The sequence below is a fragment of the Ignavibacteriota bacterium genome (assembly GCA_016713565.1).
Taxonomy (GTDB): Bacteria; Bacteroidota; Ignavibacteria; order Ignavibacteriales; family Melioribacteraceae.
The window spans coordinates 903186-960856 of sequence record JADJOX010000007.1; the positions used below are offsets into that span (position 1 = coordinate 903186).

A 57671-nucleotide genomic window follows, 5' to 3' on the forward strand; every position below is an offset into this window, starting at 1 on the left:
TTCATATTTGGCAACATCAACATTCGAAATTGCATAAAGAATTATAAACAAACCAAGCAGCAATGTTATTAAATCGGCATAAGTAAGTAGATAACGTTCAGGATTTGATTCTTCAAGCAATTCTGAAGTGTCTTCGTCTATCTTACGCCTATTGAGCCTTGTTCTTTTTGAGGTAAGTAACTCATTAGTCTGGATTTGACTATCGAGGGAATTTCCCCACTTTGTATAGCCATCACTCCTTCTAATGAAAGCTCCATCATATGTTTTTCGTCTAAGTGGCATTGTTTTAATTTATCTGCTATTGGTAACCAAATTAAGTTTGCGCTAAGTATTCCCCATAATGTTGCAATAAACGCCGATGCAATATTATGTATTAATGTATTTGGATCTTTTCCGGCATTTGCCAGTGTCATAATCAATCCCATAACAGTTCCAATAATTCCCATCGTCGGCGCGTATCCGCCCATTTTACTGAACATAGAAATATTTTGATTATGCCTATTTGCCATCGCTCTCATTTCACCGAATGCGATTAACTCTAATTGTTCAATATCCGTACCATCCATTACAAAGTTCATCATTTTCTTTGGAAACGGATATATTAATCTGTTCAAATTGTTTTGAATCGAAAGAATTCCTTCTTGCCGGCTTTTTACGGCAACATTTACAAAACCATCAATTAACTGATGAATATCATACTTTGGCGGAAAATAAGCCAACTTTATTAGTGAAATAATTTTTTTAAATTTAGTAATTCCCACGCCAATAATTGTCGCGGAAAAAGTTCCTCCAAAAACGATTAACATTGCGGGAAGCAAAAATAATGTATTAAACGAACCGCCTTCAATTAAAAAAGCGCCGAATATTGAAATAAATCCGAGCAATAAGCCGTATATGCTTCCGCTTTTTCTCAACATTACATATAATCCAAAAGAGATTTAGGTAAAACCATAGATGATATTTTATAGCTTATATCTAAAACATATTGCGAATTTTCAAGGTCCAATAATGCTCTTGCAACGTCAACATCTTTTTCAGATGAGAGAAGATCCTTAAGTTCAATTTCTTTGTTCAATAAAATTTCTTTAGTAGAATTTAATTTATTGGAAATTCCTCCGGCTTCCGATAGCTTATCTAAAAGCAATTGATTAAAATCCGATACTATTTTTTGCTGTTCATCCGTCGGTTTTTCTCCTGCTAATAATTTCTCCTTAATTCCAATAAGCGTATTAAATATATCTGCTTTTTGATTCAATGTTGAATTCAAGTTCGCCGAAGAATTTTTTTCTTTTATTGAATTCAAATCCAAAACAAAATCAATTTTATTGTCCGAGTTTTGTATTTTAATTTCTCCAAAAACACTGCTTCCAATCGACTTAAACTCACCTGTCTCCGAATCAAAAGTAATATCGGAAACCGTATCGTTAGAAATAACATTGGAATCTTTGTCAACAATATTGTAATTCAAATTATAAGTATTTGCCGCAGTTGAAGTATAAGTTAAATTTAATGTATATTCGTTACCATCGGAATCATAAATTTTATTTGAAGTTGTTTGGTCAGTACCAATTCCGGCACTAGAATTCAAATTTCCTTTTTGTTCAACTACGCTTAAAAATAAATCCTTTCCCGATATATTAAATTTTTCGGTTATACTCGACGCTATTTTAACGTTTCTATCGCCGCCTATATGATCATTATTTGTAACAACAACGTTGTTGGCTTTATCGTAATAAAACGGTTTTATTCCGCTTTCTGTTCCGCCAAAATTATATTGACCGTTAAAGCTGCTGTTTGCCAAATCAACCAAAATATTTAAAGCCGAATCAATACTGGAAGCAAACGAATCAAGTTGATCGGAAACTATTGCAGAATTGACATTGGTCAATTGCACCATTACATCCTGAACGGTTGTCTGCATGCTTTCCATAGATAATATTGAATCGTCAATCATGGATAAGCCGTAATCAATATTACTTTTATAAGTATCAAGATTGCTGATTTGATTCTGCAGTCTCATTATCCTTGAATTACTTAAAGGATTATCAGAGGGTTTATTAACCTTACTTTGTGTGGTTAATTGATTTTGTATTTCTGCAAGCAAACTTTTATTTCTGCTTAAGTTCTTCATAAAATTTGTCTGCAGCATTGTATCCGGAACTCGCATATTTACACCAAGTTAATTAATGTTTCTAATAATTCATCTGCTACTGTTATCATTTTTGCGGCCGCATCATACGACTTTTGGTATTTCATTACATTTACCATTTCTTCATCTGTGGAAACGCCTGAATATTCTGATTTCTGATTAGCTAATTGGTTTAAAACCAAATTGTATGATTCTGCATTCTGTTCTTGTAAATTTATTTCATTGGCAATTCCGGTTACAAAATCGGAATATATAGTTGAAATTGTATCTCCATCCAATACTTCAAGATTTTGCAGTTCCGCTAACTGCAATGCAATTTCATTATTTCCGGTTGTTCCATCACTGCTTATTGCTATATTATCGTTATTCTTTAGGATATCTTCATTTATATATAAAACACCGTTTTCATATTTCGAGAAAAAATCAATTCCAGTTTCAGCAGGATCTGTTAAAGTATATCCTTTCTTATGTATATTATTTACATTTTCCATTATCACGGATGACAAAGTATTTAATTTATCTAATTGATCCGGTAATTTTTCATTAAACATTGTTATCAATCCATTAAGCTCGCCGCCATTTAAAGTAGCGGAAACCGATTTCTCCTCATTCATTAAAGATAAAGAATCACCATCCTGTACAAGTTCAAATTTTACGTGATGCAATCCGTCGACAGCAAACATTCCGCCAACAGAAACACTTGCCACATTGTTTTTGTCATAACTTACATTTATGCTCGCGTATTGACTTAACTCATCAATAAGAGATTCTCTAGTATCCACCAAATCATTTGCATAATGACCCACAACGTTTGCTTCATAAATCTGTTTATTTGCGATGTGAATCTGTTCAACAATTCTATTTACATTTTGAACCATTGTTTTTGCTTCATTCTTAACGTCTATTTTTGTTTGACTTATTCCTTTATATAGACTTCCAATTTTCTCCGATAGAGTTTGTGCAGATTGAACAACACTTGTTCTTAATGATGTTGAAAGCGGATCAACTGCTAATTCATCCCAAGAATTGAAAAAATTATTTATCAAATTAGACAAGCCATATTCAGACGGTTCGGAAAACATACTTTCAACTTGTTTTAGAACAGATGATCTTTTATTTGCATCATAATAACTTTGATTGTTAACTCTAATTTGGGCATCTGTAACTTGGTTTCTAACGCGCAATACTTTTTCAACGGCAACGCCGGTTCCAAACGAAAAAACCGCTCTGTTATCCGGAGGAGTTGATCCGAACATAACAACTTGTCTGCTGTAAGCCGGGTTATTTGCATTAGCCAAATTTGTTGAAGTAACTGAAAGCGCCTGTTGATGGGCAAACAAACTTGATTTAGCAATGGTAAAAATACTGCTAAGTGACATTTTAACCTTTCCTATCTATGATAGCTCTTTTCTGAGAATTTAACAAAGCTTTTATTGTTTCATTAATTAAACTTCTCGACTGTTGAATAAGAACTAAATTTTGATTATTTACTTTTTGAATTTCTTTAATTGTTTTCTTTATATTTTTTTCGAGTAAGGAAATAATTTCAACAATATTTTCATCAATTTTATTTTTAATATTTTCAATGAAAATTTCCAATTTGTATCTTAAATTTTCAATTTTATATTCCGCAAACAATTCTTCCATTATTTTTAATCTTGACTCTTCCGCCAATTGAATATTTAATAATAATTTTTCTTCATTTGAAATTGATTCTTTCAAACCTTCATTATTGCAGTTAACAAGAGCAATTTGTTTTTCCATTACAGATTTTAAAAGTTTCTGTAAATTTTTATTTTGTTTTTCTAAAACCACAATCAATTTTTCTAAATTCATTTTTATTCCAGAATATTTAAGTAATTATTTACTCTTGCAATATAATTTTGCGTTTCCTTAAACGGCGGAATTCCGTCGTATTTATTTACATTTCCGGGACCCGCATTATATGCCGCCAAAGCAAGATTAGTATCACCGTCATATTGTTTAAGCAATTTCGACAAATATTTAACTCCGCCATGAATATTGTCTTTGGGATCATAGGGATCAAGTACTCCCATATCTGTCGCAGTTGAATCCATTAATTGCATCAATCCTTTGGCATCAGCTTTAGATTTTGCGTTAACTATACCTGCTGATTCTGTTAATATTATCGATTTAATTAATTTTTTATCAACCTCAAATTTATTCGATGCTTCATTTATAATCGGTTCAAATTTTTCTAATCTTTTTATTGCATTGCTGCTAGGTTTGGTTTTATCTATTTCTTTAACAGTATTATTACTTGGTTTTGTATTTTCAATTTCCATAATTGCTTTATGAATATTAGGATCTACCTTTTCTGCTTTGGCTTTTGAAATAACTTTTTTGCTGAAATCAGTAATATTTTCACCGGTCATATTCCTAAAAATTTTATCCGCAATTCCCATTCCTTTTGCATCAGAAATATGTTTTGCCATTTCATTTTCAAAGAGTACGTCAAGAACATCGCCGCCGTAATTATCATCGCCGAATAGTCCATCGGTTGTTTTTGTCATACTTTTAATCATCATTGCAGTCAGCATACTTTCAAAATCTTTTGATGCCTGAGCTAATTTCCTCTTATCGGTTTCCGAATATTTCTCATTTAGGATTTTGCCCTGCTTAAAATGAGATTCCGGTTTCGTTATTTTTAATTCCAGAGATTCCATTTTACATTATCACTAATTCTGCCGTTAATGCGCCCGCTTCTTTTAAAGCTTGGAAAATCGCGATAATATCACGCGGTGAAACTTTTAATGAATTTAATGCCGCGGCGACTTCCTGAGCATTTGTAGCGCCGTCTATGGTATAAGTACTTGTTTCGTTTTCTTTTTCTTTTACGTCTGGAACTTGATTATTAAACAAAACAGTATTCCCTTGAGAGAAAGGCGAAGGTTGTGAAATCAACGGGAATGACTTAATTGTTATATTTAAACTTCCGTGCGAAATTGAAACGGGAGAAATTCTAACATTAGTTCCCGATACCACGGTACCTGTTCTTTCATTCAATACAACTCTTGCAATTACGTCTTTCTGTACATTTATTAATTCTATTCGTGAAAGAAAATCCGTTATATTATTTTCACCGGCAGGAATTGATAAACTAACTTCCGCAGCATCAACAGCTGAAGCAATTGTTGATCCGAATACCGCATTTATTGAATCTGCAATTGTCTTTGAGGTCGTAAAATCCGGATCCTTTAAGACAACGCTTAATTCTGTAGACACAAATCCTTCTTCAAGTATTGGTTTCTCCAAAACTCCGCCATTGGGAATTCTGCCGCTTAAAGCGTGATTTTTTGCAACTCTTCCGCCTGAACTTGTGTTTATATCATATCCGCCAATTGAAATTGCACCTTGGCACATTGCAAAAACATTTCCGTCGCTTCTTGAAAGCGGTGTCATAAGTAAAGTTCCGCCCATAAGACTTTTCGCGTCTCCCATTGATGAAACAGAAACATCAAACTCGCTGCCTTGTTTTGCAAGATTATTTACTTTAGCCGTAACCATTACAGCCGCAACATTTCTTGTCCGCAAATTTGCGTCAGGAACAGTAATTCCAAATCTTTTCAACATACTGGTAACCGATTGGACAGTAAAAGTTGAGCGGTAACTATCTCCTGTTCCGCTTAAGCCAACAACCAAACCGTAACCAATTAATTGTTCTGAATTTATTCCCTTGAAATATGTTATATCTTTTATTCTTTGTCCTAATATTACATTCGCAAAGATTATAAGTATAAGAATTGCATTTTTCTTTTTCATGTTAAACCTTTAAAATAACCAATGAAATAATTTTGTTATCCAACCCGGATCCTGCATACTTTTAATTTGTCCTTCGCTTTGGAATATTATTTCGGCATCTGAAATATTATAAGAATAAACGGTGTTGTCTGTTTGAATATCGGAAGTTCTAACAACGCCTCTAATTGTTATCATTTGTTCTTCATCATTTATAACAATTTTACGGCTTCCTTTAATTCTTAATAGTCCATTTGCCAAAACCGAATCAATCATAGCGCTCAATTTTGTTCTTACCATTCCTGAAGATTTTGCGCTTCCTTTCCCTTTAAAATCGTTGTTGGAACCCAAATCCAAATTTACATTGGGCAATGAATTTGCGTCCAGTCCGCCGTCTAAACCGAATCCTATATCACTTTCTCTTCCGGTAGATTTTTCTGCAGCGTTTGTTGCTTCAGATGATTCGACTACTATAATTGTTATTGCATCGCCAATACTTGCGGCTTTATAATCTGAGAACAATGATCTAAATCCATTTTGAGTCATATTCTGGGCATTAATCAATATTGGAATAAATAATAAACTTATAATTATGTTTTTCATATGTTACTCGACGATTTTTACTGTGTTAAAATTTATAATTTCTGCTTTAAAGATTTTTTTGTCATCCGTTCTAATCTTAATTATATCGCCAATTATACCTTCCGCTCTTGCAACCGCGCTGAAGCTTATGCTTACAACTCCTTTATTAAAAACTGCATTTAGATTGTCGCCAATTTTTATATCAGGAATCTGTTCGATCATATTTGTTTCAATAACGGTATTTGATGAAACACTTATCCTCATTCTGTATTTATCAATATTTCCAAAATCTAAAATCGGTTCGGATCTTAATGATGTGATTTCTTTTTCTTCTATTTGGAAATCACTTATGCTTAATTCCTCATTTTTTTTAATATCACGTATTGATACTAAAACATCATCATACAATTTAACTTTCAAAGTCACTATGCCTTGCTTTTTTTCACCATTATTTAAAATGAAATTAACCGGCATATACGCGTAATTTTTCTCTAATTTAAATTCTCTATTTTCATCCGGGAAAATTTTTTCAGTATAATTTTTAGGAATTTCATACTCATATCTTTTAAAATCTTTTAAATGATCTTTCAAATAATTATCAATCACATTATTATTTGATAAGAGAAAAACACTAAGCAATATTTGTAGAATTAAATTCATTATACTCGTTTTAAATTATTTGCAATCGACATCATTTCTTCAACGGTTTTTACTGTTTTGGAATTTATTTCATAAGAACGTTGTGCCGAGATCATGGAGATCATTTCTTCAACAATATCAACGTTTGATGATTCCAAAAATCCTTGATTTAATTCGCCAAAGCCTTCTTGTCCGGCTTGACCTAAAATAGGAGCGCCCGAAGCTTCTGTTTCATTGTATAAGTTATCACCAATTGCCTGCAATCCGCCGGGATTAACAAATTTAGCAAGCTCTATTGTTCCTAATTCAATACTGTCGCCGCCGACTTCAGAAGTTGTAATTACTCCGTCTCTGGAAATTGCTATACTTTTTACGTCTTCATTTAAAGTAAAACCCGGCTCCAGCACATAACCGTCTGATGTTACAATTGAACCTTCGGATGAAATTTTAAATGATCCGTCTCTCGTATATGAGAACGTTCCGTCGCTTTTTCGCACTTGAAAAAATCCGTCTCCGTTTATTCCCAAATCCATCTGCTGTCCGGTTTGCTGCAAATCGCCCTGAATAAAAACTTTTTGCGTTGATGATGGTTTAACACCGCTTCCGACTTGAATTTTAGTATTTGTATTTTCAATTGTGCCGGGCATTACAGAGCTTTGCGGATTTGCCGAAATCTCTTGATAGATTAAATCTTTAAATTCTGCCCGATTTTTTTTGAAGGCGGTTGTATTCATGTTCGCGATATTGTTAGAAATAACTTGAATGTTTATTTCCTGCGCGTACATTCCTGAAGCGGCACTTTTTAAGGCTCTTGTTGGCATTTGATTTTCCTTTTAATACTTACCAATTTCTTTACTTTGACTAAGCATTCCATCCAATGAAGTTATCATTTTTTGTGATGCTTCAAAATCTTTCTGCAATTGGATCATTGCCTGCATTTCTAATATGGGATTTGTGTTCGATCCTTCAATAAATCCCTGATGGATTTTAAAATCTTTTCTGTCTACGTTTGTAAAATCTTGTTCCTCATAATAAAATGTTTGATTTTCCGATCTTTCAAGCAATTCGGGATTTTCAACATTTACAATTCTTAAATTATCAATCAAAAATTTTCCCGCTTTAATTTGCCCGTCTTCTGTAATTGTTAATTCACCATTTGATTTGACTAGGGTTTCGTCTAAATTTATATTTCCTTTATCGCCAAGAACTCTGTATCCATCTTTGGTTGCCAAAAAACCTTCTTTATCAATTTCAAACTGTCCATTCTTTGTCAGTTCAATTCCTCTTTCGGTGTTAACGGCAAAAAAAGCTTTCCCGGATATCGCAAAGTCCAATGGATTATCAGTTTCAATAAATTCACCTTCCGAGAAATCCGTAACGTGTTTCATATCTTGATTTTCCGCTCTTTCCATATATTCCGCAAAAGGGATTTCTCTCTTAAATCCATTAGTGCTTAAGTTTGCTAAATTGTTCGCGACAATTTGAATATTATGAATTTTATCATTCATGCTTTTAGAAGCATTATATAAACCTTTGATCATCGTTTTTCCAAATTGTTATAAAGTCTCAAAATAAAATCAGAAAATTCTTTGGCAATTATTTTTATTGTTTTATCTTCTTTGTTTTGTGCCTTGAACGAATTTTCTAAAATCATATTTTCTTGTTTAATTATTCTATTACGCTTTGCTAATTCAATTATTTGATTTATCATAAATACTATTTAGGAAACGAGTTTATTCAATCCGTTTTTCTTATATTTTCTTTCAGCCCATAAAATATGTTCTTCGGATAAATTGAAATCAGAATTGATTTCCCACTTTTCTTTTAATTCACTTTTTAAATGGTCAATTTCTTTTATCAAAATATCATTCTCATAATTTTCCGCGTCTATACTTCCAAAAAGAAAATTATTTCGTAAATATCCATTAACTTTCACCGGAATTTCGTCATCATCAAATGTAAGTTTGTAAGAAGGTTGTCCGTTTGAAAGATAAAGCTTTTTGATGTTGTATTTTATTAATGCAAAACCGCTAGATTTTTTAATGATGACAAAATCGGGAAAGTAATCATAACTTTTGAATACTGATTTTTGCATAATATAAATAGAACTGAATTTTATAAATTCATCCGCCGGGGCTGAATTTAAATTAGATTCATTTAAATATTTGATAAGATTAAGCAAGGATTCCGATTTATTTAAAAGCGGAATTACATTTTCCCTATGCTGATCATAAATAAGTTTTGTGTTTATCTCATTTAGCAGATAAACATTTTCTTCACTTAATAGTAAATCCTTTATGGAATTGAATAAATATTTGCAAGTTGTTGAAAACGATACCGCAAATAAATTTTCGTAAAGATCAAGAATCATTGAAACGTCTTTTTCGGAAAATTTCCAAATTAGATTTATTAAAAGTGAAAGCTCCAATTCCTTGGCTTTAATTTTTTCCGTTACATTGTCTAAAGTCAAAAATTTTGATTTAAGCAGCGGTTTTTCTTCCATAATTATCTTTGTCAAATTTTCACGGCGTTTCTGTGAACCGCTTATTTTGAACTTTTCAAAAATCTGCTCATAAAGAGTGCTTTTGTTTTTCGACAATATTTGTCTTAAATTCAACGAAAGAGTGATAGGATTTTTTTCAACAACAAGCGCTATCAGTTCATCTTTTAATGGAATTTTCTCATCTATTTCTGCGACAAATATTTTTCCGTCAATTAAAACTTTTACTGAATTTCCGAAATATTCCAAAGCGACAATACTCACCAGGTTGTCCTTTTCCGGTAAAAATATTTCACTATTGACAGAGTTTCTTACCTTTGTCAAAGTTTCAAAATCGATCATATTTTTTAACGTATTTTTCATCCTGCTTGTCTAGATAGTTCTCTAATTTTTGCGGCTAAAAATATTTCACCTTTTCCCAGTTTTAATTCTTTGGCTTTTTTATTAATAACTGCGGAATTTATTTCTAAATTTTTAATTGCCTTTTTTAACGATTTTCTTTTTTTCGTCTCAACACTTTTGTCAATTGACAGCAGTTTTTCCTTTCTTAATGCATTTATATTTTTTTTATACAAAACACCCAACTTCTTTTTGGATTTACTTTTATTCTTTTTCCAATAAATCAATACGCTTAAAAGAACAACAATCTCAAATCCAATTACTCCGTTAATTAAAAGTTTCTCGGTGCTGTATTTAATTATAGGTCCGCTGTTTAAAATTTTTGTATGCTCTTTTTCTGTCGGCTTAACTTTTTCTTGACAAAACAAATCAATGTTTTGAAAGAGAATTAGAAAAAATATTATTGCTAATTTTTTCATTTTCTAATTTTCCTTTTCAAAGGGAATTTTAAAACCATTGCAGCTCCGCTATTTTCAAAAGAATCAAAATCCAAATTGCCTTCATGCTTAATCATTAATTTCTTAATAATATTTAATGATAAGTTTTTTTGGACGTCATCCTTATTGTTTAAGTCGTTTTCCGAAATATTATTTGTGGTTATTACTCTGAGAATAATATTATCCGATTTATATCTCGTTTGAATTATTATTCCGCCTTTTCTTGTTTTATAACTTTTGATGACCGTGAATACATTTGTCAACAATTGATATATATAATTTGGGTGACTAAGAATGGATGGAAGTTCTTCTTCAAAATCGAGTATAAATTCGAAATTCGCGTTCTCTAAAGTTGATTTGATAAGATGAAAATATTCTTTTATAATTTCATTTAAGTTGCAAGGTTTTATTTTGACTTCTTTATGATTTACATCGGCAAATTTTACCAGTCTGCCAATAACATCATTTATTTTCCTAATCTGAATTTTAATGTTATTAAGTTCAAGACTGTTTTTAATTTCTGATTTTACAATATCAACGGTACTGTTAATAACTTGAAGCGGATTTACGATATCTTCAACAATTCCTTCAGTCATTTCGCCAATTGCCGAAAGTCTGAAATCATTTGATAACTTTGCCTGGTAAGTTTGAAGTTCTTCAATTGTTTCATTTAATTTTTCACTCAACCGGATTTTTTCAAGTTTGCCAAGCAACAAGTTAAGCAGCATATTAATGTTTTTCTTTTCCAGCTCACTAATATTATTTTCGCTTAAAGAAGTCAATATTGAAAGTATTCCGTAGTTCTTTCTTTCATCATATACCGGAAATATTAAGTAAAATAATTTTGGTCCGTTTGAATTATAACTTTCCAATTCGGGAACCGTAATTATTTTTTTATCGGAGTAAACGGCATTGAAAATTCCTTCTTGATTAAAATGATTCATAGTTTTAACAATTGCCGAATTTTCTTCTTCTGTAATGGGAAGCAATTTTCTTCTGAATTCATTATAAAAAAGCAGTGATACAGTTTTTACCGGAATTATTCCTTTTAGATATTTAAGGAATTTATCCATTAACGGTTTTATGCTGCTTTCACTTTTAATTTCATTTTCAAACGCCAACAAGTTTTGAATGAAATAAGAATACTTTTCCAATTGTTTCAATTCCGTTGAAACAATTTCCGGCTGATATTTTTCTTGGTTAAAAAGTGATAAATCACCTAACGATTTTAAAAAAGGTTCAGCTCTTAAAGTATTTTCTTTGTGTAAAATCATTTTATAAATAAGTCTGATTTAACTTCGTTAGTAAATAATTCTCTATAGCTTTCAATAAATGAATTCAATTCTTCTTCCGAAGAAATTCCCAATGTACCAAGTACTGAAGTATCCAATGCGCTTCCTTTATCTAAATAAAATGTACCTATATCTAATTTCTGCGTCATATAATCAACCAAATGCACAATTGAAGTAAGCACGTCATTTTCAAGTGAAGAGCCCGGAACATGATGATAAAGAATGCAGTTCGATAAATGCTCTGGCAAATGCCATTTATTCGCCAGGAAATTTCCTATTTCCTGATGGTCCAATCCTAAATATTTTCTTTCGGTTTCTAATAATGACGCATTTTGATTTCTAACTTCATCAGAAATTAATTCAAATTCGTTTCTGAAAAACTTATGCATTACAGGAACACCAAGATCGTGAAGCAATCCGGCAACAAACGCTTCGCTTCCTATTCTGAATCCCAAATCTTCTGCAACTCGTTTACATGCGGTTCCAGCAAGCATTGAATGTACCCAAAATTCTTTTTGATCAAGATATTTGTCAGATTTGTTCTTAAATGAATCTACCATTGTTAACGCAACAACGATATTTTTAATATCCTGATAACCGATAATTAATATCGCAAAATCAATTGTCGATACTTTTCTAGTCAATCCGTACAAAGGCGAATTGGCAATAGATAAAATCTTTGTCGATAACCCTTGGTCTTTGCCAATCATTCTGCTGAGTGCGGCCGTATTCGTCGAAGGATCGTCAAGAAGTTTTGAAACTTCCAGCATAGTTGCGGACATTGCCGGCAGATTATAGACATTGGATAATGCTATCTCAGATTTTCTACGTCTGTCCTGTTTTAGTTGGTCTTCCATTTTTAGTCACCTGTTTGTTGTTGTTTATAAATTTATTGTTTCAACTTGTTCATTAAAAAGGTCTTTATAACTGAAAATAAAATTTTCTAAATATTCCGAATCTCCTAATCTTAAAATCTCAATAATTGCCGGATCCAATGAAGAAGTTTCATCCCAATTAAAATCACCGATCATCAATTGTTTAGTCATGTAATCAGCTAAATGCACTAACGCTGTTAATTCCTGATTGTTTTCGGCTAAAGATGGTTTGTGGTGGAAATTTATTACGTCGGCAATTGCGATCGGTAAATTCCATCTATCAACCAAAAATTTACCAATCTCCTGATGTGTAAATCCCAAGTGTTTTTCTTCGGCTTCTAAAAAAGTAATATTTTCATTTTTTACGGTATCAATAATTTCTTTGAATTCTTTATTGAAGAATTTATTTATTATTACAATACCAAGATCGTGTAAAAGTCCTGCCGTAAAAACTTCTCCACTTGCTTGATAGCCGAGATCATCAGCAATTTTCTTTGCTGCTGCTGCTGTAAGAATTGAATGCAGCCAGTATTTTTTATGATCAAATTTAGTATCGCTCGATATTTTTAATGAATCCATCATTGACAAAGCAAGAACAATATTTTTAACCTGATTAAAACCGAGAACAACAATCGCAAAATCAATTGTTGAAACTCTTCTGGGAATTCCATGAAGTGGAGAATTTGCGACCGTTAAAATTTTTGTAACCAATCCTTGATCGTGACTTATCATTTTTCCTAAAATATTAGCGCTTGTTTTCGGATCGTCGATAACAGTTGAGACTTCGGAAATTACCTGAGGAATACTCGGTACTGTATATACAGTGGAAAGTATTCTATTTACCCTTTCTTTTTTGGCTTCAATATTTTCGATTGGGTTAGTCATATTGATGTTCAATTTGCTTTTTTAAGTCTTTCATTATTTTGCTGTGAAGCTGAGAAACTCTAGAAACCGTAATATCTAATGCTTGAGATATTTCTTTATAATTCATGTGTTCGTAATAATAAAGTGTAATTATTAAACGGTCTCTTTCCGAAAGATTTTTAATTGCATCAATTAAAAGTTCTCTTTGTTCATTTGAATTATATTCATCATCCGGAGTTTCATATTCAGACGGTATAATTTCGGAAAGTGTAAATCCATCATCGTTATCATAAGGCTGGTCTATCGAAACATTTTTGTAAACAATTTTGTTCGAATCTTGATTTTGATAGTTAGCTCTCGGTTTTATTTGCAACTTTCTCAATTCATCAATTATTTTTCCTCTGATTCTCTGAATAGCGTAAGTTTCAAATTTTGTCCCGAAATCCGGATCGAATCTGTCGATTGCCTCACTTAAACCTTCAATTCCAAACTGAAAGTAATCCTTTTCTTCAACAACATTAAGATTCATAAATTTTGAATTATGGATTACGTAATGAACTAGATTGGTGTAATTTACCATAATCTGTTTTTTAACTACACTTGATGGTTCTGTTTTGAATTCTGTCCAAAGTGTATTATTATCCATATTATTACTTCCTTAAAGATTAGCCCAAGAAATTTTTTTGTTTATCAATTGACGCTTTGTTAATTGCTTTAATAAAAGTGAGGGCAAGAATTGTTAGTAATACCGTTGCTACAAAGAAAATAACAAAAGATTTAATTAGAATATCCTCAACAAACATACCTTGCTGACTAAATATTATAACCGAGATGAAAAATACTAGAAGCCCGATGTTTAATATAATTTTGTTCATTTTTGTCCTCCGGTACATCTATTTTCAAAGAATATACCAACATTATTTTGAGGATTTTACTCGAATTTAGCTTGTTTTTAGGGCTTTTATTGTTGGAATGTGGTTATTATTAACCAATTGTTTGTATTTTAATTTTTGACGCAATTTGGTTAATCTGAGATGTAATCCCAGATGAATTATTTGATTTAACTATAGGAATTTGATTTTGTATCGATTTCACTACTTCTTTGGAAAACGAAATTTCACCTAGGTAATTTATGCCAAGTTTTAAAAAGTGATCCGAGGCCTTTTGTAAATTTTCAAATGCCGTAAATCCTTCATTTTCTTCAAAAGTTTTATTTACAATTACGTTTATTTTTGATTTATATCCGAAATTTTTCAGCATTTTAATAATAACATAACCATCCATTACGGACGTAGGTTCGGCGGAAGTTACAATTATAACGTCATCGGAATAATTCAGCAAATGAAGCATAGATTTATTAACCCCGGCTGAAGTATCAAAAAATATATAATCATATTTGGGAGAAATGATTCTTAGTTCATTCATAAATAAATTGATTTTTTCTTCGGTAAATTCCGGATGATCAATTTTACCTGAGTCGCCTAATATCATGTCCAAATTTTCAGAATAATTATGCACAACTTCGTCAAGATTGTAATCATAATTAAGATAATGAAAAAGATTTTTCTTTGAATGAATATTAAAGAAAGTTCCAATGTTCGATAGATTTATATCAAGATCAACAATTAGAATTTTCTTCCCTTCATCAGATAGTTGAAAAGCCAAATTGCTGCAGAGAAATGATTTACCGGTTCCGCCTTTTCCTGAAGTAAATGAAATAATTTTTGTCGTTTCTTTTACTTCTTCATTTGCGTGAAGCAGGCTGTTCAATTCATATAATCTTTTTGCTTGTCCAAGCATTAATTTATTTTCCCCGTATATATCATATTTGCAATAAATTCGCTGTCTGCCGCTATAATATCATCGGGTATCACTTGTCCGTTTGTTAAATATTTTATTGGGGTTTTAACTTCCTCAACAAGGTTAAACAAATTTCCAAAGGAAACAGCTTCATCTAATTTAGAAAAGATTATTCCGTTATAATTAAGTACTTTGAATTTTTTGGCAACGTCCAGCATTATTTTATAATCACTCGTGCTGTTTAGTACCAAATAAGTTTCGTCTATCTTAACGGTTTTCAAAAATTGATTTATTGATAGCAGAAGCTTTGTGTTATTCTGACTTCTTCCAACGGTATCAATAAACACAATATCTTTATCTTTAAATTTTTTCATGAATTTAGGAATATCTTTAGGTTCGTATGCTACCAAAAAATCAATATTAGATATTTCAGAAAATATTTTCAGCTGATCCAAAGCACCTAATCTGTAAGTATCAATTGATATTAATCCAATATTTAAATTGTGCAGTATTTTAGATATTACCGCAAGCTTTGCTATACATGTAGTTTTTCCCACACCGGTTGGACCAACAATTGAAATAACTTTTTGTCCGCTGTTTTCGTTAAATTCAAAATCGCTTGTAGGAATTAATGAAGCCAATGACGAAATAATAAATTCATCTTTATTGCTTTCGTTTACTATTGCATCATATTGTGAAATTAGCTTTAAAATTTTATTGATATTTTTTTCCGAAACATCTTTTTCCAGCAATGAGTTTTGTATCGTTTGAAAATGAATATTTTTTTGCTCGGCTCTCTTAGGCTTATGTGTTGTTTTTGAAACGGTATTTATCTGGTTATTTGAAATTCCGTAAATTTTTTCGGTAAGTTTTTTCATCTCCGATTCAAAACTTTTAACCTTTGGAACTTCAATTTTTATTTGAGAATTAGAATCGTCTTCATCTAAACTGGCGGTTATTTCAAATAGTTTTTGTTCAACACCTTTGGAATAATCTTCAATTACTTTTGTGCCCAATACAATTGCGTCCTCGCCAAATTCATTTTTCATTTGGGAAATCGCGTCTTTAAGTGTTGTTCCAATAAATTTTTTTATCTGCATTCTAAGCCTCTAATTTTCCAATAAATTCAACTTCAATATTTGCAGGTAATTCTGTAAATGATAAAATAACAACATCAGGGAATGATGAATTTATCAATCTGAATAAATAAGGTCTAATTGTAGCTGATGTAATAAAGATTGGCAAATAGCCAAGTTTTTTAAACTTTCCGGTTAAATTTATTATAGAATTATTTAATGAATTTAACATATCGGGAGTTAATCCTAAAGTATGGGTCGCGTCTCCCTGCTTAGATAATGAATTAGTGATGTATTCTTCAAGACCTTCGCCGATAGCAGCGGCATGAATTATATTATGACTATCTTTGTAAAGCGCCGCGATAGTATCGCCAAGCGAATGTCTTACATATTCAGTAAGTACTTCAATATTTTTCGTTACTTTAGAATAATCAATTAGCGATTCTAAAATCTGTACCAAATCTTTTATCGGCACTAATTCCTTCAATAAATTCTGCAGTACTTTTTGGATTGATCCAAGTGGTAAAGTTTCCGGACTTATATCTTCTATTACTGCAGGATATTCCTGTTTTAAATTTTCCAATAATTGTTTAACAGATTGACGTGTTAATATCTTATCAAAATTCTTCTTAATTGTTTCCTGTAAATGTGTTGATAAAACCGATACTGCGTCAACAACAGTATAGCCAACTAATTCTGCCTTATCTTTTTCCTGGTCCGAAACCCAATATCCGTCCAATCCGAATGCGGGATCTTTAGTTGGTATACCGCTTAATTTTTCACTTAGGTTTCCTGAATTCATTGCTAAATATCTATCGGCGTATATTTCATATTGTGCTACAATATTTCCTTTAATTTTTATGATGTATTCATTTGGTTTTAGCTGCAGATTGTCTCGTACTCTAACAGGTGGTACAAGTACGCCAAATTCAAGCGCTACAAATTTTCTAGTAGATGATATTTTTTGGAATAAGTTTCCGCCTTGAGTATCGTCAACGAGTGAAATAAGTCCATAACCAATTTCAACTTCAACCGGATCAACTTGCAAATAACCTTCAACTTTTTCCTCTTTTTCTTCTTTCGTAGATTCAACATTAGCAGTTTCCGAAAGAAGTTCGGTTTTTTTATTTTTATTTACAAAAAACGTTGCCGCCGTTAAACCGCCGCCTAACATAAGAAAAGGAATTGTAGGCATTCCGGGAATAATGGAAAACATTAATACAGTGCCCGCAACCGTACCTAAAACTCTTGGATTTGATAAAAGCTGAGTACGCATTTGACTGTCTAAAGATTTTCCGCCGGAATTCTTAGTAACAACCATACCTGCAGCCGTCGCAATTAATAATGCAGGAACCTGAGAAACTAAACCGTCACCTATTGTAAGAATTGTATAAGTCTGCAATGCGTCTACAATTGAAAGATCTTTTTGAAATACTCCAATTAAAATTCCACCGACAATATTAATCGCATTTATAATAAGTCCGGCAATCGCGTCACCTTTTACAAATTTGGAAGCTCCGTCCATAGAACCAAAGAATTCTGCCTCACGTGAAATATCACTTCTTCTGCTTCTAGCTTCAACTTCGGTAATTATGCCGCTGTTTAGATCGGCGTCAATTGCCATTTGCTTACCCGGCATAGCATCCAAGGTAAACCTTGCCGCAACTTCCGAAATTCTTCCAGAACCTTTAACAATTACCATGAATTGTATTATCACTAAAATTAAGAAAACAATAAATCCAACAATGTAACTTCCGCCTACAACAAAATTTCCAAAAGTTTCAATTACTTCTCCGGCATATCCGTCAATTAATATTAGTCTTGTAGAACTAATATTTAACGAAAGTCTGAAAATTGTTAAAACCAATAACAAGCCGGGGAAAGCGGAAATTTCAAGAGGTGAATTTATATATAACGACGCAATTAAAATTAATATCGCTAAGGTAATATTGAGAGCTAAGAAAAAATCCAAAAGAAAAGCCGGCAATGGAATAACCATCAAACCAAGAATGAAAATAATTCCAAACGCGAAAATTATGTCGGTATTTTTAAGAATGCTTTTCATGTTAGATTATGCTTCTCTTTTTACTTTCATTTTTTAATTTGAATATATAAGCCAATATTTGCGCGACAGCTTTAAATAATGTTTCAGGAATTTCTTGACCAACTTCGCACGCTTTGTATAATGCTCTTGCCAGTTGAACGTCTTCATGCAAAGGCACATTATTTTTCTTCGCGATTTCTTTAATTTTTTGAGCCAAAAGATCCTGACCTTTAGCGACAACTTTTGGTGCGGCACTTTTTCCAATATCATATTTTAACGCTACGGCAAAGTGAGTAGGGTTTGTAATTACCACATCCGCCTTCGGCACGTCATCAAGCATTCTTTTTCTTGCCATTTCAAATTGTTTGCTTCTTATTTGAGATTTAATAATTGGATCGCCTTCGGTTTGTTTATGCTCTTCTTTAACCTCCTGCTTTGTCATCATCATATCTTTTTTATGTTTGAACTTTTGATATGCAAAGTCGGAAAAAGCGATTACAATATATACTAACGTAACTCGCCAAATAAAATCTATTGAATTTTCAATTGTGTAGTTTACAATTTCCTGAATTGTAAAATTCACCAAACCAATCGAATTAAGAACCATGTCTGAAAGAAAAATATATGAAAATATTCCAATCGCGCTTAACTTCACAATTGATTTTAATGTTTCAACTAATGGACGAGTAGTTAAAAAATTATTTTTAAAACCTTTGATTGGATCTAATTTTGAAAATTTTGGTTCGAGCGCTTTAGGTGTAAATCTAAATCCGACTTGTCCGTAACCTACAGCCAGCGATATAACTATTATTCCGAGAAAAACCGGCATCATTGACATTACAAAAAATGTTAATCCCTTTATCGCGTACATACTTAAAACGTCCATACTTAAACTTAACGTGTCTAGTGATGAGAAAATATAAACGCTTATTTCCCATAATTTACCGCCCAAATATTCTTTGGTAAAAAATAATATCAGCAAACCAGTAGTGAACACAGCGAGTGAATTCAACTCTTGACTTTTAGGAGCAACACCTTTGTTTCTGCTATCCTGAAGTCTTTTTCCGGTTGCTTGTTCGGTTTTTTCTTGTCCGTCTAATTCTGCCATTTAATTAGCCAACGCTTTTACAATTTCAAAAAGTTTATTTTCGTAATCATAGATCAATGTTCTAAATAAGTATATATATAAAGGCATTACCAATGCAACCAGAAATAATCCCAAACCAATTTTTAAAGGAAGCAGTACGAAGAACACTTGGAAAGAAGGGCTTACTCTTGCAATTATTGCGCTTGCCAAGTGTATTAAAAAGAACGCGACCAAAATTGGTGATGATATTTTTATTGCAAGAATAAAAATGCTTCCGCTGAATTTTATTATTAAATCCAAAGCGCTTTGCGTGATTTTAAATCCGCCGAGCGGAATTACTTTAAATGAATACGCAATTGATTCAATTATAAAATGATGTCCGTCTATTAAAATGAAAACTATTACCGCCGCCATTGAAAGCAATGTTGCGATAATATTTCCATCATCTCCAGTAACAGGATCAAACATAGAAGACATCGCTAAACCCATATCCCTGCCTACTAGCAATCCGGCAAATGAAATACCTTGAAAAACTATGCTTATTACAAATGCCATTGTAATTCCAACCATTGCTTCTTTAATCGCGAAAATTGCTATATAAATTAAACTATCGGTTTCCTTAAATGGATATGAGGATACATTAAAGAAGACTATATATGTAACGACCAAAGCAAGTGACAATCTCAATAAATTCGGAATCGCGGTATTGCTATACAAGGGCGCAAAAAGGAACATCGCGCCAATTCTTACAAATATCATAAGTCCGGTTAAAAAATCCGAAATTAATAACGACGTCATTTTACCACCGTTTCAATTAGATTAAATATTTTGTGCGTAAACGAAATCATCTTATCTGTAATAAAAGGTAAAGCAATAATTATCGTTACTGCCGTAATAATTAATTTAGGAACAAATGTTAACGTTGATTCTTGTATTGAGGTCGCTGCTTGAAAAATTGAAATTATTACTCCAACTATCAATCCTGATCCCAATATTGGAAGTAGAATTATTAGTACGGCAAAGAAAGCTTCGCTGAGAATTTCTATAACTAAATCTAAAGACATTTAATTTATTCCTCTTACTATTGATCCAATTACCAGGCTCCAGCCATCGACTAAAACAAAAAGAAGTATTTTAAATGGCATAGAAATCATCATTGGCGGCAGCATCATCATTCCCATCGACATTAAAATACTTGAAACTATCATATCAACCATTACAAACGGAATGAATAAAAAGAATCCAATAATAAATCCAGCTCTTAATTCGCTTAAAACAAATGCAGGAATCAATACGTGTATAGGAAGATCTTTATGATTTTTCGGCTGCGGCATATCTGCAAGCTGAATGAAAAATTTTAATTCTTCGGGTCTCGTATTTCTAAGCATGAAAGTGCTGATCGGCTCTATACCTTTTTCATAAGCTTCTTTTACGGTTATTTTTTTATCTAAATAAGGCTGTAAAGCTTTATCGTTAAATTCGTTCCATGTTGGAGTCATTACAAAAAATGTGATGAACAACGCGACTCCGGCCAAAAGCTGGTTAGGCGGCATTTGCTGTGTTCCAAGAGCTGTTTTAAGAAAATTAAATACAATAATTATTCTTAAAAAAGAAGTAGTCATTATTAAAATAGAAGGAGCTAAAGATAAAATTGTTAGCAGCAGCAATAATTGTAAAGTTACCGCTAAATCTTCCGGCTTATCGGATGATCCTACGTTGACGCCTATACTTGGTATGGTAATTGACTGCGCGCTTTGTGCGTAAATATTTTGCTCAAAAGAAGAAACCGAAATCAACAAAATTAATAATAGGGCTATTTTTTTCATTTTAAGCCCATGTTGGTTTTTAATAAGCTTAAAAAATTGGGTTTTGGCTTCTCAGAGTTTTCGATACTTTCCTGATTAAATATTGTTTCATCAATCTTATCTATAAGATTTACAGATTGCTCGCTTATGCCCAACAAATAAACATTATTATTAAATTGGATTACGGAAACAAATTTTTTTGGTAGAATTGTCTGAGTAGAAATAATTTTAATTTTAGAATTGTTTTTTCCATTTTTATCGAAAGTATATAAATATTTTTTTACTAAAAATAATAGTCCGTACATTATTCCCGCCATTACGGCAAGAATTACAAATATTTGAATAATATCCCAAGTTTTCACTATTTAACACCTTGTAATCTTTCCGAAGTTTCTAATAGACTTGTTATTCTTATGCCGAAATGCTTATCAATAACTACAACTTCCCCTTCAGCAATTTTTTTATTATTAACAAATACATCAACCGGTTCGCTCGCCAATTTTTCCAATTCAATTACATATCCTCTTTCCAATTCCAATATATCTTTGATCTCCATTTTGGTTCTGCCAAGTTCAATGTAAACATTCAGCTGAAGATCTTTTAGAAATTCAAGTTTATCGTCTTCAAAAAAACTTTTTTTCCTGGATTCATTGAATTTCGGAAAGTCCGCGATACTTGCGTTTACAGAAGATTCGTTATTAGCAGTTTCCAAGGCAGCTAACATCTGAGCTTCAGCCTCTTCTTCGCTCATATCCACGTGACCTTTAAGTTCTAGATCTTCAGACTTTTTTGAATTGTTCTCTAAATTATTTGCCATTTTAGTTTTTCCTTTTATCTACCTTTTTTGTAATCTTAACAGCTTTATGATTATTAACAACTCCGGAAACTCCATAAAACATGTGTTTCTTTTCTACGCTGACTTTTACTTCGTCGCCGACTTGAGAATTTAATAAAACAACATCCCCTAATTTTAATTTTAACAACTGACTGAATGATATTGATGATTTCCCGAATTCAACTTCTAGATTTAGTTCGGTTTTCTTTAAATGTTCCGTTAAAATATTCTGGGCGGTTGTACCTTGATATTTAATAGGTCTAATTGATGATAAATTCTGATTTGATAGTTTTGATAGAATTGTGTCGAATGCGTAAGTCGCAAAGCACAAATTCATCATATAACTTTGCTCTCCGAAATGAACTTCAAAAGTAATAAGCAGTACGCTTTCACTTTGAGATGTAATTTGTACAAAATCAATATCCGGTTCAAATTTATCAATTTTAAAGGTATAATCGCCGATTATCTGCCAGGCTTTGCCTAAATCACTTAGAATTTTATTAATTACTACTTCTAAAACTTTTTGTTCAATTGGAGTAATAACTTGAGAGTTTTTCGTTCCTTTTCCATTTCCGCCCAATAATCTATCAACTAAGGTAAGAGCAAATTCGGAACTGAATTCCAAAATGCCCTTTATATCTGTTTGGTTAATATCAAATGTAAATAAGCATGCAGGATTAGAAACAGAAAGAACATATTCCGAATAATAGATTTGGTCGACTGAAGTTACATTACAATTTACAATTGTTTGAAGTTTTGACATCAAAAAAGAGCTGAACATTTCCGCAAAGTTTTCGTTTATATTGTGGATAGTTCTAAGCTGATTTTTAGAAATACGATTAGGCAGCCTAAAATCGAAAGGAATAACTTCCTTTTCCAATTTTAGGTTTTCAAGTTCTGTTTTTGAAGAGCCTGAATCAGCGCTGTTTAAGAGCGCGTCTATTTCTTGTTGCGATAGTACTTCTGCCATTTAGTTTATCACATATTTACTGAAATACACATTTTTAATTTTTGCTTTGGGCAATAGTTTGTTAACCTGACCCATAATTTCTATTTTCAATGAATCTTTTAATTCAACTCTGCTAAGTTCCGCTAACGACTTTTGGGACATCGAATTTAAAATTAAATCTTTAATTACAATTTCATTTTCTTTAAGCATTGTTACTTTTTCTTCATTAGAAACGCCGAATCCAACAGAAAGAAGCAATAATCTTTGTCCGCTTGTTCCCGCTGGGTTAATTATCAAGTCATCTATGCTAAAAATTTGTACCGGGCTTTTACCTTTACCTTCTTCCCCTTCAGATTCTTCAGAACTTTCTGATTCTTCCGTATCTTCAGATTCCGATGAGTCCGAATTTTCAACTTGTTCACCTTCAGAATTTTTATGAGATTCCGAGGCGCTCTTTACTAAAAAATTAGCTGTTATAAAATAGACTAATACCAATTGAACAATAAATAGCGGAAGTCCGAATAAAATAACCTTTATATTAAAACCTTTTTTTGCGGGTTTTTCAGCTTTTGCTTCTTTTTTTGCTTCTTCATCAGCCATTATTCATCTCCAATTTTTAATAATAATTTCAATTGGTATGCCATTAAATAAAGGAGAAAAACTTAAGCAGAATGCCTAAAATGCGCTTTTTTGAAGGGAATTAACTTTTACAATTGTAGAATATTGACCACTTGCCCAATTCTAAAAATTTATTCTTATTTATGGAGTTATAAATTTTGGGGATCAAGTATGATCCCCAAACCTAATAATTTTTACTATCTAACTAAATTTGTTATTTCCTGAAGCAAGGTATCCGATACGGTAATTACTCTGGAATTTGCTTGGAAACCTCTTTGCGAAACTATCATTCTTGTAAATTCTTCAGATAGATCTACGTTCGATTGTTCCAGCGCTCCGGATTGAATTGTTGTATTGCTTGATTCTCCGGGTTCACTAATATATGGTTCGCCGGCGTTTGCGGAAACAGTGTACATGTTTTCGCCGACACTTGTCAACGCGTTTCTATTGGGAAATGTTGATACCAAAATCTGAGCTAATTTTCTTGATTGTCCGTTTGTAAAAACACCTTCAATATAACCGTATTGATCGATACTGATATTTGCTAAAGATGCAGCTGCCGAACCATTTTGTGATGCCGCGGAAACTACCGAACTACCTGAAATTTGAGTAATTCCTTCAAAACCTTCTCCAAGATTTAATTCGATATTTTCTTGTGAAGCTCCTCCGATCGGTGAAAAAGTCAATACCGGCGGATTCGGCGCGATTGAAGCGATTGATCCATCTGAATTAAATGAAATTGTTCCTTCGCTTCCGGCTAATGTACCGCTTGATGCGGGAACATCTGTTACCCACTTCCAGTTATTATCGGCGACCTTAGTAAATTTCAACGTCATTGTATGAGCATTTCCCAAAGAATCAAATATAGATACAGTACCTGAAACTAAAGTCGGTTTTCTATTACTGTCAACAACCGAACTTAAAGTTTTTGTAGCGCCTTCTTTTACGGCTGTGGGATTAAAATTAAAATTAATTCCTAATGTTGGCTCAACTATATTTATATCAGTAGGCGCTGCTCCACCTAATGTCGTCATTTCTCCAGAAGTCGGATCAAATTCAACTTCAACGGTTGTTGGTCCTATTGCGGGAGAAGTCGGATTTCCCTCACTGTCAACCAATTCATAAGTCATATCATAAGTATTGGCTGCGGTTTTAACATAACTTGTATTTAAAGAATATTCATTACCGTAATCATCATAAACTGTTGCACTGCTGGCTTGTTCGGCGCCAACTGCGACATTATTCTGTAAATTTCCGGTTTGAAGAAATTCTTCGGAACGTGTCATTGATGAAGTACTGTCAAGATTTCCATCCCAAACCACATCGGTTGTAGGTACTGCGGGCAATCTTAATTTTGAATCAATTACAATATTTTCAAGGTTATTTCCGGGAGGAACTGTTCCGTCTTCCGTTGCTACTTTACCTTGCACAATTGCTCCATTCTGCGGATTTACCAATTGACCATCGGCATCAAAAATAAACGCGCCGGCTCTTGAATAAAATGTTTCGCCGTTTTTCTTAAGCACAAATAAACCGTCACCCTGTAATGCCAAATCGGTTGTAATACCTGTTCTTTCAAATGTGCCTTGGTTCCAGTTTCTATCAACAGAATTAAGTTTCATTCCTAATCCAACTTGAAAAGTGTTTGTACCGCCGGCTGTATCAGTTGGATTTGTACCATATCGGATGAATTGGTTAAAAGTATCGCTGAATGTAACACGGCTGCCTTTGTAACCAATTGTGTTTACGTTAGCAATATTGTTGCCGATAACATCAAGCATTGATTGGTGATTTCTGATACCGGAAACTCCGGCGAATAAGGAATTAATAAGAGACATCTTAACCTCCTAAGGATTATTTTAATGTATGATTCAACATCAGTCGGTCAGTTGAACCAGGGCGTCCTATGAAGGTCCCGCCCAATTTATTTAGTTATTTAATTATGCAAAAACTACGCTGTCAATATTTGTGAAAATATTTTCATTGCTTTTTTCAACATTCATTGCCGTAATAACTGTTTTGTTAGGAATATTAACGATGAACGCTTTATTATTCATCATAACCAAAGAATCTTTTGCCCCTTTGGCTTCCGCTTTTTGAACGGCATTCTGCAATTTATTCATATCTTCATTCGATAATTCCAATTCTCTTGATTCAATTCTTTTTGAAGCATGATTAGAAAATTTTAATTTTTCTAACTCCGTTTTGAAAATTGAATCAAAACTGGAACTACCTTCTTTAATATTGTTAGCGGGATGTTCTGGCTTAACTATTGGAATAAAAGGAACATTTATTCCATTAATCATATTTGCCATAAATCACCTTTATTTAGATTTTTGTTGATTATCCAAAATTTCAAATACATCTGAAACCAAATATTCTTGATCGTTTATCAGTAAAGTTGTTCCCGAACTTCCGAATCTTACACCGTCAATTGTACCTATTAAATATTGAGCTACTGTCATATCTTCATCATTTAGAGTTGTAGCCGTTAATTCAAAAGTATAATCACCTTCGGTAACTTTGTTTCCATTATTATCGGTAAAATCCCAATCAAGTTTATAGATACCTTCAGTTTTTTCAAGATCATTAAATTCTTTTACTACTCCGCCCGATGAATTTTTTACCACAACTTTTAAATCACCAGCATTTGCCGGCAATTCATAACCAAAGGTTGTTTTATCTTGTCCCGCGTAATTAATTGTATCTCCGGCAATTTTAGCATTTTTGCCAATCAACGTTGCCGTCATAGTATTATTTACGGATTGTGTAAGAAGATAATTCGCGTCAATACTGTTGTTTAAGCTGTCGTTAATATTCTTTAACTGCTCAAGCGAACTGAATTGAGCAAGCTGTGCGGAATAATCGGAACCGTCCATCGGCTCCAGCGGATCTTGATTTTTCATTTGAGCTATCATCAATTGTAAAAACGCGTCTTTGTCCAGCGCGCTGTTGCTTTCAGTTGCGTATTCTGCAGTCGAAGTTGTTGCCGCTGTTGATGCTTTTGTTGTAATACCGTCAATCATTTAATTTTCTCCTATGCTATATATTCATAAGTATTGTAGCCTAACGATTTAGATTTTTTGTCTTCATTATATTCAATGTTTTCCGTTTCATATTGATTTTCATTTGAATTGTTTTTTGAAACAGAGCGTTTTTCACCCTTGTTATTTTTTGGCTGACCCAATGAAATATTAAGTGAATTTAATTGTATTCCGGTTTTTGATAATTCCTCTTGCAGCTTATCAAGATTTTTTTCAACCAGGGTTTTTGCCTGTTCGTTTTCTACCTCAATTGACGCTTTAAGCGCGTTTTCAACGGTTGATAAAGTGATCTTCATTTTACCAAGACTTTCAGGTTTGATATCAAACGTCAGACTTCCTTTTTCCTGATTTGAAATGAATTTGCTAAGCTCTTTTATTATTTCCGTTGATTTAACCGCTTTATGCGCTTTTAACGTCTCATACTCTAATGAAGATTTATTTGTAAGTTCAAAATCTTTTTTAAGTTCATCTTTAATTAGGGAATCAAAATTTGCTTCATGATGAACTTTATTTATTATTTTTTCCGAATTTGCTGAAGATTGTTTGAAGCTTTCGGATAAATTGTGTTTCGTATCTTCCTTTGTCTCGACTTTTTCTGACTCAACTTTATTTGATTTCACCGTACTTATTTCTTCATTTTTATCAGAAACATTTTTAATTCCGCTTTTTACTTTTACGGATATTTTTTGTTTTTCTTCAATTGGAAGTCCATACAATTTTGACGCTTTTTCAGTTACATTATTTTCTTCTTTTTTAACCGCTTCGGTTTTATCTTTTATTACAATTTCATTTACGTTATCAACAACACTTTTTTTCACTTCTGAATTTTCATTCTTAACCGTTATTTTTACATCCTTTTGATCATTTTTTTCAAAAGCGTATATCTTGCTTTCGCTCTTTAATTCAGTTGGTTTAACTTCTATAACTTTTTCATCATTTTTTCTAACGGTGATATTTTCATCTTTTACATTTTTATTATGTACATTTCGCTGAGATTCATATTGGTTTTTAATTATCACTTTTTCATCGTTAGTTTTTAATTCCGGTTTTCTCAATTCATCAATGGGTTTTGATTCTTTTACTTCTAACTTTTCCGTTTTTGTATTTTTTGGCATTTCAATTTTGTTTTCATCTAGCGCGATTTTATTTTCCGATTTTTCATTTTTAATATTCTTAACGTTATCAACTTGTTTATCCGCATTGATTTCTGTCTTAAGTATTTTCAAATCGCTTTTTGTTTCCTTAATTTTTTCCAATTCCGGAATTACAACTTTTGCCGAAGTGTTTTTAATTTCTTTTACATTTTTATTTTCTTCATTTAAGACAGATTCATTTACAATTGATTTTATTTCGCCGGATTGATCTTTACTGATTGTTTTATTTTCTGCTTTTATTTCAGCTTTATTATAAGCCTTAATTTCAGTTTTGTTATCAGATATAACTTCAATTTTATTATTTATCTGTAATTTTTTATCAATGGAAGGATCTGTTTTTATTTCATTTTTTTCCGATGTGTTTAATATACTTTTGACTTCAGATAATTCTTGCTTTGCCGGTTCAAATAGTCGATTTGTTTCTTTTCCCGGTTTTGTTTCCTGATTATTTAATGAAATATTTTTTATTAGGTTCGATTTATAAATTGCGCTATCATTTATTGTTTTTTCAGACTTCTGGTTTTCGGAATTCGCAGACGCTGCTTTTGAATTTTCGGCAGTCGAATTATTATTAATTACTCTAAGATTACTTTTGGAAAACAGTTCATCCTTTAATTCTGTTGATTTATTTAAATTCACATTGGAATTTATCGCGGTTAATTTCAAACCTGCTTCAGAATTATTGAGAATATTTTTCAGCAATCTAAATTCCACTTTATCGGATTTATAAATCTCGCTCATATTAATTTTTCTCAAGTCGGGCGTAATTCTGTTTTCGCTGTTTTTATTTTTTTGAATTACTTCGTCAACCAAATTATCTTGTTTCTTCACAATTGTTATTTTACTTACGCTAAAGTCATTTTCCGATGTTTTTTCGACAGTGGAATTTAAATTCGAGATCAAAGAAATAAATTTAGAATCACCGGTAGAATTATTAACTTCTGTATTGCTCACCTTTTGTTCACTTGGAACAAAACTTATTTTCTCAAGAGGTATTTTAATTGAATAATCATTTTTAATTGACGCGACTAAATTTGAATTAATTAACTGAAATTTTAAGTTATCCTTATTTTCACCAATTAAAGGCTTTGAAGTTTGTTCTTCATTTTTAAATGAAAATACTGAAAGCGTTGGTTTAAAGGATTCTTGATCAGAATTTTGAATTTCATTTACAAAATTGTTTGCCGGAAAATCAAATACAGCTTTTTCCGATGAATTTGACATAGCCGGGTTTTCTTTGTTACTAAATAATGACATAAGCCTCGACTTTTCCGGAACAACCAAAGTTTGAACAATTACTTTTTCACCGGTTTGTTTAGTATCCGCTTCTTTTGATAATTCAATATTTACCGCTGATTTTACGTCCTCCAAATGAAGAAACAATCCGGTATTTTCGGTTAGGTTCTCTTTTATAACATCCTGACCAACTAAATTATTTATAAAGTTTTCCAATTCTCCGCTGAGCGGTTCTTTGCTTATGTATGATATAATTTGATCTTGATTTAACACAACATTTTCGCTGACAAGTAAATGCGCGATATCCGGAGGCAATATGTCGGCAAGATCAAGTTTTACTTTTTCATTATCCTTTTCGGAAAGTTCTGTGCACTTAATTTGCGTACTTGAGTTTTCAATTCCCGCTATCGACGGCAATTGATTCTTTACAATTTCTTGAAGATCTGTCTCCAATAATTTTTTCTGCTCTCTTTCTGAATTCATTACGACTTTTACAATATCCGAGAACAAATATTTATTGTTGGATAATTTTCCGGGTTTTGCAACTAACATTTTGCTGCTGCCCGTTTCGCTGAAATATAATGGATTGAAAATCATTATTCCGCCTTTGTTAGTCTTTGAACTTTTTCGGTATCTAATTTCGAAAGTATTTCTGCCGCTTTTTTCTGCTTCATAGAATATATAATATCTCTAGCTTCATCTTCCGACATTGATTTAATATATTCCGCGGCTTTTGTAGCTTCCATCGCTTCATATAATTTAATCGTCTTTTTTAACCAATCTTGATATTTAGCGCTGTTCTTTTGCGTCATTTTATTTTTAAGCGATTCTATTTCTTTTTCCTTTTCGGAAATTTTTTGTTCATACTGATTGATTAAAGTAGAATCAACTTTATTTACGGTTGTATCTTTAACCGCAATAGAATCCGCGTTTTGTAATTTTAGACTATCTGCAACAGCTAAACTATCCGACGTGATTTTTGCCAAACTATCCTGCAGAGCTTGTTCAACAACAGCTTTTTCCCTAAAGTCAAATTTGAACATATCAACATATTTATTGTTGTAAGTATAAATTCCAATTGTGGTGCCTATAAAAGCGGCACTAAACAAAACAGCATAAATGATAATGTTTTTCACTTTTTTACCTATTAAATTCTTTAACAGCAATTTCGTCTAATTCTATCTGCTCAAGTTTATCTTGAGACTTGAAAAATTCCGCTCTATGCTTTTCTTCAAGTTTTTCAAAAGTTTTTGTCTCTTTAGATTTTTTAATTAATTCTTTCACTTTGTTTTCTTTTTCTATATTCTTTTTAGCCAAATCTTTCTTCAAAATATTAATTTGCCGCTCAATAAAATTTTCATGTTTGGAATAAAATTGCAATTCGTTCATTTTAATTGAACTCTTCTTAAGTTTCTTTGATTTAGTTTCCCATAATTCCCGCTTAAGGTTTTCAATTTCTTTTTTTATCCTTTCTATTTCCAAATTGATAACAGAAAGTTCTTTCATTACAATCTTTTCGAATCTTTCCTTTATTTCTTTAATTGTTTCAAATTTATATTTGAATTTTGTCAACTATCATCCCAAAGGTTTTTCAATTAAATTATAAAGTTTTTTAACCGTATCTGAGTAGGAAGCTCCTTCTTTAATATCTTGTTTTAAGTATGTTCTTAAACCGGATATTTTGCTTAAAGCATGATCAATTTGCGGATTGCTCCCTTTTACGTACGCACCAATATTTATTAAATCCTCAGCTTCATTGTATGAAGAAAGAATTTCATTAAATTCCAAAGCTCGTTTTCTATGGTCATCAGGAATTATATCCGGCATAACTCTGCTTATGCTTTGCAATGGATCAATTGCAGGAAACTGTCCTTTGTTTGCTAACTTTCTCGATAGTACAAAATGTCCGTCCAAAATAGATCTTACGCTGTCGGCAATAGGATCTGTCATATCATCACCGTCGACTAAAACCGTATAGAATCCCGTTATACTTCCCTTTGTTGAAGTTCCTGCTCTTTCCAATAATTTTGGAAGCACGGCAAATACAGAAGGAGTATAGCCTTTTGTCGTTGGCGGTTCACCGATTGTAATACCAACTTCTCTTTGCGCATGGGCAAATCGTGTTACGGAATCCATCATCAAAACAACATCTTTTCCTTGATCGCGGAAATATTCCGCAATAGTTGTTCCAATATACGCGGCTTTAATTCTTGCCAGCGAAGGCTTATCGCTTGTGGCAACAACAATTACCGATCTTTTTAAACCTTCTTCTCCCAAATCTTTTTCAATAAATTCTCTAACTTCTCTGCCTCGTTCACCCACAAGAATAATTACGCTTATATCCGCGGTTGTGTTTCTGGCTATCATGCCGAGCATTACACTTTTACCAACTCCGCTGCCGGCAAATATTCCAACTCTTTGTCCTTTACCAACTGTTAAAAGTCCGTCTATTGCTCTTACACCTGTTTGAAGCGCTGTGTCTATTCTTTTTCTTGTTAAAGGATTCGGCGGTTCTCTATGTGTATTTTTAAATATTGAAAAATTTATTTCGCCTTTATCATCAATCGGATTACCGAATCCGTCAATTACTCTTCCTAATAATTGATCGCTTACACCGATTGTAAAACTTTTTCCCGATGAAACAATTTGGCATGAAGGTGCGATATTTTGAATTTCACCCAAAGCAATTGAAAGCACTTTTCCGTCTTTAAATCCAACTACTTCCGATTTACAAATCTCTTTACCGTTTCTATCTATTATCGTACAAATTTCTCCCAAGGAAACATTCGGTCCGACCGAAATAATAATAAATCCAATAACATCCGTTACTTTTCCGTTAAGTTTTATGGAATCTGTCGAATCGATTATTTGAGCATAAGTCTCGGTAATATTTTCCAAAAGATCTATCATAGATTTTCTGTTTTTAGTATTTTGTTTTCTAATGCTTTAGTTATTTCATTTAATTGACTTTCAATTCTTGCGTCCAAATTCCCAATTTCCGTTTCAATTAAACATCCGCCTTTGCTGATACTGTCAGAAGTCTCAAATCTAATTTTTGAAATTCCGATACTGCTTAAAAATTCTTTGCTTGTTTTCTCAACAATTTTAAATTCAGAAGGATTTAGCTTAATTGTTATTTCATTTGCTCCAATAATTTTACTTAAATTTTGTTCAAGCATTTCATTGATTATACTTTTCTGTTCTAATTCTTTTCTTAATATTTTTTCCGCAATTTTATTAGAGACCATAATTACCGTTTTATGAAAATTGTTCTCGTAAAATTTTTGATTATCCTCAAACGATTTAAGTATTTTATAAAATTCTTCCGCTTGTTCAATCAATTCTTTGCTTTGTTTTTCATTCAATTCTTCCGCGGCTTTTAGTCTGCCTTGTTCAAATCCTTTTTGATATTCGTTTTCAAGTTCAATTTTATGAGAATTTTCAATTTTCTCTTTTTCCAAAAATTCCGCGTAATCGGAAAATGCTTTATTTTCCTCATCTTTTTGGGCAATTACCGCTTTAAGATTACGAGCTTTTATATTAAGCCGAATTTTCTCAGACATATACTTCTTCGGAACCACCGCCTCTAAAGCTGATTGTTACTTCTTCCTGTTCTTCTAACTTTTTAATTACGTCTACAATTCTTCCTTGGGCGGCTTCAACTTCTTTAAGTTTTACCGGACCCATAAACTGTAATTCTTCTTTCAATAAATCTGCTGCTCTTTCAGACATGTTTCCAAATACCTTTTCTTGAACTCTTTCTTCCGCGACTTTTAACGATAAGGCTAAATCTTTTCTATCGACTTCCTTAAGAATTCTTTGAATATCTCTATCTTGCAAATGAATTATATCGTCAAACAAGAACATTAATCTTTTTATTTCAAACGCAACGTCTTCATCTTTAGTTTCAATTGCGGATATAATCTCTTTATTCATTGAAACATTTATTCTATTAAGAATATTGGCTACACTTTTTGTTCCGCCTAATTGTCCCATTGTTTGGTTTATTGAGAAACCGGCAAGCTCGTCAACAACTTTTTCAATTTGCGTAAGTGTTTGCGGAGAAATTTTGCCCAAGGTTGCAATTCTATAAATTACGTCTGTTCTAATATCTTCAGGTAATTCAATCAAAGCCTGTGCTGTTTGATCGGGATTCAAATGCGATAAAATCAATGCGATGGTTTGAGGATGTTCTTTGTTTAAGAAATTAACAAGCTGAGTTGAATCCGCTTTTTTAAGTACGTCAAAGCCGTGCAATGTGGTAAGATTTTTTACCTTTTCAATAACTTCCATCGCTTTGGAAAGTCCGAAAGATTTTTCCAAAACTTGCTGAGCATATTCTAAACCGCCTTCCAGAACATATTCACGAGCTGTAACCAGATCATGATAGTCATCAATAACTTGTTCAACAATGTGAGACGGAATATTTTTAACTTTTGAAATTTCAGCGGATATTGCTTCAACATCCGTCGGTTCCAAATATTTAAAAACTTGAGAAGCCGTTTCAACGTTTAGCGCAATTAATAACAAAGCTGATTTTTGAATTCCATTTAAATCTTTTTTTGTAATTGCGGGACTTTTTAATTGCTCACTAGTACTCATCTTCTTTCAACCATGAATTAATTAATTTTGCAGCTTCTGCCGGATTTTTACTTACATAATTTATAATCTTATCTTGCTTCATTTTTTTCATTACCGCTTCATCAGAAATTTCATCTTCTATATCACCCATTTCAAAATGAGTTTTCTTACTTTTTTTGCTCTTTTTAATCGCTGTTCCGGGATCCCAAATAGGAGCTTCTAACCTTGATTCAAACGAAGTATCCGTAAAGCTTCCAACGCCCCCGCCGACTGTTCCAATCATTATCTTTTCTTCTTTTAATTTTGTGAGCAGCGATTTCAGAATAAACGCGGCTCCAAGTATCCCGATCAGCAGAAGTAAATAATTCATATAATTACCGATGTTATCTAATGGCGAACTGCCGTCATCTTCCGAATCCAAATTATTTGTTTCAAATGGAATACTTACTATTGAGATTTCATCGTTTCTTGTGGGATCAATTCCAACTGCTTGTTTTAAAAGTAATTCCAATTGCTGCAATTGTTCTTCCGATCTAGGTTCGTTTACTATTGTTGTTTCTTCGCCATTTTGAACTTCGGATTTTACTCCGTTTATAACTGCGGCAAGCGTTATTCTTTTAATTGTGCCAGTTCCGCCGATCATATGTTCAATTGTTTTGCTTAATTCATAATTGGTTGTAGTTGATTCGGAATAAACAGCGTTTGAATCGCTTACGCTTTTTCCGTTGCTTGTGTTTTTGGAAGACTGCTCGCTTACCGCTACTTGTGATTCCGGATCAATTGTTTCTAAAGTTTTTTCAAGCTGATTAAAATCCAATTCAACATTTACTTTAACATCAGAGTTGTCATATCCTAAAATTTTGTCAAGTATTGTCTGAGCTTTTTTCTCAAGATATTTTTCCACACTGCTTTTAATTTCATACTGTTTGCCGCTATTTATAGCTAATTCGCTGTCTTCCGGTTTTTTCGAAAGTAATCTTCCTTTATTATCAATAATTGTTACATTACCGATTTCCAATCCTTCCACACTGGATGCAACAAGATTTGTAATAGCAAAAATGCTGCTTTCGGGAAGCGTATAATTCGATCTTAATTTTAAAACAACCGACGCGGTCGCCTTTTTTTGATCATCTTTAAATACTGCTTTTTCAGGTGTAACAATATGAACCCGCGCGTTTTCTATTCCTTCCTGTTGAATTATTGTTCTTGCGATTTCTCCTTCAAGCGCTCTTTTAAAATTAAGCTTCTGCATGAACTCAGACATTCCGATTGTATTTTTATCAAAAATCTCATAACCTATCATGCCCGTTGAAGGAATTCCTTTACCGGCTAAAGCCAAACGTACTTCGTATACAACTGTTTTGGGAACACTGATTGTATTTCCGTTATCTTCTAATTTGTATTGAATTTTTTGGTTATTTAAGTAGTCAACTACCTGCGATGCTTCTTCAGGCGCAAGGTTGGAATATAATGTTGTATAACTTGGTTCATTAAACGCAATTAAAATAAATATTAAAAGAATTACGGCAACAACACCAATTCCGCCAAGCATTAATCGCTGCTGAATTGTTAATTTGTTAAAAATATTAACTATAGCCGAGAGAGAGTCTTTTGCCTTGTCCACTTTATTGCATCCTTGTTAATTCTTTGTACATATCTACTGTTTTATTTCGTATTTGCATTAATAGCTCTAAACTTGTTTTTGCCTTTTCTCCTGTGATCATCACTTCGTGCAATTCAACATCTTTCCCTTCAATAAAATCGCTCGTTATTTGTTTGCTGTCCAATTGATCGGTATTAACGCCTTTTATAAAATTGCTAAGCATTCCATCAAACTTATTATTAGCGGAAATTTGTTTTGTAGAATTCTGCTGTGGAAATTTCGGTATTAAATTGCCTAAACCTACTGCTTTCATTTTAACCTCTCTTGTCGAATAAAGAACCAATTAAAACTGTTTTTCTGTCACCGTCTTTATTGTAGAATTGATAATTTTCAATTTTGCCTTTTTCATTTGGATACATGTTTGTGAAATATTTTTTTTCTTCTTTAGTAATATCATTTACCATTTCATTCTTTTTGCTTTGAATATTATTTACGTTATTTACAGTTACATTATTTATCGGTTTATAATTTCCGATTGAGTTTGTAGAAATTTTCATTATATCTCCAACGAATCTTTTGCTATCTGCTTAGCGGAATTAAATGCCGTTAAATTTGCTTCAAAACTTCTTGATGCCGATATCATATCAACCATTTCGGTTACAACGCTAATGTTGGGCATTGAAACATAACCTTCTTCATTTGCGTCCGGATGATCGGGCATATAAACTAATTCACCTTCGGTATTATCTGTTTTTACTTCAACTTTCAAATTCAATTCGGGTTCAAAACTTTCTACACCTTTAGCCTGGTTTTTATTTTTATAAACGCTCTCAAGGGAAAAACCGGAATTTTTTAACGGCAGAGAATTTTTAAGTGTTAAGTTATCTTTATCTTTTTCAACTCTAATAAATTTACGCTGATACGGAGTTCCATTTTCTGTTTTGGTAGTGCTCGTATTGGCAATATTTTCGGTAATAAGCTCCATTCTTTGTTTTTGAATGCTCATACCTTTTGAGCTTATTTTAAATGAAGAAAAATTCGGTCTTATTTCCATTAGTTACCCCCTCTTATTACTCTCTGTAACGTTTGGTAATAATTATTAATTTTCTTTGAGCCAAATTTGAACATTATTGAATTCTGCGCCATTTCCGCCATTTCTTTATTTACGTCAACATTATTTACGCCTGATATATTTTCCATATTTTCATCAATTGTTATTTCCAGATCGTCTTCGTTAAAATGATCGGTTGAAAGAGTCTTCATTCCTGCCTGCAGCATATCTTTAAATGCCACATCTCTTCTTTTATAGCCAATGGTTTCCGAATTGGCTAAATTCTGGCTCACAACTTTTTGTTTAAGAGCCGTAAAATTCAGAAGGTTTTCTAAAACTTTATTTTCGGAAATTGGCATATTACCCCACCTTTTTTTAATGATTGGTCAAAAGTAATGCCAGTTAAAAGACGTGTTATTTAATAAATTTAAGATATGTTTTTGTTAAAAATGGCTAAAATTAGGCAGTTGGAAATTATTCTTCACTATAATCCAATAATACTGATTTAGTTTCACCGCAAGAACAAACAAATTTTATTTCTTTTATATTGTCATTTTCATCTTTATTCAATATTATTTTTATTCCTTCATGACTTTCTTCTTCAAAGGATATTTTACTTGTTCCAATTACTTCTACTTCTTCCGCGCTAATTAAGTTACCGGAAACTATATCATTTCTATATGAGATTTCTCTAAATACTGATTCGTTAAAATTTTCCATAATTATACCGCTTGATTTAAGATTTTAGGTATTTCTTCTAATGGCGCTATTACGTCTGCCAAACCATTATCAACAATAGCTCTTGGCATTCCGTACACAACGCATGTTTGTTCATTCTGCGCAATACAATATCCGCCGGAGTTTTTTAATTTTTTAATCCCTTCTAATCCGTCCTTACCCATTCCTGTCATTATTATACCCAGCATAAATTTTCCGTATATCTTTTGAACCGAATCAAGCATTACATCAACCGAAGGTTTATGCAGAACATTTTCAGGTGTCTGCGATGTTTTAATTTTAACTAAACCTTGCGGATCTTTTTCCAATGTAAGGTGAAATCCGCCGGGTGCAATATAAACAACCCCGTTTCTTACAGTTTCATCATTTTGAGCTTCTTTAACTTCCAAGCCGCTTAGCGCGTTAAGTCGTTCTGCCAAAGATGCCGTAAATTTAGGCGGCATATGCTGTACAATAAATATTGGAATTTTGATTTTATCTGATAAATAGGGAATTACCTTTTGTAATGATATTGGTCCGCCTGTAGAAATGCCTATTGCAAATGCTTTATAATTTAATTTTGGAAGCTGAGCCAATGTTCCGGCTGATTTTACTGTTTGACTCTTTGCATCAAATTTAGAATTTAAACTAGTCAATCTGTTTATAACATTTTTACTGCTGTAGATTTCCTTTACTTTTCTAATTAAATCTTCTTTAATTCCGGCAATTGCGACGCTTACAAATGACATTCCTTTAGGTATAAAATCAACGGCGCCAAGTTCTAAAGCTTTTAATGTTTCCTGCGCGCCTTCAGTAGTTAATGAGCTAACCATAATAACCGGAGTTGGCGATTCACTCATTATTTTCTTTAATGCCGTTAGCCCGTCCATCCTCGGCATTTCAATATCCAATGTAACAATATCAGGTTTTAATCTTTTAACTTTTTCTACTCCTTCAATTCCATCAACGGCCGTATCAATTACTTGTATCATTGGGTCCGATTCTAAAAGCAAACTAAGCGATTTTCTCATGAAAGCTGAATCGTCAACAACTAAAATTCTAATTTTTTTATTCATATTAATTTTTCAACTTATTTATTATTTCGGCAATATCCGCTATCATTACAACCTTTCCGTCGCCCATAATTGTTGAGCCTGCAATGCCTTCAATATTTCCCAAATATTTACCAAGAGATTTAATTACGATTTCTTTCTGACCAATTAAACTGTCGACTTTTATACCATATCTTTTTTCAGCTAAACCGATAACTACAATGAATTGATGATCGCTAGTATTCTGCATTGTATCCGAATGATATAGAATTTGATCTATATTGATCAAAGGTAAAACTCTATCTCTAAGCTTTATGCATTCGGTTTGATTGATTGTATAAATTTCATGCTTATTAATTTTAACAACTTCAATTACGGAGTTTAAAGGAAGTACAATGGTTTCGCCAATTACTTTAACCAGCAATCCTTGAATAATAGCAAGTGTTAAAGGAAGTTTGATTAAGATTCTTGTACCTTTATTCACCTCGGATTCAATATCTATAATTCCTCTTAATCTGGAAACGTTAGTTTTAACAACGTCCATTCCAACGCCTCTTCCCGAAACATTTGTTACTTTTTCGGCGGTTGAAAATCCAGGCGCAAATATTAAATTATATATTTCTTGTTTAGATATATCGTTTGCTTTTTCTTTCGTTAAAATTCCCTTTGAAATAGCTTTTTCAACAATAACTTTTGGATCTATTCCTTTTCCATCATCTTCAATAAGAATAATAATATGGTTTCCTTCGTGTTCCGCTGAAAGTGAAATTGTGCCTTTTTCAGGTTTACCTAAAGCTTTCCTAACTTCCGGTGTTTCAATTCCATGATCTACGGAATTTCTTATAATGTGAACCAGCGGATCATTAATTTCTTCAATTAATGTTTTATCGAGTTCTGTTTTTTCTCCGCTAATTACAAGATTTATATCCTTACCGGTTTCTTTACTTAAATCTCTAACCAATCTTGGAAAGCGATTGAAAACTTTTTCAATCTTAATCATTCTTGTTTTCATCACCGCTAACTGAAGTTCAGTTGTCAATAGATCGATTTGTCTTGCGGTATCCGCTAAATTTCTAGATACTTCCGTTCCTTCATATTTCATCGAAACATCGGAGTTTAATTGTGCAAGTCTGTTTCTTCCCAGCACAAGTTCAGAAACTAAATTTAATAATTCATCTAATCTTTCAACATCAACTCTAATAGTTTGTTCAACACCATTGCCGCTTTGTTTCTTTTCATCTCCTTGTTTCTTTGCGATGGATTCGGAAATATTTTTTGCATTAATTTCTTTATTTATTTCGTTAATTTCTTGGAAGGTAGGACTTTTATCAAAATTAATTACTTCTTCAAAATGAAGCTCTTCTTTTTCATTTGCTTCAGTTATTATTTCAACGTTTTCAATTAAATCTTCTACCGGTTTATTTTTTTTACTTTTGCCTTTGGCTTTTTTCTTTAAACTTTTTGTATTTTCTAAAAATGCTTTTTCAATTTCTTCATCGCTGAAATTTGAATCTCCGCTTTTAACTTTTGTAATTATTTGTTCAACTAATTGTTCTTCTTGAACATGTTCTTCTTTAGCGGGTTGTTCTTCAAAACTGTTATTATTAATTTGATCTATTATTTTTTCAAGTTTCTTTACTTCATGTTCAATGTCAAATTCTTCGTTTTTATTTTCTTCTACAATTACCAAAAGTTCACTCAAAGCGTCATATCCGCTTAAAATCCCATCCATAATTGCTGAATTAAGTTTAACTTCACCTTTTCTTAATTTATTTAAAATATCTTCCAAACGGTGAGTTAATTCCTGCATTTTTACTAAACCAAGAAATCCGGACGTTCCTTTTACAGTGTGAAATGATCTGAAAATTTCATTTAGTAAATCGGTATCTTCTGGTGTACTTTCAAGCTTCACCAAATCCAAGTCTAATTTTTCAAGAGTTTCTTTTGTTTCAACAATAAAACTCTCAAATATTTCCGTCATATCCGGATCAGTGAGCAAAGAATAATCAGCCATTGTTTTTTCTTTTTTATTATGAAAATAATTTATCTATTTCTTCTTGTGATGCTTTTTCGCTGCTAATGATTGAATCAACTTGATCCTGCTGATTTTCAGAAGGATTATATGAAGCTCTCGCGTCAAAATGTACATCCGGTAATTTTTTGTGTTCTAAATTTTCTTCAATATTTATTCCGGAAGAATCAACCGTTGAAAGCAAATTACCGAGTTTTTGCTGTACTGAAATAATCAAATGATTAACCGCGGCAAGCTGCTGAGCGGTAATATCTTGAACTTGCAGTGACATCGTTATTTGATCCGTATTTGCCATTATATTGGAAACTTTATTCTTCATCAATTCTAATGTTAAACCAACATCAATTGCTTCCATTAACTTTTTAAATATTGTTTTTGCTTTTTCGTTGCCTTTAATTTCTTCACATAATTGAGAAATCAAATATTCAACTTTTGTCCTGCTGTGAACCATTTCATCAATGCATTCGGTTAGTTCGTTTAACTGTAATGTTATTGAATCAATTTTATCAAGAACTTCGGTCATTGCCAATTCTGTAGCGTTTGTAACTTTATCCAGTTGGTTAGACGCTTCGGGAATTTTTGATCTGCTTTCTTGAATAGAACCACTGACTTGTTCAATAAAAGGAATAAAATCACTAATGAAGGAAACAAAACCTTCAATAACGGGAATCATTTTTTCGCCGAATTTAAAAACGTTGTCTACATCATGCAACCGGCTAACAATATCGTTCAAATTTTTTGTAGAATTACTCATTCTGTTTCCTCTTTAGTTTGCTAATATCAAATCAATTTTATCTTTTAAGATTTGCGGCGTAAAAGGTTTTACAACGTAATTTGATACTTTTGCCTGCAAAGCTTGAACTATATCTTCTTTAACTCCGCGTGTTGTAACCATTAAAATAGGCATTGTCTGTGTTTTGTTATTTGAACGAATTGCTTTTGTCAATTCCAATCCAGACATTACCGGCATGTTCCAATCTGTTATAACAAAATTTATTTCGCCATCGGCTTCAAGTTTATCTAAAGCATCTTTTCCATGTTCTGCTTCTGAATATTTACTGTAGCCGATTGATTTAAGGGTATTAACAACAATTCTTCTCATTGTTACCGAATCATCGACTATCAAAAATTTTGTATCCATTTTATACTCTTATTTTTAGTTTATATATTTCGCAACTTCGTATTGTATTCTTTTAGGATCGAATGGTTTTACCATATAAGAATTAGCTCCAGCAGTTAAACCTTTTCTTATTTCCTCACTTCCTTTTAATGATGAAAGAATTATAATAGGAATATTTTTATTTGCTTCGTTGTCTCTAATTGCTTTAATTAATTCGAATCCATCCATATTAGGCATGTTCAAATCAGTAATAATTAAATCGATATTTGTTGTCGGCAACAATTCTATTGCTTCCATACCATCACATGCGGCAAGGACTTCAAATCCTTGAGCTTTTAATGAAAATGATACAAATTTTCTAATTGTTGGAGAATCATCAGCTATTAGTATAACTTTTTTCATTTGATTATCCTTTTTTATATCCAATTGTTTTACTAAAACTTACTAATCTAAATGCTTTGGAAATTCCATGGAGTGTTTCTGAATATCCAATAAATAAGTAACCTTCAGGGTTAAGATTATTGTATAAACTGTTTACTACTTTAATTTTAGATTCCTGATCAAAATAAATGAGAACATTTGCGCAAAAAATAATGTCTGATTTATTAAGAATTCTTATTGCCGATTCATCATATAAGTTCATGATTTTAAAACTAACCATGTTTTTTATTTTAGGATCTATAACGTAGTTATTGTCAATCTTATGGAAATATTTTTTTAGATACATTGGGGGAGTGTTTCTAATTGAATATTCTTTAAAAATTCCTTTTTGTGCCGTTTCTACAACTGCGTAATTTATATCTGTTCCAAAAATTTCTATACTTAGATTCGGATATTTCGGAAGAATCATTTCATTAAGCATCATTGCAATAGAATATGCCTCTTCACCGGAAGACGAAGCGGCGCTCCATATTCTTAGTTTTTGTATCCCGAAGGTTTTTTTTGTCATTAGTTCCGGAATGATGCTTCCAACTAATGCATCTAATTGCGGCTGGTTTCTGAAAAAGTATGTTTCATTAATTGTAATGGCTTCAAATAATTGTTTCTTTTCTTCTTCTTTCTTCGGATTTGTTTTTAAATATTGAAGATATTGTTCAAAAGTATCAATTTTAAGATGTTTAATTCGCTTTTGTAATCTGCTTTCTAATAAATACTTTTTATTATCTTGGAAATAGATTCCAGACAGATCATAAATATATTTTCTCCACTCTTCAAAACTTTGCGGAGAAAGTTTTTGTTCAGGTTGAGAACTAAAATTAAAACTTAGTTTGCTCAAAGGATTTGGATTTAAGGTAGCAGTTGAATTAAGCATTTATTAATCCTTTAATTGAAAATTACTAATTCCCCTTTCCGATAAAATATTTTGGGCATTCTCTCTAACCATTTCATCGTTGTCTTCGGATAATTTTTTAATTATTTCTATTATTCTTGTATCATCGCCGTATTGAATAATTTCAAGCAGTCTAATTCTATTCCATGAAACTGTATCTTCTAGCATTGTATCTGAAAATACGAATGCGGTTTCAGAATCTAAGAAGAATAATAATTCCATTGATGATGCTCTAATTTCTTCATCCGGATGTGTTAATAGATTTGAAAATATTTCAACATAATTTCTCATTTCCAAATCATTTAGAGCCTGCATGCTCAAACCGCCGTCATACTGAATCATTTCTTTGATTAACCCAATGAAAGATTTTAAATTCCTTGGATTTTCTTTTAAGTATGGAATTGCTTTCTTAAAAAATGTTTTAAGATTGTTTGAAAAATATTCCCTTAATTTGTTGTCAATTTCTTCATCGTTGCCGAATATTGAAAATAAATGTTCAACAATATTCTCGCCTTCAAATAAACTAATTAATCTTACAGCCGATTTTTTATACTGCAGATCCGCGCTTTGCAAAGTTTCCAATAATGAATTTTTTAAGGCAATGTCGTTTGGCAATAGTAAATTTTTCTTTTCCTCAAGCTTTCCTATTGTTTCAATAGCCACCCATTTAAACGGACCTTCCAAATACTTTATGTCATTTATCAGCATGTTGAATGATTTTTCATTACCGATTCTTCCCAAACTTTCTATTAAAGAATATTTCGTTAATTCGTCAACACCGTAATAATTATCATTTATAAAATCAATACATTCGTCTGTGCCGATTTTACCCAACGCTTCAATTATTGTCGGTCTGAAAAGTTCGCTTCTGTCATAAGCCACAATTATTTCATCAATTGCTTCTTCACTTTTAATATTTCCAAGAGCTTCTATGCATGCAAGAATAACGTTTTCATCTCTAGAATATTTTAGAATGCTGATGATTTCGTATGCTGGTGCAGGATTTCCAATTAATCCCAATAAATCGATTATGAATTTTTTATCGTCGTCATTTGCGTTCGGAAGATATTCTATCATTGCTTTAATTGATTCATTCTTTCGTTTTAATAGAATTTCACCGGCTAAATTCCTTGCGGAAATATTTTCTGATGAAACATAAGGAACGAGATATTTAGGAATGTTTGAATTCTTGTTATTAGATAAAATCCTTGTTAAAGTATCTTTTACACCATTATCGTCAGAAGTCAATTTTTGAGTTAAATATTCAACAACTTTATCAGGCATTTCAACAAGTTGAAAGTTTTCAGCGGTTGTTCTTATTTTTTCAGAATCATCCGTATCTAATATTTTTTTTATAACTTCATAATTGTTGCCCATTTTTACCTCAGATATTGCAGCTGATGGAAAAGTCAATTTTCATTTTTATAGAATAACTATCGTATATTAAATTTATTTTTTTAAAATATTTTCAAGAAATATGCCTGAAATAATTCGATTGTTCGGCGTAAAATGAGGGTTTTAAAATAAATTAAGGCTGATATTAGCCAAATGAATGAAATGTTAAAATTGAAGATAAATAAAACGGCTTTTAAATTTTATAAGAATTACTCTATAAATTTTTTATAATTCTATTGAATGGATTTTGTGACTTCAATTCCAAGTTGTTCCATTCTGTATCTTAATTTTGATCTGGAAAGTCCCAATACTTTCGCTGCTTTAACCTGATTGCCTTTTGTAATAATGAGAGTTTTCAAAATTAAATCTTTCACAACGGTATCAATTTTAACACCTTCAGAAGGTACTTTAAGTTCAAAAGAAGAATTTTGAGATTTTTCCGAACTGTCACTTTTCTTTAGAAAACTAAGATGCTGCTCTTTAATTTCATCGCCTTCCATCATCAAAACCGCGCGTTCCATTGCGTTTCTTAATTCTCTTATATTCCCTTTCCAAGAATATTCCTGCAAAAGTTTAACGGCTTCTTCACTAATTCCTCTTATGCTTTGTTCAAATTTTTGGGCAAATTCTTTAACGAAAGATAATGCCAAAACGGGAATGTCTTCTTTTCTTTCCTTTAATGAAGGAATATTAATATTGGCAACATTCAATCTGTAAAATAAATCTTCTCTAAAAGTTCCTTTTTTTACTTCCTCTTCCAGACTTCTATTAGTTGCAGCAAGAATTCTAACATTAACGCTTATTTCTTTTTCACCGCCTACTCTATAAAATTTCTTTTCCTGCAGTACGCGTAAAAGTTTAACTTGAATATCTAAATTAAGCTCACCGATTTCATCAAGTAAAATTGTTCCGCCGTTAGCTAGTTCAAATTTACCTAGTTTTGTTTTTTGTGCGGCGCCGGTAAATGCGCCTTTTTCATGTCCGAATAGCTCGCTTTCCGCCAAATCTTTCGGTATTGATCCGCAGTTTATAGAAATAAATACATTATTTTTTCTTGGTGAAATTTGATGGATATATTTCGCGAAAACTTCTTTTCCGGTTCCGCTTGCGCCTTCCAATAAAATTGTTGTATCGTCGCTTTTTGCCAATTTTTCAACCATATTTAAAACACGCTGAATAGGCTTGCTCTTTCCGAAAAAGTCTCTTGTTAAATTATCAGTATTCAACATTGCCTGGAGTTCATTAACTTCTAATTGAAGCCGTAAATGTCTTACACATTTATCAAGTACTATTGAAAGCTGATCAATTTCTATAGGCTTAAGCAAAAAATCGAAAGCTCCCGATTTCATTGCCTCAACGGCAATTTTTACATCCGCATAAGCGGTTATCATAATTACCGGAATATGAAAAAATTTTTGCTGAAGAATTTTTAATATCTCTAATCCGTTGTGAGTAGTTAAATAAATATCTAGCAGAATTATATCGGGTGCGAAGAGACTTACTGATTCTTCAACTTTCGCTCCTTCCATACAAGCGTCAACATCGTAACCTAATTTTATTAAAACTTTCTTAAGTGAAATTACAACCAGATTGTCATCATCAACTAATAATACTTTAGCTTTCATTATTCCTCACAATCACAGATTAAATTGAATTGTAAATATTGTTCCTTTTACAGAGTTATTTTTCAGCTCAAAATCGGCATTATGCTCTTCAAGAATTGTTTTGCAAACACTTAAGCCGAGTCCGGTTCCGTTGTCTTTACTTGTATAAAAATCGTCGAAAATTATATTTTTCTTCTCTTCGCTAATGCCTAATCCTTCGTCAATAATTTCAACATTAACTTTACCGTTATTTTCAAATGAATTTATTAAAATTTTTGAGTTTCTGTCGCTGGCTTCAATTGAATTGGAAATGATATTAATTAACACTTGAAGTATTTTTGATTCACTGACTTTAATTTTTGATAATTTGTCAGCTAAATTTAATTGAAAATTAATATTTTTTTTATTTGCATTTCCTTTTGTAATTTGTAAAGATTTTTGAATGATCTCGTTAATACAATAATAATTATATTCATCTTTAGATCTTCTGGAAAATTCCAAAGTTGAATATATCAGTTTGTCGATCATATCGGCGGCTTCAAGCGAAGAATCTATGCACTCAATAGTTTCCTGATCGAATTTTTCAACGTTCATTTTAAGAAATTCTAAGTTGAGCTTAATAACGGAAAGTGGATTTTTAATTTCGTGTGTTAAACTTGCAGCGAGTTTACCAAGTATCTGAAGTTTATTTTCATGCACATTGTTAGTCAAGTTAAACCTATAATTTTCTTTTAAAAGAATTGGCGGGTTAAATTTAACTTTTTTTCTAAAAAAATGTACAGAATTGATTTGAAGATTTAGGAGATTTAAAATGAAAATGTCTCATAATCATTTTAAGAATAAGAATTACCGCAAAATTTTAAACAAAAATTCTAATCATAAAATAACTATGAGACAATTATAAGAAACTAATTTTCGTCAGCAAACTTTTTAATTATTTCATCAGCAACTTTATTGATGACTTCATCTCTGTTGTAATAACCCGAGTCTATTTTGGTTTTAACATCATTTAACAATTTAGCATCAACACCTTCCGATTTCAATTTCTTTGCTGCGTCGGAAAGTTCGAGCTTATCTGTTTTCTGCTGAGTTTGCCGACTCGAAGCTTGTTCCTGTTTTTTGTACAGTTCCGTATAACGGCTGTAATTATTTCCCACTCCTCTAATATCCACTTATTACCTCTGATAATTTATTAGTTTTTTTTTGTTTACTGTTTTTGATAATTCTTCACTTATGCTTTTCAAATTTTCTTTTTTTGCTTCTATAATATTATCGAATTTAGCTGTAATTTGTTTAACCTCGTTGTGAATTTTATCACATACTGCTAAATAATAGTCATTTGTAGCGCTGTTTTTAATTTCTGTTTTTTTTCTATCAATCTGTTTAATGAACGAATTAACATTCTTTAATTTAATATCAAGGTTTTCATCATTTATAGAGTTTACTTCTTTTGTAATAAAATACAAATATTCATCAATTTCCTTAAGATTTTTTTCAATAATTGTCATTATTAACTAAAAATCCCCAAAGTAGAAAGTGAATTCTGCGTAGAATATATTTGTGCCAACTGCATCTGCATTTGTTCATATTTTTTTCGTAATACTTCCGCATTTTTATCAATTTGTGTTTCCTTATAACCTATCTTATCATTTAAATATGAAACAGAATTATCATAATTATCGATTAAATTTGAAATGGTTCCTTTATTTTTAATATAGGAATCAACCATGTCATAAAGTTTATTGGCAACACCATTTTCGGAATTAAATAATTTGCCAACTTGTTCAGGGTTGGTATCTAATGCGTCTGTTAACAAGTCGTCATCTGTTATACTCAAACCCGACATTGGATCAAATCCAATTCCAATTTCCGATAAATAGCTGTAATTTCCATCTGATAAACCCTGAACTTTTTCATAAGAAATTGTTCCAAATGACTGCATTAATCCTATTGCGGTTGCGTTTCCCACAAAAATTCCGCGCTGACCATCTTTATCGGCATAATAATTATTTTTCACAAAAGAATAAGCTTCATTAAAGGAAGAAATCAAATCTTCAATATCTGATTTTATGGCTTCCCTGTTGTTTTTAACAATTAAGTTAACCGTTGGAATTCCTTCTTCCATTTGATTTTTAAGTGTTAAGGTCACGTCGGAAATTAAATCATCTATTACATTAGAACCTCTTATAACTGTTACTCCGTTAAGGTTTAAAACTGAATCGAGCGCACTTTGCGAAGTTGCATAGCCGCCGGTTCCATTATCAGAAAGCAAAGTTCTTGAAGTAAAATTCATTCCTATGGATTGAAGCAGATTTCCTGTTTCATCTTTAATGGTAATAGCATTATCAGATCCGCTTTTTTTAGAAATAATTGATAATTTTGATTCGCCGTTTTTTGGTGAAAATACAGAGGCGGATACCACATCGCTTAATGCGTTATTTACCGCTTCCGCAATAATTTTCATTAATTCATCTTTAGTTTCGGACCCTTCTAATTGAACATCAATAATTTGATCATATTCGCCGGTCGCGACTTGAAAAGAATATGTCCCGGCCGATAACCCTGCAGAACTGCTTGAACTAACGGTATTTGACATTACTCTATCGCTTTTTGCCAACTGCTGCACTCTTATATCATAAGTGCTTAACGCAGCGCCGGAACTTGCGTTTGCAGAAAAATAATCTTCTGAACTAAGTTCTGTTGCTTTCGCGGTAAAACTTCCACCCGCATTAACATCCTTTAAATCCGAAAGTAATGATTTTAGCGAACTTAATTTAGTTTTTAAATTTCCCCAAGTAGATGACAAATTTGTAAATTTAGTTTTCTTCTCAAGCAGCGGAGATATTTTTTTTGAATATTCCGATTGCTTTGAAGAATTAATTAAATTACTAATTGATGAACTACTTAAAATATCCATCTTTGTAACTCCTAGCCTTCCATACTAACAAACGCCTTAATCCATGTTTCACGTAATTCAGTTAATATTTTCAATACAATATCATAATTTTTCTTTCTCATCTGGTCTTGACAAAATTCATATAACTTTTTAAGACCGATTGAAATTTCATTAACTTCATTATTGCCGTATCTTAAGGCATTTATTAACTCTGCTAAAGCTTTATTTGTTTTTTCTAAGTTCTCATTTTTACATTGAGCAATTGCAAAGTCATAAACTTTTAATAATAATTTCTGGGGAGAAGAATTTACAATTTCATTTACTAAATAGGCATTAGCTCTATTATTAACATCATTTAATTTTAACGCCGCAGAATAATGATACATATTTCATCCGTATTAAAAAGGTTCTCCCTTTTCAAGGAGAACCTTTGATTAAAGAAAATTATTAACCAAATAATTGAAGTACTTGCTGTGGAGCAACGTTCAATTGTGCAAACATTGCTGAAGCAGCTTGTGATCCAATTTGTGATTTTGTAGCATTCAAAGATTCAAGTGCAACGTCAGCATCAAATAATCTTGAATAAGCTGATTGCGAGTTCAAAATAGCAGATGATAAGAACTCTTGTTTTGCTTGCAATCTTTGTGAATAGTTACCAATTGAGCCAAGTGAAGCATCAACAGCATCTTCAAAACCTTCTAATTTTCCAGCGCTTGCATCAGTAATATCGCTGATTGTTGTTGAAGTTATTCCTTTTAATTGATCAAGTGCTTCTTGAACACCTTGTGATAAACCTGTCAAACTGGAATATGAAGATGAAGTATGACCTGTTCCAACTAATTCGTTTCCGGATACATTTCCATAGTTAATGTTAATTGTATCTGAAGAAGAAACGCCAGTCTGGAATGTAAATCCTGCTCCGGCACCATTAGTTACGGATTGTAACAAAGTTGTTTCGTTAAATTTAGTTGTACCAAAAGCAGAAGCAATTTCATCAGCTATTGCTTGAATATCTTTAGCAATTGCTGCTTTATCAGATGTAGGATTACTTGCGTCAGCTACTTTTCCTCTGATTTGGGTAATCATATCTTTTATACTGATTAACTGACTTTCTGCCGTAGCCAACATATCTTGAGCTGAACCAACGTTACGTTGAGCAGATTGCATAATTGTTACTTTTGAATCCAATGATTTACCTACGTTGAAACCAGAAGTATCATCAGCAACATTGTTAATTCTTCTTTGTGAAGCTAAACGCAATTGAGCTGTTTGCGACTGTGCATTTAACTTTGCAAGAGAATTGTATGCTCTTAATGCACCAACGTTTGTGTTAATTCTAAATGATTGTGACATCTAAACCTCCATGTTTATTGATATTTTTGCGGGCATCCTTGCCCACTATTGTTATTTTCAACTTTTGTTGAAATTTGTTAGTTAATAATTTGCTTGTGGCATATTATCGTGAGTCAATTTTGAAAGTTTACAGCTTGAAGTAATTTTTTTTCAGGAATATTTAACTTGTGATAAATAGCAAGCAAGTCTCTATTTTAGAACTGGAGCTATTTTATTCACTAATATTTTAAATTTATTTTTCGAAAAAAGTGATGTTGAATCATTATTAATTTTTTCTTCTATAATAATTAATAAATCCTCAAGTTTTTGTGTCTCATTTGTAGAAAGATAAATGGATGCTAAGTAAAATAATGTCGAATCTTCAAAATCATCGTTTAATAATGATGATTCCAATATAATTTTAGCTTCAGTTGTTTGGTTTATTGAAATTAGAAATGCTCCGAAATCATTAAGAAATTTTGAGTTTGTTGAAAATCTGTCATATAAGTTTGAAAATAATTCGAGTTTTAAATCAGCGTTTCTTATAAAATTAAATATCCTCAAAAAATTATTTATGTTAACAGCATTTATAGCAGTTGAATGAATAAGAATTTCATTCTTATTATATTTATTAATAAACAATATTTCTATAAAATTACCTTCGTCTTTATTATTTTTTTTTAAATTTTCGATAAAGTAATTCAAACTGTGCATATCGCCGAATTGAAGCGAAATTAAAATTCCTTCATAAATTATTTTTTCGGCGTCGACAAATATCTCTTGATCTGAACTTAAATTTAATTTGCTCTGCTTTAACGCGTTTATGCAATGATTAATTGCACTAGAAAGATTTAACTTTGCATATATTTGGGCTGCAACAATATTTATAAGAGATTGATTTGGGTTTAATTTTATTGCTTTATCAATATACTCTTTTGAACTTGAAATATTTTGATTCCGCATTTCATAATCCGCCAAATTCATATAAGATATTGCCCTTAATTCTCTTATTAAATTTTCGTCAACAATCGCTTCCTTAAAATATTTTAAAGCATTTGTTGAATCGTCAAGCGCCGAATATGTATTTGCGAGCTGATAGGCGTTATAAGACGATTTATTGTTTTTATATTCATTAAGCAGCAATTTTAAATTTCTTTCCGCCTTAAATTTTAATTCTTCTTTAGGTACATTATATCCTTGATGATAAATTATAATCTCTGAATCAATGATTTTATAATTATTCTTAATTAGCGAGTTTTCAATTTGCTCATGTACTTTTCCCTCAAATTGAATATCAGAATTATTTCTGAACAATCGAGTATATTTCATCGATTGAGAAATGCCCAATTTTTCATCTAAGCTTACAACAACGCATTTAAAGCCAATTAATTCATTTATTTCAACAAGATTTTTTAACTTCTTAACAGATTCGGAAGATAATCTTTCATCGGCATCCAAGTACAAAATCCAATTTCCCGTCGAATTAGAAAGCGCAAAATTACGAGCCGCCGAAAAATCATTTATCCATTTAAAATGAAATATCCTGGCATTATAGCTTTTTGCAATTTCTACTGTTTTGTCTTCAGAACCTGTATCAACAATAACAATTTCATCAACGGTATCTTTAACCGATTCCAAGCATTCCCGAAGATATTTTTCTTCGTTTTTTACAATCATGCTTAAGGTTAATTTTGGCATTACATTCTCTCAATCAAAGTACATTCTTCCAATAATGAATTGTGATTTTCAGGTAAATTTAATTTTTTATTCACTTCATATAATTTCGCTTTTGCGTTTTGATTTTCGTTGTCATTTACAACCGCCCATTCAAGCATTGTTTTAGCTTCTTCGTACAATTCAGCCAAATTAAAAACTTCCCCCAAACCAAAACAAGCTTTTGAAGAATTTGGCGAAGACTCCAACTGTTTTTCAAAATATTCCTTTGCCAGTTCAAGATCATTTTTTGCCAGAGCTAAATTGCCGGCTATATTTAAAAGTTCATCTTTCGTAATTTTCTCAAATCCAATTCTATTTGAATTGTCAAAATTATCTATTGCGCTTTTTACATTTATAATTGCAGAATCATATTCACCGTCTTCAATATTTTTAAAGAGATTTTGAACGCTCAAAATATATTTATCCGAACTTAACGGGTATCTTATTGAATGATTTTTGTATGGTTCTCCGTTCAGCCAAATTCCTTCAGGTGTATTTCCCCATTTGTTAACAAACTTCTTTTTGTTTGCTTCAATTCTTTCGGCGTAACTATTTTCGCCGTTCGCCTTAAAACTTACAGAACCGTAATGGTAAATGAAAACGTCAGTTGCTATATATGATTGATAACCGGCAATTTGCGCTCTTAAACAAAAGTCGTCGTCTTCATAATTTCCGGGAGAATATATTTCGTCAAGTCCGCCTATTTTATTTATTAGTTCGCCATTTATTAAAACACATACAAATGCAACTCTGGGATATTTTATCCACGCGTACTTTCGACTTTCTGAAATCTGCTTTGCGTAATTGTTCATTTCATTTAATGTTTTACATTTATATTCTTTATCAATTTGTGTCCCGCTGATCGCATTGGAATAAATTCCTACAACTCCAACATTTTGATTGGAATTTTTTATCATAATAAGTCTTTCAAGCCAGCCATCGGTTACAATTGTGTCATTATTTAATAACACAATATCTTTACCTTCGGCTATTTTGATACCCTGATTAATTGCCTTGGGATAACCGAGATTTTCTGCATTGTTAATACATTTAACATAACTTAATTTTTCCAAATATTTTTTTGTTCCATCGGTAGACGCATTGTTCACAATTATTAATTCATAATTCGAATACGTATTTAATTCGATACTTTCGATACATTTTTTTGTTAACTCAAGTTGATTATATACCGGAATAATTATGCTGACTTCTGGTTTTACGAGATTCTTAATTTCATCTCTTTTTATTTTATTTTCCCACTTTTGATGAAGCAGATTTACATTTTCTTCAACATATTTAAATCTTCCTTCAGATTTTGATTCATGATGTATTACTACCGATTTTGGATTGTAAATAACTTTATAACCTTTTTCGCGAATTTTAAAACATAGATCGACATCTTCGTAGCCGTTAACAAAAGCTTCATCAAATCCTTCGGCTAATTCAAATAAGTTTTTCTTTATTAAAAGACAGGCGCCTGTCACAGCTTGATATTCTTTTATGAAATTCGCGTTTCTAAAATCTTCCGCTTCATTTTGAAAAATATGCAATGGAAAAATTTTATGCGGTTTATCATAAATGACAATTCCAGCATGCTGTATTTCATTTTTTCCGGGATATAATAATTTTGCGCCAACAATTCCAACTTTATTATCATCAATGGTTTTAACCATTTCATCTAGCCAATTGCTCTTTACTGAAGTATCATTATTTAAGAATAACAAAAGATCGCCTTCAGCGTTTTTTGCGCCGATATTATTCGCTTTTGAAAACCCAAGATTTTCTTCGTTATAGATTACTTTTAAGTTGGAATATTTCTTTGACGTACCCAACAACTTTTCTTTAGTACAATCTGTTGAATTATTATCAACAATTATAACTTCGAACTTTGTTTTATCTTTTGCCGAATATATGGATTTAATACATTCTTCTGTTAAATGCCAATTGTTAAATGTCGGGATTATAATTGAAACTAAATGCTCGGGTTTAAAATTCAATTTTTTATAATGATTGTTTGAGTTTTGCTGTTTGTAAGTTTCAGAGAAATGTACCAATTCGTTATTTGATAATATCGAATTTTCTATATTCAGCTTAGTCAGTTTTTCCAATCTGTCAAAGAAAATATTTTTACTACAATTTGATTTTAATAAATATGGTTCAATATTAATTTTAGTTTTGGAATTATTATTTCCGAATATTACAAAACCTCCAACCCGCTCAGCATAAATTATTGATTCAAGCAGTTCAATATCTATTTTGCATGAGATAACCAACAACAATTCTACGTTGAACATCTTTCTAAAGTTATCATATTTTGCTATAAAAAATCTGGCATCGGATTTATTGATATTATTTATTTCAATAATTATGCACGTTTTTTCTTCATTTTTTTCTATTGATAAATCTTTGCTTGTGATTTTTAATCTGTTATTATAATACTTTACCGGATCGGTAAAATATAAGCCTGTCATTTGATTTTTCGCGGTATTACCTTTACTTCTCTTTCTAAAATATCTTGCGGTAACAGCATTTAAAAATTTCGGATTTGAAATCTGCGCTAATCTGCGATACATATCCCAATCGATTAAAACGTTTAATGATTCGTCATATAAACCGGCCTTCGCAAATAAAGATCTTGTATGAACCGCGCACAGATTTGGTATGTGATTCATAAGCCGCAGCATTTTAGCGTCAACTTGTTTGGCATATCTTATTGTCGATTCAACTTCATGCCATTGATGATTGTTTTCAACTAAACTTACTTCTTCCGCAATAGAATAAACGAATTGATGTTCTGTATGAACATCCAAATATGTAATTAAAACTTCCAAATGATTTGGTAAATATTGATCGTCATCATCGAGGTATGCGATATATTTGCTTTTTGAATTTTGAATAGCAAAATTTAGAGCCGCAGCTTTTCCTTTATTTTCATTCGAAAAATATTGTATTCGCGGATCGTTGAATAATTTAACAATATCCGCTACATCTTCGCCGCCATCATTTACCAAGATCAAATTCCAATCTTTGTAAGTTTGATTTACTACGCTTTGAATTGCGTCAGCTAAATTTTGTCTTCTGTTGAAAGTTGTCATCAAAACACAAACCTTGGGATCATTTTTGTATTCTAATTTTTCCCAAGAACTGCTTCTGTACAAACTATTCTCCAATTCCTTAAAGGCAGAACTTGGAATGTCAATTCTATCTATTTCAAGCGGATTATAATTGTGATTAATTTGTGAAGGTAGAACTCTTGTAATTAATGTATGATTTTCAGATGCTTTTTTTAATGATTCTTGATTATATAAACCCCAAGGAAATGAAAACGCAAAAATTGATTTGTTAAAGTTTTCCGATAATATTTTATACGAATTATTTATTTCCGATTCAATTCTTTTGTTGAATTCTTCGTCATTTTCAAATTGACCCAAATCATTGCCGAATTTTTCATTTAATTCATTTTTAAGCGAACTGATATATTTCTCAATGCCTAATTCATCCAAATTATTTTTTATATAATATTCTAAACAAAAATCTATTACTTCCTTGTTGGGGATAAATGATTTGTTTGCCAAATTCGATGAATATTCAAAAATTGGAAAACCTTTTTTAGTTTCGGCTTCCACTAAATTTACATGTTTATATTCACCTTTGTAAACATCAATCAATTTATTACTTATAAAAGTTTGTCTATGATTTAGTGAATGATTTTGAATATCTAAAATTCTTTTATTTGCGGAATTTTTCCATTGATCTATAATTGAATCGTTTAATTTATTTGGAATTAAAAAACTTGTCGCTACACTTTGAGTATTGCTCAAAATCGGCATTGCTGAATTTATATCAGCCTCAGTTCCATCGTCTAATGTTATCCAATATGGTTTTTTATAATTAACATTTTTGTAAAGAAGGTTTTCAACTTGATAGGTCGTCAACGAAGTAAATCCTTTTTTACTAAGAAGTTCTATCGCGTTTTGAAATCTGTTCGAAAAATTCTCAGGCTGATATGATGGATGATCCAGCAACACCGGAAAATTTAGTTTAGTTTGAATTTCTGATTTGCTGAAAACGCTGAAAGTCACTCCATCTATAATTTCTTCAAATTGAGTTTTAAAATATTCACCGGTTCTATTATAAAAATCAACTCCATATTGCCTTACATTACCAAACTTTTGCGGCGAATCATATTCAATAGTTTTTCTCAGCCATTTATCGTGAGGAATTTCAAGAATTGCTATTCCGTCTTTTTTCAGCACTCGGGATATTTCCGAAAACGCTTTTCTGTCATCTGGAACTTCTTCAATTACGTGCTGCATTATGATTAAGTCAAATGTTTCATTTTCAAATTTCAAATCGCATACATCCATTTCAAAATCTATCCATGAAGTATCTCTTTTATCCAAAGGATTTCCCGATTTCCATTTATCTATACAAATATATTTACAGCCGTTTTCCTCAAAATATTTTCTGAATACCAAATTGTTAAGCGGAGCAATTTCTAGAACTTTTTTACCCGGTTCTATCACATGATCGCGTTTTAATAAAAACCATAAAGCTCTTTGTCGTTCCAAGCTGTTGCAGTTTGGACATCTAACTTTTTCTCTAACTCCCATGTTTAAAAAATCGCTGCCTTGATATCCGCAAATATTGCAGCATTCATATTTTGATTTATTGTTTTTTATCTCGTTAATTCTTAAAATAATTTCCGCTGCTCTGTTCTCAAATGTGCATGACTCGGTTTTATTAAAATTATCTTCCGCTTTTAATATTCTTTGCTTTTCTTCATTTAAATAAAATTTCAATTTATCTCTCAGCTCATCAATTGAATTATAACTTTCAATGCCAAATTCAACCAATCCTTCAACATAATTGCTAATTTGAAGTGTCCCGGTTTGAGCAACGTCAAAAGTTCTATTGTTTACAAATCCGTTTTCGCGCATGGATTGCTGGTGGTCGTTTAATACTATTTTTGCTTTTGAATATAATTCGGGAATTTTTTCCCATTCTACAAAATTTCCACCAATATATTTTGGATCTACAAAACCATCCCAATTTTCGCCGAATATCTTAAGATTGCAATTAATTTTTGTTTCTAACACATCACTAATTATTTGTCGGCATTTATTATTCTTAGACTCATAATTGTTGCCTATAAATAAAACGTCAAATTCTTTTTCGACATTATTGCGTTTATTAAAATGTTCCTTTTCTGTTGCTTGGGAAAGATAAAATATCGGGACCGAAACTTTTTTCGAAATTTGATCATAGTATTTTTTTGAAGCGGCAAAGATTAAATCATATTGATTTAGTTCCTCAATCTTATGTAGTTCAGGATGATTTATAACCCAAATTATATTTACATTATTTGGTTTCAATTCATAGTTAGATAAACCTTTTATGTGAATACAAACATGAATTGCTTCATCCAACTGATTCCATTCTTCCAAATAATGTATTACGGCATTATGTCCTTTTGCTTTTAACGCGTTTGCCAATGAGTTTGCGTAATAAATATCTCCCCAATTTTTATATGTTCTATCGGGAACCCCAATTTTAATCGCGAAATTGATTTTGTCCGGCATGTCATATTTTGAATTAATTGATTTTATTGAAGATATTTTTTTAATTTCATCAAAAAACAAATTAACGTCTGGAACGATATAATTTTCCCATCTCTTTAAAAATAACTGTCTATTTTGAAATGCCTTTTCCAATCTATTTGCCGATTGACTTTCAAGATGATATATCCAGGCATCTGGCGAATACCAAATTTTAAGACCTAAACTTTTTATTTTCATGCAAAGGTCAATATCTTCCTGTCCGTTTATAAATGCTTCATCAAAACCGCCAAGTTTTTCAAATAAAGATTTCTTTATAAAGAAACACGCACCTGTAATTGCGGAAACTTCTTTGCTGAAGTTTGCCGGAGGATAATCTGAAGGATAAAAATTAAAAATATGCTGAGCTAATTTATTGCCGCCGAAAGCCAAACCCGCATGCTGAATCAATCTGTCTGGATATAATAATTTAATCCCAACCGCTCCGATATTTTTTGAATTTAATATTTCAACAGGCTTGTTTAAAAAGTCAATTTCGGC

The 57671-nt window shown here is 31.8% G+C and carries 60 protein-coding genes and 1 pseudogene (2 of these 61 cut by a window edge); all 61 read right to left on the reverse strand.

Features of this window, described 5'->3' with window-relative positions:
• Positions 1-57, reverse strand: a pseudogene (locus IPK06_11290) (OmpA family protein) (it extends 534 nt beyond the left edge of the window).
• Positions 58-137: 80 nt separating this feature from the next.
• Positions 138-917 (reverse strand): MotA/TolQ/ExbB proton channel family protein, encoded by a 780-nt coding sequence (locus tag IPK06_11295; protein MBK7980554.1) that lies wholly within the window; start codon positions 915-917, stop codon positions 138-140.
• Entirely contained in the window at positions 917-2167 is a 1251-nt protein-coding gene (gene flgL, locus IPK06_11300; protein ID MBK7980555.1) for a flagellar hook-associated protein FlgL, read from the reverse strand. Before flgL ends, IPK06_11295 begins: the two co-directional genes overlap by 1 nt.
• A 2-nt stretch (positions 2168-2169) precedes the next feature.
• A complete protein-coding gene (gene flgK, locus IPK06_11305; GenBank protein ID MBK7980556.1) occupies positions 2170-3528 on the reverse strand; it encodes a flagellar hook-associated protein FlgK in 1359 nt (452 codons plus the stop codon).
• Between the two features lies 1 nt (position 3529).
• The gene (gene flgN, locus IPK06_11310) at positions 3530-3985 is read right to left on the reverse strand and encodes a flagellar export chaperone FlgN (GenBank protein ID MBK7980557.1); all 456 of its coding nucleotides are present in this window, start codon (positions 3983-3985) and stop codon (positions 3530-3532) included.
• Positions 3986-3987: 2 nt separating this feature from the next.
• Complete coding sequence (locus tag IPK06_11315) at positions 3988-4836, reverse strand: transglycosylase SLT domain-containing protein (GenBank protein MBK7980558.1); 849 nt, start codon at positions 4834-4836, stop codon at positions 3988-3990.
• Position 4837: 1 nt separating this feature from the next.
• Complete coding sequence (locus IPK06_11320; protein MBK7980559.1) at positions 4838-5932, reverse strand: flagellar basal body P-ring protein FlgI; 1095 nt, start codon at positions 5930-5932, stop codon at positions 4838-4840.
• A gap of 9 nt (positions 5933-5941) precedes the next feature.
• Positions 5942-6511, reverse strand: a complete 570-nt coding sequence (locus IPK06_11325) for a flagellar basal body L-ring protein FlgH (protein ID MBK7980560.1) — start codon at positions 6509-6511, stop codon at positions 5942-5944.
• A 3-nt stretch (positions 6512-6514) separates the two neighbouring features.
• Positions 6515-7150, reverse strand: coding sequence for a flagellar basal body P-ring formation protein FlgA (gene flgA / locus IPK06_11330; protein MBK7980561.1), 636 nt, complete (start codon positions 7148-7150; stop codon positions 6515-6517).
• Positions 7150-7950 carry a flagellar basal-body rod protein FlgG gene (gene flgG, locus IPK06_11335; protein ID MBK7980562.1) on the reverse strand — a complete coding sequence of 267 codons (801 nt, stop codon included), beginning with the start codon at positions 7948-7950 and terminating at the stop codon, positions 7150-7152. Before flgG ends, flgA begins: the two co-directional genes overlap by 1 nt.
• Positions 7951-7962: 12 nt before the next feature.
• Positions 7963-8670, reverse strand: coding sequence for a flagellar hook-basal body protein (locus IPK06_11340; protein ID MBK7980563.1), 708 nt, complete (start codon positions 8668-8670; stop codon positions 7963-7965).
• The gene (locus tag IPK06_11345; protein ID MBK7980564.1) at positions 8667-8840 is read right to left on the reverse strand and encodes a hypothetical protein; all 174 of its coding nucleotides are present in this window, start codon (positions 8838-8840) and stop codon (positions 8667-8669) included. Before IPK06_11345 ends, IPK06_11340 begins: the two co-directional genes overlap by 4 nt.
• 9 nt (positions 8841-8849) lie before the next feature.
• The gene (locus IPK06_11350) at positions 8850-9992 is read right to left on the reverse strand and encodes a hypothetical protein (protein ID MBK7980565.1); all 1143 of its coding nucleotides are present in this window, start codon (positions 9990-9992) and stop codon (positions 8850-8852) included.
• Complete coding sequence (locus IPK06_11355) at positions 9989-10447, reverse strand: hypothetical protein (protein MBK7980566.1); 459 nt, start codon at positions 10445-10447, stop codon at positions 9989-9991. Before IPK06_11355 ends, IPK06_11350 begins: the two co-directional genes overlap by 4 nt.
• Positions 10444-11739: a hypothetical protein gene (locus IPK06_11360; protein ID MBK7980567.1), complete on the reverse strand. Its 1296-nt coding sequence runs from the start codon at positions 11737-11739 to the stop codon at positions 10444-10446. Before IPK06_11360 ends, IPK06_11355 begins: the two co-directional genes overlap by 4 nt.
• A complete protein-coding gene (locus IPK06_11365) occupies positions 11736-12614 on the reverse strand; it encodes an HDOD domain-containing protein (protein ID MBK7980568.1) in 879 nt (292 codons plus the stop codon). Before IPK06_11365 ends, IPK06_11360 begins: the two co-directional genes overlap by 4 nt.
• 24 nt (positions 12615-12638) lie before the next feature.
• Positions 12639-13466, reverse strand: a complete 828-nt coding sequence (locus tag IPK06_11370) for an HDOD domain-containing protein (protein ID MBK7980569.1) — start codon at positions 13464-13466, stop codon at positions 12639-12641.
• Between the two features lie 43 nt (positions 13467-13509).
• Positions 13510-14142 (reverse strand): sigma-70 family RNA polymerase sigma factor, encoded by a 633-nt coding sequence (locus IPK06_11375; GenBank protein ID MBK7980570.1) that lies wholly within the window; start codon positions 14140-14142, stop codon positions 13510-13512.
• Between the two features lie 19 nt (positions 14143-14161).
• Positions 14162-14371 carry a hypothetical protein gene (locus tag IPK06_11380; protein MBK7980571.1) on the reverse strand — a complete coding sequence of 70 codons (210 nt, stop codon included), beginning with the start codon at positions 14369-14371 and terminating at the stop codon, positions 14162-14164.
• A 109-nt stretch (positions 14372-14480) separates the two neighbouring features.
• Entirely contained in the window at positions 14481-15296 is an 816-nt protein-coding gene (locus tag IPK06_11385) for an AAA family ATPase (GenBank protein MBK7980572.1), read from the reverse strand.
• Positions 15296-16396 (reverse strand): hypothetical protein, encoded by a 1101-nt coding sequence (locus tag IPK06_11390; GenBank protein MBK7980573.1) that lies wholly within the window; start codon positions 16394-16396, stop codon positions 15296-15298. The genes IPK06_11385 and IPK06_11390 overlap by 1 nt, the downstream gene beginning before the upstream one ends.
• A 1-nt stretch (position 16397) precedes the next feature.
• Positions 16398-18437, reverse strand: coding sequence for a flagellar biosynthesis protein FlhA (gene flhA, locus IPK06_11395; GenBank protein MBK7980574.1), 2040 nt, complete (start codon positions 18435-18437; stop codon positions 16398-16400).
• 1 nt (position 18438) lies between these two features.
• On the reverse strand, positions 18439-19524 hold the full coding sequence (gene flhB / locus IPK06_11400; GenBank protein ID MBK7980575.1) for a flagellar biosynthesis protein FlhB: 1086 nt from the start codon (positions 19522-19524) through the stop codon (positions 18439-18441).
• On the reverse strand, positions 19525-20301 hold the full coding sequence (gene fliR, locus IPK06_11405; protein ID MBK7980576.1) for a flagellar biosynthetic protein FliR: 777 nt from the start codon (positions 20299-20301) through the stop codon (positions 19525-19527). It abuts the gene before it with no gap.
• On the reverse strand, positions 20298-20567 hold the full coding sequence (fliQ, locus tag IPK06_11410) for a flagellar biosynthesis protein FliQ (GenBank protein MBK7980577.1): 270 nt from the start codon (positions 20565-20567) through the stop codon (positions 20298-20300). Before fliQ ends, fliR begins: the two co-directional genes overlap by 4 nt.
• Complete coding sequence (gene fliP, locus IPK06_11415; protein MBK7980578.1) at positions 20568-21329, reverse strand: flagellar type III secretion system pore protein FliP; 762 nt, start codon at positions 21327-21329, stop codon at positions 20568-20570.
• On the reverse strand, positions 21326-21670 hold the full coding sequence (locus IPK06_11420; protein MBK7980579.1) for a flagellar biosynthetic protein FliO: 345 nt from the start codon (positions 21668-21670) through the stop codon (positions 21326-21328). The genes fliP and IPK06_11420 overlap by 4 nt, the downstream gene beginning before the upstream one ends.
• Positions 21670-22032, reverse strand: a complete 363-nt coding sequence (gene fliN, locus IPK06_11425; GenBank protein ID MBK7980580.1) for a flagellar motor switch protein FliN — start codon at positions 22030-22032, stop codon at positions 21670-21672. The genes IPK06_11420 and fliN overlap by 1 nt, the downstream gene beginning before the upstream one ends.
• A gap of 94 nt (positions 22033-22126) precedes the next feature.
• Positions 22127-23113 (reverse strand): flagellar motor switch protein FliM, encoded by a 987-nt coding sequence (gene fliM, locus IPK06_11430; protein ID MBK7980581.1) that lies wholly within the window; start codon positions 23111-23113, stop codon positions 22127-22129.
• Complete coding sequence (locus IPK06_11435; protein ID MBK7980582.1) at positions 23114-23692, reverse strand: flagellar basal body-associated FliL family protein; 579 nt, start codon at positions 23690-23692, stop codon at positions 23114-23116. It abuts the gene before it with no gap.
• Positions 23693-23907: 215 nt separating this feature from the next.
• Positions 23908-25548: a flagellar hook-basal body complex protein gene (locus IPK06_11440; protein ID MBK7980583.1), complete on the reverse strand. Its 1641-nt coding sequence runs from the start codon at positions 25546-25548 to the stop codon at positions 23908-23910.
• A 102-nt stretch (positions 25549-25650) separates the two neighbouring features.
• Complete coding sequence (locus tag IPK06_11445; protein ID MBK7980584.1) at positions 25651-26025, reverse strand: flagellar protein; 375 nt, start codon at positions 26023-26025, stop codon at positions 25651-25653.
• 9 nt (positions 26026-26034) lie between these two features.
• Positions 26035-26736, reverse strand: a complete 702-nt coding sequence (locus IPK06_11450; protein MBK7980585.1) for a flagellar hook capping protein — start codon at positions 26734-26736, stop codon at positions 26035-26037.
• An 11-nt stretch (positions 26737-26747) separates the two neighbouring features.
• The gene (locus IPK06_11455; protein MBK7980586.1) at positions 26748-29741 is read right to left on the reverse strand and encodes a flagellar hook-length control protein FliK; all 2994 of its coding nucleotides are present in this window, start codon (positions 29739-29741) and stop codon (positions 26748-26750) included.
• The gene (locus IPK06_11460) at positions 29741-30280 is read right to left on the reverse strand and encodes a hypothetical protein (protein MBK7980587.1); all 540 of its coding nucleotides are present in this window, start codon (positions 30278-30280) and stop codon (positions 29741-29743) included. The genes IPK06_11455 and IPK06_11460 overlap by 1 nt, the downstream gene beginning before the upstream one ends.
• Before the next feature lie 4 nt (positions 30281-30284).
• A complete protein-coding gene (fliJ, locus tag IPK06_11465; GenBank protein ID MBK7980588.1) occupies positions 30285-30716 on the reverse strand; it encodes a flagellar export protein FliJ in 432 nt (143 codons plus the stop codon).
• Positions 30717-30719: 3 nt separating this feature from the next.
• Positions 30720-32054 (reverse strand): flagellar protein export ATPase FliI, encoded by a 1335-nt coding sequence (gene fliI, locus IPK06_11470; protein MBK7980589.1) that lies wholly within the window; start codon positions 32052-32054, stop codon positions 30720-30722.
• Complete coding sequence (locus IPK06_11475; protein MBK7980590.1) at positions 32051-32707, reverse strand: hypothetical protein; 657 nt, start codon at positions 32705-32707, stop codon at positions 32051-32053. Before IPK06_11475 ends, fliI begins: the two co-directional genes overlap by 4 nt.
• Positions 32700-33746 carry a flagellar motor switch protein FliG gene (gene fliG, locus IPK06_11480; protein MBK7980591.1) on the reverse strand — a complete coding sequence of 349 codons (1047 nt, stop codon included), beginning with the start codon at positions 33744-33746 and terminating at the stop codon, positions 32700-32702. The genes IPK06_11475 and fliG overlap by 8 nt, the downstream gene beginning before the upstream one ends.
• Positions 33736-35277 carry a flagellar M-ring protein FliF gene (gene fliF, locus IPK06_11485; protein ID MBK7980592.1) on the reverse strand — a complete coding sequence of 514 codons (1542 nt, stop codon included), beginning with the start codon at positions 35275-35277 and terminating at the stop codon, positions 33736-33738. The genes fliG and fliF overlap by 11 nt, the downstream gene beginning before the upstream one ends.
• 73 nt (positions 35278-35350) lie before the next feature.
• The gene (gene fliE, locus IPK06_11490; GenBank protein MBK7980593.1) at positions 35351-35641 is read right to left on the reverse strand and encodes a flagellar hook-basal body complex protein FliE; all 291 of its coding nucleotides are present in this window, start codon (positions 35639-35641) and stop codon (positions 35351-35353) included.
• Between the two features lies 1 nt (position 35642).
• Positions 35643-35885 (reverse strand): hypothetical protein, encoded by a 243-nt coding sequence (locus IPK06_11495; protein MBK7980594.1) that lies wholly within the window; start codon positions 35883-35885, stop codon positions 35643-35645.
• Positions 35885-36382, reverse strand: coding sequence for a flagellar basal body rod protein FlgC (flgC, locus tag IPK06_11500; protein ID MBK7980595.1), 498 nt, complete (start codon positions 36380-36382; stop codon positions 35885-35887). The genes IPK06_11495 and flgC overlap by 1 nt, the downstream gene beginning before the upstream one ends.
• Positions 36382-36738, reverse strand: coding sequence for a flagellar basal body rod protein FlgB (gene flgB, locus IPK06_11505; protein MBK7980596.1), 357 nt, complete (start codon positions 36736-36738; stop codon positions 36382-36384). Before flgB ends, flgC begins: the two co-directional genes overlap by 1 nt.
• Before the next feature lie 115 nt (positions 36739-36853).
• Positions 36854-37099: a hypothetical protein gene (locus IPK06_11510; GenBank protein MBK7980597.1), complete on the reverse strand. Its 246-nt coding sequence runs from the start codon at positions 37097-37099 to the stop codon at positions 36854-36856.
• Positions 37100-37101: 2 nt separating this feature from the next.
• A complete protein-coding gene (locus IPK06_11515) occupies positions 37102-38172 on the reverse strand; it encodes a chemotaxis response regulator protein-glutamate methylesterase (GenBank protein MBK7980598.1) in 1071 nt (356 codons plus the stop codon).
• A gap of 1 nt (position 38173) precedes the next feature.
• Positions 38174-40162, reverse strand: coding sequence for a chemotaxis protein CheA (locus IPK06_11520; GenBank protein MBK7980599.1), 1989 nt, complete (start codon positions 40160-40162; stop codon positions 38174-38176).
• A gap of 16 nt (positions 40163-40178) precedes the next feature.
• Complete coding sequence (locus IPK06_11525) at positions 40179-40934, reverse strand: protein phosphatase CheZ (GenBank protein MBK7980600.1); 756 nt, start codon at positions 40932-40934, stop codon at positions 40179-40181.
• Between the two features lie 12 nt (positions 40935-40946).
• Complete coding sequence (locus tag IPK06_11530) at positions 40947-41321, reverse strand: response regulator (GenBank protein ID MBK7980601.1); 375 nt, start codon at positions 41319-41321, stop codon at positions 40947-40949.
• A gap of 15 nt (positions 41322-41336) precedes the next feature.
• A complete protein-coding gene (locus IPK06_11535) occupies positions 41337-41702 on the reverse strand; it encodes a response regulator (GenBank protein MBK7980602.1) in 366 nt (121 codons plus the stop codon).
• Between the two features lie 4 nt (positions 41703-41706).
• Entirely contained in the window at positions 41707-42612 is a 906-nt protein-coding gene (locus IPK06_11540) for a protein-glutamate O-methyltransferase CheR (GenBank protein ID MBK7980603.1), read from the reverse strand.
• A 3-nt stretch (positions 42613-42615) separates the two neighbouring features.
• A complete protein-coding gene (locus IPK06_11545) occupies positions 42616-44007 on the reverse strand; it encodes a HEAT repeat domain-containing protein (protein MBK7980604.1) in 1392 nt (463 codons plus the stop codon).
• A gap of 251 nt (positions 44008-44258) precedes the next feature.
• Positions 44259-45650 (reverse strand): sigma-54-dependent Fis family transcriptional regulator, encoded by a 1392-nt coding sequence (locus IPK06_11550; GenBank protein ID MBK7980605.1) that lies wholly within the window; start codon positions 45648-45650, stop codon positions 44259-44261.
• Positions 45651-45662: 12 nt separating this feature from the next.
• Positions 45663-46340: a HAMP domain-containing histidine kinase gene (locus tag IPK06_11555; protein ID MBK7980606.1), complete on the reverse strand. Its 678-nt coding sequence runs from the start codon at positions 46338-46340 to the stop codon at positions 45663-45665.
• A 197-nt stretch (positions 46341-46537) separates the two neighbouring features.
• The gene (locus IPK06_11560) at positions 46538-46801 is read right to left on the reverse strand and encodes a hypothetical protein (GenBank protein ID MBK7980607.1); all 264 of its coding nucleotides are present in this window, start codon (positions 46799-46801) and stop codon (positions 46538-46540) included.
• 3 nt (positions 46802-46804) lie between these two features.
• Positions 46805-47137 carry a hypothetical protein gene (locus tag IPK06_11565; GenBank protein ID MBK7980608.1) on the reverse strand — a complete coding sequence of 111 codons (333 nt, stop codon included), beginning with the start codon at positions 47135-47137 and terminating at the stop codon, positions 46805-46807.
• Positions 47138-47139: 2 nt separating this feature from the next.
• Positions 47140-48546 (reverse strand): flagellar filament capping protein FliD, encoded by a 1407-nt coding sequence (gene fliD, locus IPK06_11570; GenBank protein ID MBK7980609.1) that lies wholly within the window; start codon positions 48544-48546, stop codon positions 47140-47142.
• A gap of 11 nt (positions 48547-48557) precedes the next feature.
• Positions 48558-48911, reverse strand: a complete 354-nt coding sequence (locus IPK06_11575) for a flagellar protein FliS (protein MBK7980610.1) — start codon at positions 48909-48911, stop codon at positions 48558-48560.
• A gap of 61 nt (positions 48912-48972) precedes the next feature.
• Positions 48973-49878, reverse strand: coding sequence for a flagellin (locus IPK06_11580; protein MBK7980611.1), 906 nt, complete (start codon positions 49876-49878; stop codon positions 48973-48975).
• A 189-nt stretch (positions 49879-50067) separates the two neighbouring features.
• Complete coding sequence (locus IPK06_11585; GenBank protein ID MBK7980612.1) at positions 50068-51555, reverse strand: glycosyltransferase family 2 protein; 1488 nt, start codon at positions 51553-51555, stop codon at positions 50068-50070.
• On the reverse strand, positions 51555-57671 hold the 3' portion of the coding sequence (locus IPK06_11590) for a glycosyltransferase (protein MBK7980613.1). 2511 nt of this gene lie beyond the right edge of the window; only the last 6117 of its 8628 coding nucleotides appear in the window; its start codon lies beyond the right edge, outside the window — the gene reads right to left on this strand; it ends in the stop codon at positions 51555-51557. The genes IPK06_11585 and IPK06_11590 overlap by 1 nt, the downstream gene beginning before the upstream one ends.

Excerpts from the sequence above, each read along its gene's own strand:
- IPK06_11295 (MBK7980554.1), bottom strand. The coding sequence starts at position 917 with ATGTTGAGAAAAAGCGGAAGCATATACGGCTTATTGCTCGGATTTATT.
- flgL (MBK7980555.1), bottom strand. The coding sequence starts at position 2,167 with ATGCGAGTTCCGGATACAATGCTGCAGACAAATTTTATGAAGAACTTA.
- flgK (MBK7980556.1), bottom strand. The coding sequence starts at position 3,528 with ATGTCACTTAGCAGTATTTTTACCATTGCTAAATCAAGTTTGTTTGCC.
- flgN (MBK7980557.1), bottom strand. The coding sequence starts at position 3,985 with ATGAATTTAGAAAAATTGATTGTGGTTTTAGAAAAACAAAATAAAAAT.
- IPK06_11315 (MBK7980558.1), bottom strand. The coding sequence starts at position 4,836 with ATGGAATCTCTGGAATTAAAAATAACGAAACCGGAATCTCATTTTAAG.
- IPK06_11320 (MBK7980559.1), bottom strand. The coding sequence starts at position 5,932 with ATGAAAAAGAAAAATGCAATTCTTATACTTATAATCTTTGCGAATGTA.
- IPK06_11325 (MBK7980560.1), bottom strand. The coding sequence starts at position 6,511 with ATGAAAAACATAATTATAAGTTTATTATTTATTCCAATATTGATTAAT.
- flgA (MBK7980561.1), bottom strand. The coding sequence starts at position 7,150 with ATGAATTTAATTCTACAAATATTGCTTAGTGTTTTTCTCTTATCAAAT.
- flgG (MBK7980562.1), bottom strand. The coding sequence starts at position 7,950 with ATGCCAACAAGAGCCTTAAAAAGTGCCGCTTCAGGAATGTACGCGCAG.
- IPK06_11340 (MBK7980563.1), bottom strand. The coding sequence starts at position 8,670 with ATGATCAAAGGTTTATATAATGCTTCTAAAAGCATGAATGATAAAATT.
- IPK06_11345 (MBK7980564.1), bottom strand. The coding sequence starts at position 8,840 with ATGATAAATCAAATAATTGAATTAGCAAAGCGTAATAGAATAATTAAA.
- IPK06_11350 (MBK7980565.1), bottom strand. The coding sequence starts at position 9,992 with ATGAAAAATACGTTAAAAAATATGATCGATTTTGAAACTTTGACAAAG.
- IPK06_11355 (MBK7980566.1), bottom strand. The coding sequence starts at position 10,447 with ATGAAAAAATTAGCAATAATATTTTTTCTAATTCTCTTTCAAAACATT.
- IPK06_11360 (MBK7980567.1), bottom strand. The coding sequence starts at position 11,739 with ATGATTTTACACAAAGAAAATACTTTAAGAGCTGAACCTTTTTTAAAA.
- IPK06_11365 (MBK7980568.1), bottom strand. The coding sequence starts at position 12,614 with ATGGAAGACCAACTAAAACAGGACAGACGTAGAAAATCTGAGATAGCA.
- IPK06_11375 (MBK7980570.1), bottom strand. The coding sequence starts at position 14,142 with ATGGATAATAATACACTTTGGACAGAATTCAAAACAGAACCATCAAGT.
- IPK06_11380 (MBK7980571.1), bottom strand. The coding sequence starts at position 14,371 with ATGAACAAAATTATATTAAACATCGGGCTTCTAGTATTTTTCATCTCG.
- IPK06_11385 (MBK7980572.1), bottom strand. The coding sequence starts at position 15,296 with ATGCTTGGACAAGCAAAAAGATTATATGAATTGAACAGCCTGCTTCAC.
- IPK06_11390 (MBK7980573.1), bottom strand. The coding sequence starts at position 16,396 with ATGCAGATAAAAAAATTTATTGGAACAACACTTAAAGACGCGATTTCC.
- flhA (MBK7980574.1), bottom strand. The coding sequence starts at position 18,437 with ATGAAAAGCATTCTTAAAAATACCGACATAATTTTCGCGTTTGGAATT.
- flhB (MBK7980575.1), bottom strand. The coding sequence starts at position 19,524 with ATGGCAGAATTAGACGGACAAGAAAAAACCGAACAAGCAACCGGAAAA.
- fliR (MBK7980576.1), bottom strand. The coding sequence starts at position 20,301 with ATGACGTCGTTATTAATTTCGGATTTTTTAACCGGACTTATGATATTT.
- fliQ (MBK7980577.1), bottom strand. The coding sequence starts at position 20,567 with ATGTCTTTAGATTTAGTTATAGAAATTCTCAGCGAAGCTTTCTTTGCC.
- fliP (MBK7980578.1), bottom strand. The coding sequence starts at position 21,329 with ATGAAAAAAATAGCCCTATTATTAATTTTGTTGATTTCGGTTTCTTCT.
- fliN (MBK7980580.1), bottom strand. The coding sequence starts at position 22,032 with ATGTTAGCTGCCTTGGAAACTGCTAATAACGAATCTTCTGTAAACGCA.
- fliM (MBK7980581.1), bottom strand. The coding sequence starts at position 23,113 with ATGGCAGAAGTACTATCGCAACAAGAAATAGACGCGCTCTTAAACAGC.
- IPK06_11435 (MBK7980582.1), bottom strand. The coding sequence starts at position 23,692 with ATGGCTGATGAAGAAGCAAAAAAAGAAGCAAAAGCTGAAAAACCCGCA.
- IPK06_11440 (MBK7980583.1), bottom strand. The coding sequence starts at position 25,548 with ATGTCTCTTATTAATTCCTTATTCGCCGGAGTTTCCGGTATCAGAAAT.
- IPK06_11445 (MBK7980584.1), bottom strand. The coding sequence starts at position 26,025 with ATGGCAAATATGATTAATGGAATAAATGTTCCTTTTATTCCAATAGTT.
- IPK06_11450 (MBK7980585.1), bottom strand. The coding sequence starts at position 26,736 with ATGATTGACGGTATTACAACAAAAGCATCAACAGCGGCAACAACTTCG.
- IPK06_11455 (MBK7980586.1), bottom strand. The coding sequence starts at position 29,741 with ATGATTTTCAATCCATTATATTTCAGCGAAACGGGCAGCAGCAAAATG.
- fliI (MBK7980589.1), bottom strand. The coding sequence starts at position 32,054 with ATGATAGATCTTTTGGAAAATATTACCGAGACTTATGCTCAAATAATC.
- IPK06_11475 (MBK7980590.1), bottom strand. The coding sequence starts at position 32,707 with ATGTCTGAGAAAATTCGGCTTAATATAAAAGCTCGTAATCTTAAAGCG.
- fliG (MBK7980591.1), bottom strand. The coding sequence starts at position 33,746 with ATGAGTACTAGTGAGCAATTAAAAAGTCCCGCAATTACAAAAAAAGAT.
- fliF (MBK7980592.1), bottom strand. The coding sequence starts at position 35,277 with ATGCTTGGCGGAATTGGTGTTGTTGCCGTAATTCTTTTAATATTTATT.
- fliE (MBK7980593.1), bottom strand. The coding sequence starts at position 35,641 with ATGAAAGCAGTAGGTTTAGGCAATTTAATACCGAAATTTCCACAGCAG.
- IPK06_11495 (MBK7980594.1), bottom strand. The coding sequence starts at position 35,885 with ATGAAAATTTCTACAAACTCAATCGGAAATTATAAACCGATAAATAAT.
- flgC (MBK7980595.1), bottom strand. The coding sequence starts at position 36,382 with ATGGAAATAAGACCGAATTTTTCTTCATTTAAAATAAGCTCAAAAGGT.
- flgB (MBK7980596.1), bottom strand. The coding sequence starts at position 36,738 with ATGCCAATTTCCGAAAATAAAGTTTTAGAAAACCTTCTGAATTTTACG.
- IPK06_11510 (MBK7980597.1), bottom strand. The coding sequence starts at position 37,099 with ATGGAAAATTTTAACGAATCAGTATTTAGAGAAATCTCATATAGAAAT.
- IPK06_11515 (MBK7980598.1), bottom strand. The coding sequence starts at position 38,172 with ATGAATAAAAAAATTAGAATTTTAGTTGTTGACGATTCAGCTTTCATG.
- IPK06_11520 (MBK7980599.1), bottom strand. The coding sequence starts at position 40,162 with ATGGCTGATTATTCTTTGCTCACTGATCCGGATATGACGGAAATATTT.
- IPK06_11525 (MBK7980600.1), bottom strand. The coding sequence starts at position 40,934 with ATGAGTAATTCTACAAAAAATTTGAACGATATTGTTAGCCGGTTGCAT.
- IPK06_11530 (MBK7980601.1), bottom strand. The coding sequence starts at position 41,321 with ATGGATACAAAATTTTTGATAGTCGATGATTCGGTAACAATGAGAAGA.
- IPK06_11535 (MBK7980602.1), bottom strand. The coding sequence starts at position 41,702 with ATGAAAAAAGTTATACTAATAGCTGATGATTCTCCAACAATTAGAAAA.
- IPK06_11540 (MBK7980603.1), bottom strand. The coding sequence starts at position 42,612 with ATGCTTAATTCAACTGCTACCTTAAATCCAAATCCTTTGAGCAAACTA.
- IPK06_11545 (MBK7980604.1), bottom strand. The coding sequence starts at position 44,007 with ATGGGCAACAATTATGAAGTTATAAAAAAAATATTAGATACGGATGAT.
- IPK06_11550 (MBK7980605.1), bottom strand. The coding sequence starts at position 45,650 with ATGAAAGCTAAAGTATTATTAGTTGATGATGACAATCTGGTTGTAATT.
- IPK06_11565 (MBK7980608.1), bottom strand. The coding sequence starts at position 47,137 with ATGACAATTATTGAAAAAAATCTTAAGGAAATTGATGAATATTTGTAT.
- fliD (MBK7980609.1), bottom strand. The coding sequence starts at position 48,546 with ATGGATATTTTAAGTAGTTCATCAATTAGTAATTTAATTAATTCTTCA.
- IPK06_11575 (MBK7980610.1), bottom strand. The coding sequence starts at position 48,911 with ATGTATCATTATTCTGCGGCGTTAAAATTAAATGATGTTAATAATAGA.
- IPK06_11580 (MBK7980611.1), bottom strand. The coding sequence starts at position 49,878 with ATGTCACAATCATTTAGAATTAACACAAACGTTGGTGCATTAAGAGCA.
- IPK06_11585 (MBK7980612.1), bottom strand. The coding sequence starts at position 51,555 with ATGCCAAAATTAACCTTAAGCATGATTGTAAAAAACGAAGAAAAATAT.